This is a genomic window from Nonomuraea maheshkhaliensis, assembly GCF_039529435.1.
Taxonomy (GTDB): domain Bacteria; phylum Actinomycetota; class Actinomycetes; order Streptosporangiales; family Streptosporangiaceae; genus Nonomuraea; species Nonomuraea maheshkhaliensis.
This window is the reverse complement of the sequence record NZ_BAAAMU010000018.1, coordinates 65,781-122,691: the sequence shown is the minus strand read 5'-3', so window position 1 is coordinate 122,691 and position 56,911 is coordinate 65,781. Positions and strand designations below refer to the sequence as shown.

Genomic DNA, 56,911 nt, shown 5'->3' with positions numbered 1-56,911 from the left:
GGTCGGCCTCACCGACTCGTACGTGGGCGTCATCCTGGCCGAGGCGGCGCTGTTCATGCCGTTCGGGGTCTACTGGATGCAGACGCACTTCTCGAACGTGCCCGAGGAACTGGTCGAGGCGGCGCGCATCGACGGCGCCAGGGACCTCGTGGTGCTGGCGCGGGTGCTGCTGCCGATCTCCTGGCCCGCGGTCACCACGCTGTCCGTTCTGTACTTCATGTGGTCGTGGAACCAGTTCATGCTGGTGCTGGTCATGATGCAGGACCCCGACCGGCGTACGGCGCCGAGCGGGCTCGGGCTCTTCGTCGGCCAGTACACGACGGACATCCCGCTGCTCGCGGCGGCCTGCCTGATCGTCATCGCGCCCATCGTCGTCGTGTACCTCCTCTTCCAGCGCAGCTTCGTCAGCGGCATCACCCAGGGCGCCATCAAGGGCTGAGAGGGACCCGGCGGAGGCGGCCCGCCGTGATCCCGCGTCAGCGGAGGGGGTCGAATTCGGTCAGGGCGGCGGGCTGCTTGCCGGTGGTGATCTGCTCGGCCAGCAGCCGGCCCGTGATCGGGCCGTGGGCCATGCCCCACATGCCGTGCCCGCCGGCGACGTACACCGTGGGGGCGCTGGTCGCGCCGACGAGCGGCCGGCCGTCCGGGGTGACAGGGCGGGGGCCCACCCAGACGTCGGTACGCTCCTCCCAGCGCACCCCGCGCAGCAGCGGCCTGGCGGAGGCGATGATGGCGTCCAGCCGGGCCGGCACCTGCGGGGCGTCCGGGTCGCGGAACTCCATGGTGCCCGCCACCCGCAGCCCGTCACGGTAAGGCGTGCACGCGACCCGTACGTCGGGCAGGTAGATCGGCCCGGGCACGGGATGATCTACCGGCACGGTGAAGGAGTAGCCGCGGCCCGCCCGCACCGGCACGCGCACACCCCACTGCCTGGCCAGGCGCGGCAGCCAGGCGCCGGTGGCCAGCACCACCGCGTCGGCCGACAGCACGGTTCCGTTGGCGGAGCGGACGACCGCCTTGCGGCCGTCGGTGCGCACGTCGTCGACCTCGACCGCGTACACGGTCGCGCCGCGCTTCATCACGGCCTGGCCCAGGGCGTGCACGAACGCGCCCGGGTCCACGTAGCGCTGGCCGTCGAGGCGTACGCCGGCCGTCAGCGCCGGGCCGGCCAGCGGGACCTGCTCGGCCAGCCGGTCCCGGTCGAGCACGGCCACCTCGACCCGCTGCCCGGCCGCCCGCAACCGGCGCAGCCCGGCCAGCACGGTCCCGGCCTGGCGCCGCGTGCGGAACGCGGCGGTGATGGGCGCCGCGACGACCGGCGCGGACACGCCGCTGGCGGCCAACACCTCGTACGCCTCGACCGCCTCGTCGTTCAGCGGCAGGTTGGCCCGCGCCGCGCGGGTCCACAACGACCAGCGGCTGTTGGCGGCGAACCTGGCCAGGAACGCCCACAGGCCCGGGTCGAGGCTCGCGGGCACGTGCAGCGGCGCCGCCGGGTTGAGCAGCGAGCGCAGGCCGTACCGCAGCACGGCGGGCTCGTTGAGCGGGACGGCCAGGCCCGGCGCGATCCAGCCGGCGTTCCCCCAGGACGCGCCGGCCGCCACGCCGCCGCGATCGACCACGTCCACCCGCACGCCACGCTCTTGCAGGAACCACGCGGTCGACAGGCCCACGATGCCCGCGCCCACCACGACCACCGACCGCGGCCAGTTGCCGCTCATGCCGACCTCCAACGCTCTACCTGTTTCCGCTGTCGTGCACAGCATCGCCCCAGCGTGGGCCGGTCGCGTTGTGGGCGGACGACAATCGCGGCGCCCCCGTTGTGCACGGGCTACAACCGGAGTTCGTCCTCCATGGCCGCCAGCATGATCGTCATCGCCAGCCGCTGCCGGGCGTCGTCGAGGTCCAGCGGGGTGAGCTCGCCCATCTTGCGCAGCCGGTTGCGTACGGTGTTGGGATGCACCTGGAGGCGTTCGGCCGCCAGCGTGAGGTCCCCCTGCGACTCCAGCCAGGCCCGCAGCGTGGGGACGAAACGGGTGCCGTCGCGCGTGTCGTACCGCAGCAGCGTGCTCACCGGGCCGCGGGCCGGCGTCCTGCCCCTCCGAGCGGCCGCGCGGAGCCGGCGCAGCAGCAGGTCGTCCCAGGACTCGTCGTAGGCGGGCGGGACGGAGCCGGGTGCGGCGCTCTCGTGCAACGCCAGGCACTCGTCCGCCTCCTGGCGGCCCGCGGGCAGCTCCGTCACCTCGGCGGGAGCGCCGATCCCGGCCGCGACCCGCACCCGGCCGGGCAGCTCGGCGTGCAGGGCCGTGATCCACCGCCGGGCCGCGCCGGGCTCCTCGGCGCGCAGGACGGTGTAGAGCGTGTCGCCGAGCAGCGCGCTGCGTCCCGGCCGCGACCAGCCGAAGCCGGTGGTGGCCTGCTCGAAGGCGAGCAGCAGAGCGGCGTGACGGTCGTCGGCGGTGTCGGCGCGTACGGCGATCACCCGCAGATCGTGCGGCGCCAGGCCCAGCCGGCTGGCCGTCGTCGCGGCGTCGGCGCTGCCTTCCAGCAGCCGGATGACCAGGTCCGACTCCACCTGCCGTTCGAGGTCGGCGCTGGCGCGGGAGCGCAGCAGGTGCAGCGCGACGGTACGCGCGCCGTCGGTCAGAGCGCGGCGGTGGTCGCCGGTCAGCGGGCCGGCGCAGCTGATCCACACCGAGCCCAGCAGCTCGCGGCCGGCCCGCACCGCCACCACCATCCGCCCGGTCAGGCCGTTCGCGGCGTCGGCGGGGACGAACAGGGGCTCGTCCGTCGCCGCCAGGTGCGCGAACACCCCCCGCCGCTGCAGCAGCTCGCGCAGCCGGTCGGGGACGCGCCGGCCGAGGATGGTCTCCAGCCTGGCCGGGTCGCCTGCCTGCTGGGAGCGGGAGTAGGCGAGCACCCGCGAATGCCTGTCCTCGATGGTGACCGCGCCTCCGACCACGTCGGCCAGGTTGTCGGCGAGCGCGAACAGGTCGGTCGGGCCCCGGCCGGAGGCGGTCTCGCGGCTCTCCAGGACCAGCCCGTACACCATGCCGGCCAGCTGGCTCCAGGAGACGGCGGGGTCGGCCAGCAGCACGGCCACGCCGTACCGGTCACCTAGTGCGGCGGCCCGCCGTTCGAGGTCGGCAGGCTCCTCGGGGGCGCGAGGCCCGCCGGCTTCGGACGCCTCAAGACGTACCAGGACCGCTGTGGCCTGGGCGGCGGCCGCCCACCGTACGGCGTCGTCCAGGCCGGCGGCGCCGACGGCCAGCAGCAGGTCGCCCGCGGCGTGCCGGTCGGCGGTCTCGGGCATCGCCACGCCGCGCAGCCACATCGTGCGCGCCTCGGGACGGCCGCACAGCCGCACGCCGTACCCGCCGAGCACGTTCACCAGGCGGTCCAATGTGATCATCATCAGCTCCGGGTCGCCGGAAGGGGGCGGGGCTCCCCGCCCCCTTCCGGGCGTTGTCAGGCGGCTTCGTGCCGCCGCTGGCAGTCGATGCAGGTACGGGCCAGCGGCCGGACCTTGAGCCGCTCGAACGGGATGGCCTGCGCGCAATGGGCGCAGCGGCCGTACTCGCCGTTCGTCAGCCTGGCGAAGGCCTGGGACAGCTCGGCGATGGCCCGCTCGGCGGTGGTGATCGAGACGATCAGCTCCTGCCAGGTGCCGTCGGCGCCGCTGCCGTCCTGCTCCTGGACGCGAAGGCCGCTCAACTGCCGGGTGCGCTGCTCCAGCTGCTCCTCCAGGTCCTGTCGGAGCGCCTGGAGCTGGACGCTGCTGAGGTGTGGCGTCGGGTGACTGTCGGTCATGACCAGGTGGTCCTTTCTGCGAAGGGTATGCGTCACGTAGGTGTGGGGCGAGGAGGCCCGCACGAGAAGGTGGTCCGCGTCGCGACCGGCGGCCGCGTGCGGTGCTATCGGTCGGCACTCGTCGACCGGCCGGCAGGCCGTGGCCTCGGGCCGCACCCGCAAGCCGGTCAGCGAGCGGACAGGGCTTGGCTGGAGGCCAGCTCCGGTCGCAGGCACAGCCGCATCAGGCCGCGGATGGTGGCGTGCTGCGGCTGGGGCGCCGCGCTGACCGGCAGCCGCAGCACGGCGCGCAGCCGGCGCAGCAGCAGTTCCTGCTGTGCACCACCGCCGGTCACCAGCAGCCCCCTGGCGCGTGCGGCCGGGCGGACGTCCTCGGGCAGGCGGCGTTGCAGGCTCGCCGTCATGTCGACGACGCTCTCCAGCGCGTACGAGGCAAGCCCCGCGCCGGTCGTGGCACTGAGCTGAAGGGCGGCCGCGTCGATCACGACACCCGCCCGGATCGCCACGGCCTCGACGATGCCCGCCCCGACATCCAGCAGCAGGCACGGACGCGGATCGAGCACATCGATGCCGACACCGACGGCCGCGGCCAGCGGCTCCTCCACCAGCCGCACCTCGCATCCGGCGACCTCGGCCACGGCGGCCAGGACCGCCGCGCGATCACTGGGCGAGGCCGCCACCGGCACCCCGGCCAGCACCTGCTCCAGCGGCCGGGTGTCGTAGTGGCAGGTGTCCTGCACCGCCATCCGCACCAGCCGAAGGCAGGCGCCAGGGTCGGCCACCATGCCATGCCGGATGGGCGAGGCGACGTCCGTCCTGCCGGGACCGGCCAAGCACCGTACGATGGCCGACGGCCGGTCAGCGATGGCGTGCCCGCCAACGGCCAGCGACCGCGTACGAGCGGTGCCCAGATCGAGCGCCAGAAAACGGCGAGCCGGGCTCATCTCGCACTCCCCCGGGTCACCGGCCGAAACCGTACGGAACGAGCGTCGACCGACCGGAACCATGGAACACGAACGCGTGCCTGGCTGAACCGGGCGGCGCGGGCGCTGGGATGTGCGGACTTCGGTCGCGGATGGGCGTGGACAGACGCGACAACAGCCATGACGATGATCGGCTCCTAACAACGTCAGCGGAACGGCGGCAGGCCGGAGCGACCCCATGCCAAGGGGCGCTGGACGCAGGGACTGACCTGCCCGTTTCTCCTGCCGGGATGACGACCGCGAGACGTCTTCAGCGCGCGGCGGCACACCTGGGACGGACACCGTTCAGGCGTCAGATGAGGGTGCGCGCAACGCGCGTCACCGGACTCCACGGCAATGGTTGGGCGGTGGAGACTCCGGTGCGGGAAGACGTCGGTTACGCCTGCGGCGGGCTGCGCGATCCCGCGGTGCGATGGGCCAGTCGCTGGGGATCGCGACGCGTGTCCGCGTCGGACCCGAGCGACGGCAACAGAGCCAGATGGGCGAGATCGGCCTGACGCTCACCGCGCAGGGGCGGCCAGAACGACAGCACGTGATGCTCACGAGCGCTGCCCGCCTGCGGCGGGAGGCTGGACAAGTCGGTGCCGGATCCACCCGCACTCCACACGGGCCCGGCGACCGAACCCTGCGCGGCTCCCGGAACGACGTTGCTCGCCGGGCCGGTGGCACCGGCCACGACCAGGGACAGCAGGACCAGGACCATCGCGCCGAGGTACGCGATGGACCCTTGTGGTGTTCTCCACGGTCCCGTCATACGGCCGACCATAGCCCAGACCTCAGGAAAAGGCATTTCCGTTCCCGACCGGCGACGAAACCCCGCTCCGGCCAGGACCGAGAGCAGCAGAGCCAGGCACGGAGACAGTGCAAGCGGGGCGGCCAATCACGGCCGCACCGACGTAACCGACGCGCTGGAGGCCACCTCGTACGCCCAGCCGGTGCTGACCTTCGCCCTCGACATCGGCGAGACCACCGTCCACGACGACCGCTACTGGACGTCATGGGCCGACTGGCTCGACATCCCCACCGCACCCAGCCGGTCTCGGACGCGTAGCGGATGCTGGCGGCGCCTGAAGGTCAGGGGGTCTGGCTGCGGTGCGGCCGGGCACGATCTCACGCCTCCCGAGCCGGGCCGCCCCGCCGCCCGGCTTGTCGAGGATCGGGTCGATGGCGAGCAGCAGGCCGACGCCTTCCAGAGGCAGTCCCAGGGTGCTCGACGTGAGGGTGAGCATGACGGTCGCGCCGGTCAGGCCCGCCGTCGCGGCCGAGCCGACCACTGAGACGAACGCGATCAGCAGGTAGTCGCCGACCCCGAGCTGAACTCCGAAGACCTGCGCGACGAAGATCGCCGCCAGCGCCGGATAGACGGAGGCGCAGCCGTAACGTGATCGGGCTGACCCGGCCGGCCAGCGACAGCAGCGCCGGGTAGACGGCCAGCACGACGATGAGGCAGCCCACGTAGACGCCGGCGCTGAACTTGGCCAGCGGCGCGAGCAGGTCCCACCCGTACGTGGCGACGGACTTGCCGATCAGGCCGGCGGTGCCGATGGGGGCCAGGCGGATGACCACCACAGGGCCTTCTGGACGAGGTCGAGGACCGAGCGGCTGAAGGCGAGGAACGGCTCGGCCTTGTCGCCGGGCGCGATGGCCGCCGCGCCGAGGACGACTCCCAGGAAGACGATCTGGAGGACGTCGAGCTCGGTGAAGGCCGTGACGATGCTCGTCGGGACGATGCCGGCGAGGAAGTCGGCTCCCCCGGATCCGGCCGAAAGCGACTGGGCCGACGTCGCCGCGCTGGCGGGGCCGGGCGGGCAGGTCGCGTACACGGGCGAGGGCGTCCTGCCGCGTACCGTCGAGCTGGGCGTCTACCTCGGCATCCGCCGCAGCGGCGAACTGGTCGCGATGGCGGGCGAGCGCCTGCACCCGCCCGGCTGGACCGAGATCAGCGCCGTCTGCACCCATCCCGCCCACCGCGGGCAGGGCCTGGCCACGCGTCTCGTGCTCGCCGTCGCGGCCGGCATCCGGGCTCGCGGCGAGACGCCGTTCCTGCACGCCGCCGCGAGCAACACGAACGCGATCAGCCTGTACGAACGCCTCGGCTTCCGGCTGCGGCGCAGCACGAGGGTGGCCTCAGTCGGTGCCGCGTAGCTCGTTCAGGCGTTCCTCGGCGAACGAGCGGATCTCGTCCTCCTCGACCATGACCGCGTGCTCCAGCAGGTTCGTGTCCTGCTCGTCGGACAGGCTCGCGGCGGCCGCCGTCGCGAACAGCCGGGTCACCGCGTCGCCGTCCTCCAGCCGCTGGACGATCCCCGTCAGATCGGGCTCTTCACCGTCCTGGAGGATCAGCCACTCGGTCAGGTCCTTGAGCTGACCGGGCGGCAGGCAGGCCGCTCCCGCCTCCAGCTGCTCGATCGAGGCTTCGGTCAGGAATTCGAGCGCCTTCCAGCGAACGCCGCTCTCGGGATCGCGGCTCAGCTCGATCACCTGGGCGATGAGGGGCCCGTGCCGTTCGTCGGCGATCACCAGCGCCGACGCGATGGCGTCGTACCGGGTGCTGCGGACCGGGTGCGACAGCAGCGGCGGCAACTCGTCGACCAGCGGCGCGGCGAGGTCGGTGAGCTCGGACAGCAGCCAGGCGGCCGTCGGCAGGATCCGGTCGTCGCCGCTGTGCAGCAGCCTGACCAGGTTCTCGACGGGGAATCCCGCGTACAGCTCGCTGAGCAGGTCGTTGGCCGCCGGGCCCACGACGTCGGCGTCGCCTGGGTGCGCGAGGATGCGCTCGATCAGGTCCTCGCCCGTCTGCGTCTGCACCGGCTCTCCTACCTCCTGTTGCTCTTCTGCTGCTCTCACTGACCGTACTGCCGTTTGATGTCCTCATTCAGCTGACGCAGCGCTGCTTCCTCGCGCTTGAGCCGCTCGGCGTGCCCAGCCTCCCAGCCCTTCCTCTCCTCCTCCGCCTTCCTGGCCTTGATGCTCTTCTCCAGCATCTCCTTGGCCTGCCTGGCCTCCGCCTCGGACATCCCCCTGGTGCTGGTGGGCGGATCGCCGTGAACTCTTCCGTCGTGGCGCGAGCCCTGGTTCGAGTTGCGGGAGAAGAAGCTGCCACCGCCGCGCCCGCCGCCACTCCCCCGGCCGCCGCTGTTGCCCCGGCCGCCGCGCCGGTTGCCGCGGGCCATCTGCATCATGCCGTCCTTGACGGACCGGGGCCCAGTCGGGTTGCGCAGGCCGGACGGCCGCAGCGGGACTCCGCCGCGCGGGCCGGCCATGGCCAGGCGTGGCCCGGGGGGACGCAGGTCGTCCAGGATGCGGCGCATGGGCTCGGTGACCCGGCGCCGCACGATGGGGGCGATCACCTTGCCGGTGCCCTCGCTGCCCTCACGCAGGATCTTCCTGACCGCCTGGCGCGAGGCCAGGATCCGGGCCGTCGCGACGGTCGCCCCGACCGCTCCGCCGAACGCCAGCGCCTTGGCCACCCCGACCGCGGTGAACACCGCCTGCGTGCCCGCCGCCACCTTCACCGCCGACACCACGGTGGCGGTGCCGTCCAGGGCCGCCGGCATCACCCGCATCGCCGCATTCGCCTGCGCGACGTGGCCGCCCTGGGCGCCGGTCCTGTTCCAGTGGGTCTCCATGCCGGCGGCGGACTGGCCGCGGTAGACCTGTTGCGTGTTGCGTACGGCGGCGTCGGCGCCGCCCGCGGCGGGGGCCGTACCGGCATGGGCCACCCGCGCGGCGTTGCCCTCGGCTCTGACCTCGTCCTCGTTCATGTTCGGCCAGGGGCCGAGCAACTGCATGATCCCGGCCGCCGCCGGGGGAAGCACTACAGCCATGCTCGGTCGAGCTTCTGGACGCTCTCGGTGCTCGCGGCCTCGCCCTCCTGCGTGTTCCTGATCACCGCGTGCAGGTTGTCGCCGGTGCCGGCGATCGTCCCTGACAACCCGTCGAGCGCGGCCATCGACACCGCGCGGCACTCGGCGTACACGCTGGTGAACATGCCGAACAGACCGTCGTCCCCGAACGAGGACACCCCGTCGCCGCGCTCCTTCAGCGGGGAGAGCGCGGCGTTGTAGTCCTCACCGTGGGCCCTGATCCGGGTGGCTTGCTGCCCCACCGCCCCCAAGGCGATTTCAAGTCCCGTCATGGCGCAGCACAATATCGTCACTTGTCATGATCTTCGTGATGTTTGTCGTTCATGAGACGTGAATCTCCGTGTCATGAAACACGGCCGGATGTGTCTAAACTGGTCGGCCGTCCGCTCTCCTCACCGCCGGAGGTCCCTACATGCGGCCACCCACACCCGACAACGACGACGAGTACCTCCACGAATACTTCGCCCAGGGCCAGCGGGTCATCCGCGACCTGCGGCAGGCGCAGGACGCCATGCGGCGGGTGGAGGGGGTGGCCAGGAGCAAGGACGGGCTGATCGAGGCGGCCGCCGCCGGCGAGGGCGAGCCGACCCGGTTGCGCATCGACCCGAGGGCGCTGCGGCTCGAAGAGGTGGCCCTCGCCCGCGAGGTGACGGCCGTGCTCCGGGCGGCGCAGGACGAGGCGGCGCGCAAGGCGCAGGAGATCGCGGACGCGGCCGAGGGCGCCGCCACCCTGCCCCAGCCGCTCGACGAGACGTTCGTCCGCGGCCGGGTCGAGCAGGTCGCCCGCGACCTGCTCGGATGACCACGCCCGGGCGACCCGCCCCATCTCGTACGGCCCGCTGATCAGGCACGGAGGAAGCAGCGTGCACCACCACCCCCAGTTCGACCCCGCCGACATCACCGACCAGCACATCGAGGAGATCGCCCGCGAGGGCGAGCGGGTGCTGGCCTGGCTGGAGACGGCGCAGGAGGACCTCGACCAGATCGTGGGAGCTGGTGAGACGGCGGGAGGCCAGGTCAAGGCGACCACGGACGTGAACGGCCGCGTCCTCGCCGTCACCTACGGCCCTCGCGCGAAGCGGATGAACAGCCAGGAACTGGCCGATCAGACCCTCGCGGCGGTACGGGCGGCCCGCGCCGACGCCCAGGACCAGACGCACGAGCTCATGCGCGCGGCCATGCCGGACTTCGACCCGGTCCAGGCGAACGAGCAGTTCCAGCGCCTGCTGTCCGCCTGGCAGTGACCCGCCCGCACCCCGCCGGCCCGATCTCAGGGCGCACGGGGGCGTCAGAGCAGGGTTCCGCCTGAGGCGTCCAGCCAGTGGCCGGTCACCCAGCGGCTGTCGTCGCGGGCCAGGAAGGCCACCGCGCCGGCCACGTCCTCGGGGGTGCCCACGCGGCCCATCGGGGACAGCGACGACACCCAGGCCAGCGCGTCCCCGACGAGTCTGCCCTGGTGCATGTCGGTGTCGATGACGCCGGGCGCCACGGTGTTGACGGTGATCGCGCGCGGGCCGAGTTGCTTGGCGAGGGTCGAGGTGAGCACGTCGAGCGCGCCCTTGGACATGGCGTAGCTGATGGACCGCGGCATGAACGCGCCCCGGGTCAGCATCGTGGAGATGTTGACGATCCGGCCGCCGTCGCGCAGCCGGGGCAGGGCGAGCTGGGTGACGAAGAACGGGGCGGTGGCGTTGACCGCGAAGATCCGCTCGAACTGCTCCCTGGTGACGTGCTCGATCCCGGGTTCGTCGTTGAGGATCCCGGCGTTGTTGACCAGGATGTCCAGCTCGGCGGCGCGTTCGTCGAAGGCGGCCCACAGGCGGTCGGCGTCGCCTGGCGTGCCCAGTTCGGCCCGCAGGGCGAAGGCCTGCCCGCCGGCCGCCTCGATGGCGGCGACGGTTTCCGCGGCGGCCCGCTCGTCGCCGCCGTAGTGGACGGCGACGCGGGCGCCGTCACCGGCCAGGCGCCGGGCGATGGCCCGGCCGATGCCCCTGCTCGCGCCGGTGACGAGAGCGGTCTTGCCATGGAGAGTACGCACGGTGTCTTCCTGCTGGGTGTGAGGTGGAGGAGAGCCTTCGGGCGGACGCGGGCGCGGTCGTACGCGGGTCCGGCGCCGAGGCGTCATCCGTGGAGGTGGAGGGTCAGGCGCGGGGGTCGTTCTGGAGGAAGTCCATGGTGGCCAGTTCGTCCACGGTCGCCTGCAACCGATCGATGCGGGAACGTCCGATCCGAACGAGTTCCTCACCCGCGCCGAGCCACTGACCGAGATCGCGGGAGAGGGGCGGGATACCGGCGAGGATCTCGGCGCTCTCCTTGAGCGTGATGCCGACCCGTTGCGCGGCGAGCGCGAGCCTGATGCGGCAGATCGCGTCGACGGTGAAGCGGCGGGCGTTGCCGCTGTTGCGGTGGGCGTTGATCACGCCGTAGCGCTCGTAGAAGCGGACGGCGTTGGCCGTGACCCCGGCGGCCTTGGCCACCTGGCCGACCGTCAGCTCGGTGACGGTCATGTCCCACCTCTCGCCTTCGTCGCGGCCGGCTCTCGCCGCTCCAGTATCGCCGACGCCCGTCCCGGAGAGCGCAACCGTACGACCAGGGCCAGCGCCATCAGAACGAGGGCCGCCGCCTGGGCCCAGCGCAGGGCGTCGGTGACGGCGACCGCCTGGGCGGCGTGCTCCGCCGTCCCCGGGCCGGCCAGGGCCGCGAGCGAGGCGCCGCCGGTCATGACGCCCGTCAGCGCGGTGAACAGCGTGCTGATCAGTACGGTGCCCATGCCGTTGGCGATCGTGCTGACCAGCGACAGCAGCGCGGAGCCCGAGGCCAGGTCAGGGCCGTGCAGATTCCGGCTGGAACTGGACATCGTCGGCATCATGATCGCGCCGGTGCCGGCTCCCTGGACGAATCCGAGCAGGCCGAGCAGCGGGTACGGGGTGTCCGGCCGCAGGATGATCACCTGGACGAGCCCGGACGTGATCGCGAGGCCGAGCCCGGTGCCGACGACCAGCCGGGGGCCGAGCCGTTCCAGCAGCCTGGCCGCGACCTGGAGGCTGAGACCCATGCCGGCCGCGCCAGGGATCATCAGCGCGGCCGTGACCGAGGCGCTGTCGAGCCGCAGCGTCTGTACGTACGTCGGCATCAGCAGGGCCGAGCCGAAGTACGGGGCCGCGTACAGGGCGAGCACCGCGGCGCCCCGGCCGAACATCGGATCGCCGAACAGGCGGATCCGCAGCAGCGGCTCCGGACGGGTCAGCGCCCGGACCGAGAACGCCGCGACCAGCGCCGCGCCGGTGGCCACCGTGGCGATCCGCGCCCAGGGGGCGCTGTCGTTCGTGCTGATCCCGTACGCCACCGCGACGATGCCCGGCATCAGCAGCATCGCCCCGGCCAGGTCGAGCCGGACCCGCTGCCGCCGCACGGGATCGGCCGGCAGCCAGGCCAGCGTGCCCACGGCCCCCACCAGCGCCAGCGGCACGGTGAGGAAGAACAGCGCCCGCCACGACCCGGCGCCCAGCAGCGCCGCGCCGAGCACCGGGCCCAGGATCGGCCCGATCAGCAGCGGCAGGCCGGTGACCGCCACCATCCGGCCGCGTCGTTCCGGCGCGACCGCGCCGAACCCGATGGCCATCCCGAGCGGCGTCATCAGCCCGCCACCGAGCCCCTGCGCCGCCCGCGCGGCGATCAGCCAGCCGAGGTCGCCTGCCGCCCCGGCGACGGCGGAGGCGACCGCGAAGCCGGCCAGCGCCACCTGGTAGATCCGCCGGGCGCCCCAGCGGGCGGCGAGCCCGGCGGCGAGCGGCATCGTCGTCACCATGCCCAGCGTGTACGCGGTGATGATCCACTGGACGGAGGTCAGGGACGCGCCGAACGCCGCCATCAGCCGCGGCAGCGCCACCACGACGATCGTGGCGTCCAGCACCGCCATCAGCCCGCCGAACGCCAGCACGAGCGCGGCGCGCACTTCGGGCCGGGTCAGCTTGTTCACTGCCGGCCGGCCAGGTCGGGGATCCGGACGGCGCGCAACGCACTGGCCCACGTCCGCAACTCGCCCATCGTCACGTGCAGCGCCTGCGCGGTGCCCGGCGGCGGGACGAACCGGCCGCCGGCGTCCACGTGCTCCCACGCCATCGGGATCAGCACCGCCTCCCGGATCGTCGTGGCCCGCAGCTCGGGCATGACGCCGCGCAACTGCTCCACGGCCCTGATGCCGCCGGAGGAGCCGTATCCGACGAAGGCGACCGGCTTGTACGCCCATTCGGTGAAGTGCCAGTCGATCGCGTTCTTCAGCGCCGCGGGGAAGCTGTGGTTGTACTCGGGGGTGAGAAACACGAATCCGTCGGCGTCGGCGAGCCGGCCGGCGATCGGCGACCCGGCCGCCCCGCCGGGCTGCATCTCGTGCATCGGCAGCGAGACCGTCGCCAGGTCGATCAGGTCGAGTTCGAGCCAGTCGAACGCGGTGAGCTCGTGTTCGAGCCATGCGGCGAGAGGGTCGGCCATCCTGGGCTTGCGGACGCTGCCGATCACCACGGCGATGCGGAGCCGGCCATCGATGTTGTCGGTCATGGCGACGACGCTAGAAGTTCGCCTATGGACGAACTCAAGCCACCGGACGACCGCCGTGGATCAGACCGCTCGTAGCCACTGGTCGAGGGCTGTGAAGTCGTCGTCGGTGAGGCCCCGGGGCGAGGGGACGTGATGGAGGAGGGCCCGGCCGGGATGGTGTGCGGGCACCCAGTCGCGATCGGCGTCGGTGATCTCGTCGTCGATCCAGACGAACGAGCGCCCCTTCGCCCAGGCCACCAGCGTCCTGGTCTTCCAGCAGAGCCCGAGCCACCGGTCCTCATGTTCGGCCTCGGCCGAGGGCTCGGGCCAGTTCACGACCGGCAGTCGTGGCAACCCGAGCCGAGGGGCGAGCTCGGCGTTCGCCTGGTCCTCCCAGGTCGTGGCCCAGACCAGGTCGCACGGCAGCGCCGCCAGCCGGAGCCCCACCTGCGGATCGAGCCGGGCCAGGTGCCCGCCGCCCGGCGGCGGAGGCCTTGAGCCGTCACCGAACGGCAGGAGCGGCCCGTCGACGTCGAGGAAGAGGAGGGGGCGTTCCCGGTGACTTGGCTTCGGCGGTTCCATCTGGACGGCGCTTCGCAGGTCGATCAGTCGGCCATGAAGACCGAGCGGGGTCTAGGTGATCATATCTACACTGACCGCATGCCGTTGGTATGGGTGACGGGGAATTCCGGTACCGGTAAGTCCACGATTTGCGGGATGTTGCGGGCTCGAGGCCACGTCGCGTTCGACGCCGATGACGACGGCTTCAGCCGCTGGATCGATCGGGACACGGGCGAGGTGGTGACGAACCCTCCGTACCCCGTCCCCGAGGGCTGGCTCGATCGGCATGGGTGGGCGATCGTCCGCGAGCGCGTCGAGTCCCTCGCCGAGGAGTCCCGTTCGCGGGTCGCGTTCCTGTGCGGGTCGGTGGAGAACGAGGCGGACGTACGCGATCTTTTCGACCTCATCGTGTGCCTGGTGATCGACGACGACACCCTCCGCCACCGCCTCGCCACCCGGACGACGAACACGTTCGGCCGGCACCCCGAGGAACTGGCGGCGGCCCTGATGTGGAACCCTCGGCTGCAACCGATCTACGAGCGCCGTGGCGCGACGATCGTCGACGCGTCCGAGCCGCTGGCCGAGATCGTGGAGCGGGTGATCGGCGCGGGCCACGACCTGGCGGAGCCGGGCCGGTAGCCCGCCGAAGGGCTCAGGTGCGGGTCCAGCGCTGGTTCGCGCCGCCGTGGCAGGTGTAGAGCTGGAGCCGGACACCGTTGGCGGTGCCCTGGCCCACCGCGTCCAGGCACAGCCCGGACTGCACTCCGGTGATGCCGCCGTCGGCGTTCAGCCGCCAGCGCTGGTTCGCGCCGCCGTGGCAGGCGTAGATCTGGATGCCGGCGCCGTTGCCCGCGCCGGCCGCGTCGAGGCACTTGCCGCCGTAGATCCGGAGCTCACCGGCCGCGGTGGCGGTCCACTGCTGGTTGGCGCGCCCGTTGCAGTCCCACAGCTGCACCTGGGTGCCGTCGGCGGTGGCCGCGCCGGGCACGTCCAGGCAGCGCCCGGAGCCGACGCCCCTGATCTGCCCGGCGGGCGGCGGGGTCGGCGTGGTGGTGGACGAGCCGTCGTCCAGGCCGAAGAAGCGGATGGCGCGCGCGGCCATCCCGGGGTGGGGCAGGTTGTGGCCGGCGCCGCTGATCGTGTACGTCTCCACCTGCCCGGACCCGTACACCCGCCGGGTCCAGCCGGACTGCGGGCTGTCCGTGGCGGTGGGGGTCTGACTCAGCCCGTGCACGTCGGTCCACTGGTCGGTCTCCTCCTGCAGCATCGTGTACGGCAGCACGTCGTCGGCGGTGCCGTGCCAGGCCATCACCCGCGGCCGGGGCCCGGCGTAGCCGGGGTAGGCGTCCCTGACCAGGTCGCCCCACTGCCGCGGGGTCTTGTCGCCGCAGCCGGCGGGGCCGAGGCACCCGTACGGGACCCCCGCGAACGGCGCGCCGGCCTGGAACACGTCCGGGTACGTGGCGAGCAGGTTGAGCGTCTCCATCGCGCCGGAGGAGAAGCCGGTGGCGAAGACCCGCCGCGGGTCGCCGTTGTAGCGCTGCAGCACGTAGTTCGTCATGGAGACGATCGACACCGGGTCGCTGCCGCCACCGTGCCGCAGCGCCTCGGCCGACCAGACGTCGAAGCAGTTGGACAGGCCGTTGGCGCTCTTGTTCGCCTGCGGGTAGATGACCACGAAGCCGTGCCGGTCGGCGAGGGAGGCGAACTCGGTGCCCTGGTGGAAGGACGGAGCCCAGCCGTTGCAGCCGTGCATCGCCACCAGCACGCCGGGTCTGGCCGCCACCCCGTCCGGGACGTACACGTACATCCGCAGGCCGCCGGGGTTGGCGCCGAAGCCCGTCACCTCGGTCAACGCCGCGGCCGAGGCGCCCGGCGTGGCCGTCACGAACATGGCCAGCGCGGTGATCCCCGCCGTGAGGAGCGCCACCACAGCGGCGCCGACGCCCACGTACCGGCTCGTTCGCGGTTCGCTTCGGTTCATGGTTCCGCCTCTCCGCTGTTAGCGCTAACGCCGACGGGGCCGAGCTCCTTGAAGGCAGTGGCGGGAGGTAGCGAACATGAGGCGGAAAGATACTGTCAAGAGCGCCTTAGCTTACGGTGACGGCGATGAACCCCGGCCACCTCGGGATGGGCCAGGTAGAGGCGATCAATCGAGCATGACGGGGCGATGAAAGTTTCACAGAAGCTCGGCCGGCCCAGTGGTCGATCCGAAACATTTCAAGCGCTCTGGCCACGCAACGCACCAGTACAGCGCCCTCTCGAAGAACGATCTGTTACGAAAGTTTCACTCGATTCTTGACAACTTTCGGCGACCTTCACACACTGAGTGCCCGAGGTGAGCTCCCCCACCTCCAGTACGCGCTCCGACGGCGAGCCGTACCGCACCCATGATTCGCCCCTGGAGGCTCAAGCATGGCTGTACCCGACATGCCCCCACTCACCGCCAGGCGACCTCAACGCGCCCGCCGCCGAGCGCTGCTCACCGGCGCGATCGGCGCATTCGGCCTGATCACGGCACTGGCGACGGCGATCCCGGCCGTCGCCGCGGAGAGCACGCTGGGCGCGGCGGCGCAGCAGAGCGGCCGCTACTTCGGCACCGCCATCGCCTCGGGCAAACTCGGCGACTCCGCCTACACGACCATCGCCGGCCGCGAGTTCGACATGGTCACGGCCGAGAACGAGATGAAGATCGACGCCACCGAGCCCAACCGGGGACAGTTCAACTTCTCCGCCGGGGATCGCGTCTACAACTGGGCCGTGCAGAACGGCAAGCGGGTCCGCGGGCACACGCTGGCCTGGCACAACCAGCAGCCGGGCTGGATGCAGCAGCTGTCCGGCAGCACGCTGCGCCAGGCGATGATCAACCACATCAACGGGGTCATGAACCACTACAAGGGCAAGATCTACGCCTGGGACGTGGTCAACGAGGCCTACGCCGACGGCAATTCCGGCGGCCGGCGTGACTCCAACCTGCAGCGCACCGGCAACGACTGGATCGAGGTGGCCTTCCGCACCGCACGCGCCGCCGATCCGGCCGCCAAGCTCTGCTACAACGACTACAACATCGACAACTGGTCCTGGGCCAAGACGCAGGGCGTCTACAACATGGTCCGCGACTTCAAGTCGCGTGGCGTGCCGATCGACTGCGTGGGCCTGCAGTCGCACTTCAACGGCAACAGTCCCTACAACAGCAACTACCGTACGACCATCCAGAGCTTCGCCGCGCTGGGGGTCGACGTGCAGATCACCGAGCTGGACATCCAGGGCGGCTCGGCCACCACGTACGCCAACGTCGTCAACGACTGCCTGGCGGTGCCGCGGTGCACCGGCATCTCGGTCTGGGGCGTGCGCGACACCGACTCCTGGCTCGGCTCCGGCGCCAGCGCGCTGCTCTTCGACGGCAACGGCAACAAGAAGGCCGCGTACACCGCCGTGCTGAACGCGCTCAACGGCGGCACCACGACGCCGCCGCCCGGCGGCGGAGACGAGGGGCAGCTCAGGAGCACGGCCTCCGGCCGCTGTGTGGACGTGCCCAACGCCGGCACCGCCGACGGCACCGCGGTGCAGCTGTGGGACTGCAACGGCCAGAGCAACCAGCAATGGGAGCAGACCTCGGCCGGTGAGCTGCGGGTCTACGGCAACAAGTGCCTGGACGCCGCGGGCACGGGCAACGGCGCCCGGATCCAGATCTACTCCTGCTGGGGCGGCGACAACCAGAAGTGGCGCGTCAACTCCGACGGCACGATCGTGGGCGTCCAGTCCGGGCTCTGCCTCGACGCCGTCGGCGGCGGCACCGGCAACGGCACGGGCCTGCAGCTCTACAGCTGCTGGGGCGGCAGCAACCAGAAGTGGACCTACACCGCGTGAGTTCCCCCGGCTGATCGCCCTCCGCTGAAAGACAGCGGGTTTCGGCCCCCGAAGACAGCGGCCACCCCCGTCCGCACCGGGAGCGGACGGGGGTGGCCGCACGGCGTGCCCGCGCCACCCGTCCGTCCCGTGTCCCCTGACTAGACTGCGGCCATGACCACGGAGTCGTCCCCTCTCACCATCGCCCAGCTCGCCGAGCTGGCCGGTGTCTCCACCGCGACGGTCTCCAAGGTCGTGAACGGCCGCGCCGAGGTCTCGTCCAAGACCCGCGCCGCCGTCGAGGAGCTCATCAGCCGGCACGGCTACCGCCGCCAGCGCCGCCGCTCCACCCCGACGGCCCTGGTCGAGCTGGTCTTCCATGCCCTGGAAGGCGACTACCCCGTCGAGATCACCAAGGGCGTGGCGAACGTCGCGCGCGAGCACGACCTCACGGTCGCCATCTCCGACCTGCGCCGCGACCAGTCCGCCGCGGACGCCTGGCTGGAGGGCGTGCTGCGGCGCCGCCCGAGCGGCGTGATCGCCGTGTTCTCCGGCCTGACCGAGGCCCAGCACGCGCAGCTCGCCCGCCGCGAGATCCCGCTGGTCCTGCTCGATCCGGCGGACGTGCCCAGCGGGAACATCCCCTCGGTCGGCGTCGGCAACTGGAACGGCGGCCTCACCGCCACCCGCCACCTCCTCGAACTCGGGCACCGCCGCATCGCCATCATCACCGGGCCCGACTCCGCCCTGTCCAGCCGGGCCCGCCTCGACGGCTACCGCACCGCCCTCGACCTGGCCGGACTGCCCGCCGACCCCGAGCTCATCGGCCGCGGGGACTTCCTCATCGAAGGCGGCCTGGCGGCGGCGCGGCGCATGCTCCGCCTGCCCGACCGGCCCACCGCGATCTTCGCCACCAACGACGGCCAGGCCATCGGCGCCTACCACGCGGCCCACCAGCTCGGCCTGCGCATCCCCGACGATCTCAGCGTGGTCGGCTTCGACGACATGCCGTCGGTGAGATGGGCGATCCCGCCGCTGACCAGCGTCCGCCAGCCGCTCACCGCCATGGCCGCCGCCGCCACGACCATGCTGCTGGCCCTGGCCCAGGGCGAGCCGCCGGCGCAGAACCGGGTCGAGCTGGCCACGGAGCTCGTCGTCCGCGCCAGCACCGCCCCGCCCCCGGCCGCCTGAGCCGGCCTCGCGGCTACCGCAGCCCGCCGACGGACAATCCTCCCCGCCAGTGCCGCTGGAGGCTGAAGAAGGCGATGACGAGCGGGACGACCGAGACGAGAGCACCCAGGATGATCAGGCTCCAGAGTGAGGTGCTGCCCGCGTTGTTGGCCGACGCGATGCCCTGCCAGAGGCCGAGCCCGACGGTGACGGGGAAGAGCCGGTTGTCCGACAGCATGGCGAGCGGCAGGAAGTAGTTGTTCCACGAGGCCACGGCCGACAGGAGCAGCACCGTGACCACCGCGGGCCGCATCAGCGGAAAGGCGACCTGGAGGAACGTGCGTATCTCACCCGCGCCGTCGGCCCGCGCCGCGTCCAGGATCTCGTCCGGGACGGCGTCACGCGCGTAGACGTGCATCAGGTAGACGCCGAACGGGTTGAGCAGGGAGGGGAGGATCACCGCCCAGATCGTGTTGGTCAGGCCGAACTCGGAGAACATCATGAAGGTGGGGATGACCAGGGCCGTCGCCGGCACCATCAGCGCGCCGAGCACGAGCGAGAAGCTGAAGCGCCGGCCGGCGAAACGGTATTTGGCGAACCCGTAGCCGGCCATGACGGCCAGGATCGTGGCGCCGATCCCGCCCGCGAACGCGTACAGCGTGGAGTTGAGTATCCACCTGCCGTAGATGCCGTTGTCGTAGGTGAACAGCTGCTGGAGGTTGCCGAGGTAGTCGATCCGGTCGGTGAACCACAGGGTGTTGCCGCCGCCGAACAGGCCGGGCGCGTCCTTGGAGCTGTTGACGATGACCCACCAGAACGGCACGAGGAAGTACACGACCAGGAAACCGAGCAGCACCTGCAGGGGCAGGTGGCGTTGCGGCCGGCGGCGGACGCCGGCGCGGGAGCGGGCATTCGTCACAGGAAGCTCCTCCGCTTGCGGGTGAAGAACAGGAAGGCGTAGACGCCGACGAAGACGATCCCGCCGAGAGCGAAGGAGATCGCTGATCCGTAGTTGAAGTTCGCCAAGGCGAACGCCTGCTGATAGGCGTACATGTTGGGGGTGAAGTCGGGTCCGATCGTGCCGGCCGCGAGGGATCGCAGGATCTGTGGTTCGTTGAAGAACTGCAGGGTGCCGATGAGTGCGAAGACCAGGATCAGCAGCAGCGCCGGCGCGATCAGCGGGATCTTGATGCGCAGGGCGACCTGCCATTTGCCGGCGCCGTCCATGCGGGCGGCCTCGTAGAGCGCGGGGTCGATGCCCTGGAGCGCCGCGTACAAGATGATCATGTAGTAGCCGGCCCACTGCCAGGTGACGATGTTGACCAAGCCGTAGAAGATCAGGTTGCCGCCGAGGAAGTCGGGCGGAGTGGCGCCGAACAGGCCGAACAGGTCGGAGAGCGGCCCGAAGCTCTTGCTGTAGAGGAATCCCCACATGACGGCGCCGATGACGGTCGGAATCGCATACGGGAGGAAGATCATGAGACGGGAGAAACGGGCGAACAGGGAGGTCACCGTATCCAGGATCAGGGCCATCGCGAGCGCGATGATGATCTGCAAGGGGATGGAGACCAGCGAGAAACGGATGACGAACCACGACCCGGACAGGAAACTCGGGTCGGTGAACGCTTTCACGTAGTTGTCGAAGAGGACGAAACTGATGCCGCCGATCAGCTTCTTCTGGAAGAGACTGAGATAGAGCGCGTACGCGAGCGGCGCGATGAGCAGGGCGAGAAACACGATTCCGAAGGGCCCGACGAAGAGCCATCCCATCACGTGCTCGCGCAGGCGCGCCTTGCCGGGCGTCCTGGGCTTGTCTCGGGTGCTCGGCGCACTCTTGTCGATCATGAGGGTCAACCTGGACTCCCGGGAGGTCGATGCTGGGGGTCGCGGGTGGGCCGCCCGGTGCGGGACGGCCCACACCGTGGGTCACTGAACGGTGAAGCCCTGTTCCTTCGCGTACTTCGCCACGTCCTCCTGCACCCGGTCGGCGGCCTGCGCACCGGTGACGGAGCCTTCGATGAGCGCGCTGACCTGCTTCGTCATGGCGTCGAAGTAGTACTGGCCGAACGGGCTGTAGGTGACGCCCTTGTAGGCGTTCGCGGCGGGGACGTAGACCTCCTTGTTGGCCTGCTGGCCGTCGAAGAAGGCCACCTTCAGGTTCACGAACTCGGGATCGTTGAGCGCCTGGAGGTTGAGCGGGAAGATGATCTGGTTGGTCCAGCCGTGGGTGAGCGACTCCTTGTCGGCGTACAGGCCGAAGGCCGCCTTCGCGGCGAGTTCGGGGTTCTTGGCCTGGCTCGTCACAGAGAAGGCGGATCCGCCCCAGTTCACCTGCACCGGGTTGGCGGCATCCCACTGCGGGAGGGGCGCGACGGCGAACTTCCCGGTGTCCTCGCCCTTGCCGACGCCTGCGCCGGTGAGGTAGCCGGGCGCCCAGGCGGCCGAGATGTACGTGGCGTACTTGCCGTTGATCACGCCGGAGATGTACTCGGGGGTGAACTGGTCCTGCGTCCCGACCAGCCCGTCCTTCGCCAGGCGGCCCCAGTAGTCGAGCACGTCCTTGGAGGCCTGGTCGTTGAGCTTGACGCCGATGGAGCTCTGCTGCGCCGGATCGTAGGTGAAGGGGGCCGCGCCCTTCTGGATCTGCAGCGCCATCGTGAGGGCCGACACGTTCGCGGCGAAGTCGCCGAACGCCGGGCCGCCGGCGTCCTTGATCTTCTTGGCCGCCTCTTCGTACTCGGCCCACGTCTTCGGCGGCTTGATGTCGTACTTGTCGAAGATGTCCTTGCGGTAGATCATCGCCATCGGGCCGCCGTCGACGGGCACGCCGTAGACGGCGTCGCCGACGGAGACGTCCTTCCAGGCGCCCTCGCTGTAGTTGGCCTTGGCCGCGTCGAAGCCGTACTTCTTGATGTCGACCAGCGCGTTCTGGATCTGGAAGGTCGGGATGCGGTCCATCTCGATCATGATCACGTCGGGTGCGCCGGTGCCGGCCGAGATGGCGGTCTGGAACTTGTCGTACTCGTCGCTGCCCTGGCCGACGTTGGTCCAGCAGACCTGCACCTCGGCGTTCTGCTTGTTGAAGTTGTCGACGACGAGCTGCATGTTGGGGTACCAGCCCCACATCGTCACGACCGGCAGGTCCTTCTTGGGGATCGTGTTCGTGCAGTTGCTGGCGCCGCCGCCGCTCGCGGTGGTCGCGCCGCCCCCTCCTCCGCCGGAGGAGCAGGCCGTGAGCGCGGTCGCGGCGGCCAGCACGGCCACCGCGGCAGAGATCCGGTTCTTGTTCATTCGCATATTTCCCTTGCGGATCGCGGCGCACGAAGGTCGTGCGCCGCCGTGGAGACCGAGCGATCGGGCGGGGACGGGACCCGGGTGGCGAGCACCCGGGCCCCGTCCGTCGCGCCGATCCTCATGTGAGCGCTAACAGCACGCCCAGGCGATCTCGCTCAGCGCTTGCGGCTCAGCGTTGGACGATCAGCGCTTGAACAGGCGCGGAGCGAGATCGATGAGGTTCTTCTGCCACACGTCCCAGCCGTGCGGTCCGGGGGTGACCCCGTCGAACTCGTAGCGGATGCCGAGCGTGTTCAGGGTGTCCAGGGACGCCATGAACGACGGGTAGACGAAGTCCGTCCGGTCGCCGACGTACAGGCGCAGCAACCTGGTGCCGTCGTTGATCGCCTTCGCGTCGACGCCGGCGCCGCTGCCGAACCCGGCCGAGAAGGCCGCGACGTAGGCGAACTGGCCGGGGTTCGCCTTGAGCATCCCGAACGTCTGCCCGCCTCCCATCGACAGACCGGCGAGGGCCTGCCGCGAGGGGTCGCTGGAGATGTTGTAGTGCTCGCGGGCCGCCGGTGCGAGGTTCTCCAGCAGCTCCTTGTTGAAGTCGGACACGTTGCCGTTGCCCATCACGACCACCATCGGCACCAGGTTCCCGTCGAGGAAGTGGTGGTCGAGGATCTGCTTGGCCCGGCCCATCTCCACCCAGTCCGTGTAGTTCTGGCCGCCACCGTGCTGGAGGTAGAAGACGGGGTACGGCTCCGCGCGCTCCGGGTCGTAGCCCGGCGGGGTCCAGACCAGCGCGGTCCGGTCCTCGTTCGCGACGGCGCTCCGGTACGTCAGGCGCTCGACCGCGCCGCCCCGGCCGGCGGGCACGTCCGTGACCATGCGGGCCCGCTCGCCGGCGACCAGGAAGGTGCTCCAGGTCGGCTCGGTGGTCACCCTCGTCGGGTTCGACACGTCCTTGACCGAGGTGCGGTCCACGATCAGCCGGTAGTAGTAGAACCACGGGTCGAGCGGCCCCACGGTCACCCGCCAGCGGTCACCGGCACGCGTCATCGGGACGCGCAGCCAGCTACCGCCCGGCGCCCAGTTCGCCCAGACCTTGACGTTCTGCGCGTTCTGGAAGTCCGTCGTCGTCTCGAAGGTGACGAAGCCGTCCTTGGTCACGAACGGCGTCGGCGTGGTGCCCGGCGCCGGCGGGGTGAACTCGCCCTTCAGCCGCCCGTGCCCGGCGCTCGGGCCGTGGTCGCGCACCTTGCGGAACAGCCGCGGCACGAAGTCGACGAGGTTCTCCTGCCAGGCGTTCCAGTTCGCCCCGGCGTCGGGGTTGACCCCGTCGAACTCGTAGCCGACGCGGGCGCGGTCCAGCGCCTTCGTCAAGCGGCCGGTCGCGTTGTACGCGGGGTCCGTCACGTTGCCCGTGTACAGACGTACCAGCTTGACCTGGCGGTCGTCCGCCTTCACCTCCGTCAGGAGACCCGAGAACGAGCCGGCGTAGGCGTAGCGGGACGGGCGGGTCAGCGCGGCCCGCAGCGCCCGCGCGCCGCCCTCGGCCACTCCGGCGATCGCCTGGTGCGCCGGGTCGCGGTGGACGCGGTAGCGGTCGGCGACCGCCTTCCGCAGGTCCTCGCCGACCGCCGCGCCGCCGTCACTGATCACGACCACCATCGGCTCCATGGCTCGCCGGATCGTCAGGTTGTCGAAGATCTGCCTGGCCCGGCCGAGGTCGAGCCAGTCGGTGGCGCTCACGCCGTCGCCCGGCTGCAGGAACAGCACGGGGTAGGGCTTTCTGGCGGTGTATCCCGGGGGCGTCCAGACCAGGGCCTTGCTCCCGGCGCCGTAGGTCAGGGTGTCGATCGTGCCGCCCTGCCCCTCGGGCGCGTCCGCCAGTGGGCGCGCCGCGTCGCCGGCCACGAAGAAGGTGCTCCGGATCGGGTCGGACGCCACGACAGTGCTGTTCGTCGGGTCCTTGAGCCCCTTGGTGTCATCGCCCGTGACCCGGTACGAGTACAGTCCTGGCTTGAGCGGGCCGAGGACGCCCGACCAGACGTCGCCCCGCCGGGTGAGGCCGAACTCCGCCCAGGCGGACGAGGGGCCGATGTTGCCCTCGATGACGACCTGCGACACCGGGCCCACAGCGGCCTCGACGGCGGCCACCGGAACGGTGAAGGACGCGTAGCCGTCCTCGGAGACCGTCAGCCACGGCGTGTCCGCCGCCGCCGGCCGCGGCACGAGCAGCACCGCCGCGATCGTCAGGAGCGCGGCGGTGATCGCGGCGAACCCGCGCCCGCCGCTCTGGGGGTGTGACCTGCCGTGATAACCTAAAAATGGCATGCGAAAACTCCCTTGATGGTCGGCCACGGTTGATGCCCGGGCGGCCGACCGGATGTCTGCGGTGGATCCTCAGTGGCCGGTGTTCGCACCTCCCATTCCGTCGTCGGGGTCGTCAGCTTGCCCACCTGACGTTCGTTGCCACGAGCGTCAGGTGCGCCGGGACGCCACACCTCACGGTGACGTCACGATCACAGGACTAGCCTGGTGCGGTGGTGGAGCCGCGCACCACCAGGCGGGTCGGGAGCACGACCCGGCGCGGGCCCTCCCAGTCGCCACGCACCAGCGACATGAGCATGCGCGCGGCCTCGTTCCCGAGCCGGTACATCGACTGGTCCACGGTGGTCAGCCTCGGCTCGGCCAGTGCCGACTCGGGGATGTTGTCGAAGCCGGCCACCGACAGGTCGCCCGGAACGCCGAGCCCCAGCTCCCTGGCGACCTCCATGGTCTTCAGCGCCATCCCGTCACTGGCCGCGAAGACGGCCGTCGGCCGGTCGGGCCGATCCAGCAGCGCACGCGCGAGCGGGGCCGCCGAGTCCGGGTCGAAGCTCCCCCGCGCGATCAGCCGCGGGTCGATCGGCACGCCGGCCTCGGCCAGCGCCGTGCGATAGCCCTGCTCGCGTGACCACGCGGCCTCGATGCCGGCCCGGCCGGCGATGAAGCCGATGCGCCGATGCCCGAGGCCGAGCAGGTGCTCGACCACCGCGGTGGCGCCCGCGAAGTTGTCGGCCGTCACCGACGGCGCCTCCGAGCCCCGCGCCGGATCGATGACCACGACCGGGGTGCCGCTGCGCACCTCGCGCGAGGGCGTGACCACGATGCATCCGTCGGTGAGCGTGCCCGACAGGCGGGCCAGGTGCCGTTGTTCCCAGCCGTCTGAGTAGGTGCCGTAGAGGTCGCTGTTGGCGTAGATGATCAGATCGAAACCCGACTGGCTCAGGGCGTCCATCACCCCTTTCAGCACCTCGGCGGTGTAGGACTGGAAGCTGTGGGTGACCAGCCCCAGGACGTTGGTCCGGCTGCTGCGCAGGCTCGTGGCCACCAGGCTCGACTCGTAGCCGAGCTGCTCGATGGCCGCGCGGACCTGTTCGACGGTGCTCGCCCTGACGCCGTAACGCCGGTTCACCACCCGCGAGACGGTCGCCGTGGAGACTCCCGCCAGCCGGGCGACATCACTCATCGTCACCGGAGCGCCGCCGTCGGCCATGGTGCCTCACCAATTGCAATCGTTATCGGTTACGTTTGCAGCCGCAAAGTTAAGCGATGTCGATCCTGGAAACAAGGGCTTTTCGGCTGGATGTTCTTGGGGTAGAGACATGACCGGATCCTTCTGTTCATGGCGTGGGGGCGGGGCCCGTCGAGTCGCGGACACTGAGGGTGGTCGCCAGCTGGAGGTGCCGCGATGCGGGCTGGACCCCGTCCGCCATGCCGAGAATGGTCTCCACGGCCATCCGCCCCATCCCTTCCAGCGGCTGCCGGACCGACGTGAGCCGCGGCGTGGTCCACTCGGTCTGCGGCGTGTCGTCGAACCCCGTGACCGACAGCTCGCCCGGCACGGAGATGCCCAGCTCCTTGGCCGCCGCCAGCACTCCGACGGCGATCTCGTCGTTGCCCGCGACGATCGCGGTCGGCCGCTCCCCGGACGTGAGGAGATCGCGGGCGTGGCGCCGCCCGGCCTCGACGGAGAACGCCTCGTGGCGGATCAGCGCGCGGTCCGGGGCGAGGCCGGCCGAGTCGAGCGCGGCCTGGTAGCCGTGGAAGCGTTCGATCGAGGGAGCCGAGCCGACCGGCCCGCCGATCCAGCCGATCCTGCGGTGGCCGAACTTGATCACGTGTTCGGTCGCGGAACGGCCGCCCGCCCAGTTGGTGGAGCCGATGCTGACCAGCCGTGACTCCGTCGTGTCGATGGGATCGATGGTCACGACGGGCAGCGAGAGATCCTCGGCGGCGCCGAGCACCGAGTCGGGCACCGCGACGGCCAGCGCGATGAGGCCGACGACGCCGGTCGCCTGCTGCTCCCCGATCCAGGCGCCCGCCGCCGGGCGGCTCATGCTGATCGGCTCGCCGGGCGGCAGGCGGAGCAGGAGCTCGGCCTGCGCCGACGTGGCGGCCATGAGAATGCCCTGGAGCACCGTTCCGGCGTAACGGGACTCCACGATGTCGAGCACGGTGACGAGGGTGCGCTCGCGCGGCTGCTCGTGCCGCGCCGCCGTCGGCTTGTAGCCGATCTCGGCCATGACGCCGAGCACCAGCTCGCGCGTCTTCGCGCCCACGTCGCTGCGCCCGTTGAGCACCTTGGACGCGGTCGTCGGCGAGACGCCGGCCAGCCGGGCGACGTCGGCCAGGGTGGCTCGATCAGAACGACCTCGCCCTCGCATCACGACTTTCCCCTCCCCGGGCTCCGAAATTATTTCGAAACCTATCACGCGCGCTTCGCTCCAGCGGCTTCCGTTCGTCACCCCGTTGACACGGCGAAGAGGGGACACCTAGTGTCCTCGCCATACCGAATAAGTTGCGAAATAATTTCGGAACGCCCAGGAACGAGAGGAGAGGGCCATGAGGCTCTCCCACAAGCTCAGGCTCCTTTCCGCGGCACTCGCGCCGATGCTCGCGCTGACCGCGTGCTCGGGCAGCGGCTCCAGCGCTGACGGCGGTGGCGGCGAGCGAACGAAGATCACGGTCTGGAGCTGGGACGGCACCGTCGAGAAGGCCGTCCCCGGCTTCCAGGCCGCGCACCCTGACATCACAGTCGAGGTCGTCAACGCGGGCTCGTCCCAGGACGAGTACAAGGCGCTCGACAACGCCATCCAGGCCGGCTCGGGTGTCCCCGACCTGGTCATGTTCGAGTACTTCGCGGTGCCGTACTTCGCCGTCCCCGGCAAGCTCGCCGACCTCGGGGAACTCGGCGCCGACCGGCTCAAGCAGGACTTCGTCCCGGCCGCGTGGAGCGACGTGACGGTCAACGGCAAGGTCTACGCGGTGCCCTCCGACTACGGGCCGTCGGCGATGTTCTACAACGCCGCCACGCTCAAGAAGGCCGGCATCGAGGAGCCCCCCGCCACCTGGGAGGCGTACTACGAGGCCGCCAAGAAGATCCACGCCCTCGGCGACGACTACTACATCGCCCAGGACACCGGCGACATCTTCTTCCTGCTCTCCCTCATCTGGCAGGCCGGCGGCCGCCCCTTCAAGGTGGACGGCACCAAGGTGCGCATCGACTTCACCGACCCCGGCACGACCAAGGCCGTGGCCTTCTGGCAGAAGCTGCTCGACGAGGGCCTGATCAACACCAAGATCACCGGGTGGTCCGACGACTGGAACCGGGCGCTCAACGACGGAACCCTGGCCACCCAGACCATGGGCGGCTGGCTGACCTCCACGCTGCCCGAGCGCGCGCCGAAGTCCTCCGGCGACTTCCGGGTCGCGCTGATGCCGCAGTGGCAGCAGGGCGCCAAGACCGGCGCGGCGAACGGCGGCAGCTCCTTCGGCATCCCGGCCGCGGCCGAGCACAAGGAGGCGGCCTTCACCTTCCTCGAGTACTTCACGCACGGCGGCGGCCTGTCCACCCGCGTCGACGCCGGCGCCTTCGTGCCGAACCTGTCGGTGCTGGACGACGAGGAGTTCCAGGGCAAGGCCAACCCGTACTTCGGCGACCAGAAGGTCGGCGCCGTGCTGGCCGAGGCCTCGGAGATCGTCGGTGACGGCTGGCAGTACCCGCCGTTCTTCGAGTGGGCCCGCTCGATCTACGGCGATCTGGCCTCCCCGTTCTACACGACGGGCAAGGGCTCGCTCGCCGAGGTCCTCGAACAGTGGCGGCAGCGCTGCGTCCAGTACGGCAACGAGCAGGGTTTCGAGGTGAGCTGACCGGTGGCGCCGACCCGCAAGCGCCGGAGGTCACCGATCGGGCTGGCGTTCATCGCGCCCTTCGGCACGCTGTTCGCGCTCGTCTTCGTCGTGCCCATCCTCTACGCCGCCTACCTGAGCCTCTTCCAGGACAAGCTCGTCGGCGGCAACACGTTCGTCGGATTCGCCAACTACGTCAAGCTGGTCCAGGACCCGCAGTTCTGGGACGGTACGGGACGCGTCGTCTCGTTCACCGTCGTCCAGGTGCCGATCATGCTGTTCTTCGCCATGGCCCTGGCGCTGGCGCTGGACTCCATGCGTCTGCACGGCGCGAGGTTCCTGCGGGTGACGATCTTCCTGCCGTACGCGGTGCCGGCGATCGTGTCGACGCTCATGTGGGGCTTCCTCCTGGGCGTCAAGTACGGCCTGTTCGGCAGCCTCAACCGGGCCCTGGGCACCGACCTCGACCCGTTCACCCCCAGCACCACGCTCATCTCCATCGGGGTGATGGTGACGTGGGCGTTCACCGGGTTCAACATGCTCATCTTCTACGCCGCACTCAAGGCCATCCCGCGCGAACTGTACGAGGCGGCTGCCATCGACGGGGCCGGCGAGTTCCAGATCGTCCGGCGGATCAAGCTGCCGGCCCTGCGCGGGTCGCTGGTCGTCACGATCATCTTCTCGATCATCGGTACGTTCCAGATGTTCAACGAGCCGCAGATCCTGCCGTCGATGGTGGCCAACAGCGGCGTCACCACCTTCTACACGCCCAACCTGTACGCCTACAACCTGGCGTTCACCGGGTCGCAGCAGGGTTACGCGGCGGCGCTCGCGCTCGTCATGGCGGCGATCACGATCGCCGTCGCCTACGCCGTCCAGATCAGAGGGCTGAGGAATGCAGATCGCTAGCCGCCGGCTCCCCACGGTGGACAATCCCAGGAGGAGCACGACCCTCACGGTGATGACGGGACTGTTCACCCTGTACTGCCTGCTACCGCTCGGCTGGCTGGTCGTCAACGCCACCAAGTCGCAGGCCGACTTCGTGTCGACGTTCGGGCTCGCGCCCGGCCGCGAGTTCGCCCTGTGGGACAACATCGCGCAGGTGTTCACCTACCAGGACGGGATCTTCGCGCGGTGGCTGCTCAACACCCTGCTCTACGTCGTCGTGGGCGCGACCGTGTCCACGTTCCTGGCCGCCCTCGGCGGGTACGCCCTGGCCAAGCTCGACTTCCGCGGCAAGCGGACGTTCCTCCTGGTCGTGCTGGGGTCGATCTCGGTGCCCGGCATCGCCCTGGCGATCCCGCAGTTCCTGCTGTTCGCGCACATCGGCCTGACCAACACGCCGTGGGCGGTGCTCATCCCGTCCTTCATCAACCCGTTCGGGTTGTACCTGATGTGGGTGTTCACGGCCGAGGCGGTGCCGTCGGGCCTGCTGGAGGCCGCGAAGATCGACGGCGCCGGAGAGTTCAGGACCTTCCTGCAGATCGCGCTGCCGCTCCTCGCGCCGGCCGGCGTGACGGTGCTGCTCTTCTCGTTCGTGTCCATCTGGAACAACTACTTCCTGCCGCTGATCATGCTCAAGGATCCCGCCTGGTATCCGCTGACCGTGGGCATCAACCAGTGGAACAAGCTGGGTTCGGCCGCCGGGAACGGCGCACTCGTCCAGAACCTCGTGATCACGTCGGCGCTGCTCACGATCGTCCCGTTGATCATCGCGTTCCTCAGCCTGCAGCGGTACTGGCAGTCGGGCCTGTCGCTGGGCGCCGTCAAGGGCTGATCCATCCATGCCGACCCGTCGAAGAGAAGTGAGGCGATGAAGAGCGAGCCCCGGTTGCGGATCGACGGCGAGCCGCGCGCGGAGACCGCGCTGCCGCACGTCTGGAGCAGATGCATCGGCGCCGGCCGGGCGAACGAGGCGCTGCGCGCGGACTGGCAGCGCCAGTTCGCCGAGGTGGTCGCCGCGACGGGGGTCGAGTACCTCCGCTTCCACGGCGTCTTCCACGACGACATGTTCGTCTACCGGGACGGCTACGGCGGCGGCTTCGGCCCCGACTCCCCCCTCCCCTCCCCCGTGTACACCTTCGGCTACGTCGACAAGGTCTTCGACCTCCTCCTGGACCTCGGCGTCCGTCCCTTCGTCGAGCTGGGCTTCATGCCGCGCGGGCTGGCCACGCGGACCGAGACCGTGTTCTGGTGGGGCGCCCACTGCAGCCCGCCCAACGACATGGCGCGCTGGGTCGAACTGGTCACGAGAACGGTCGAGCACTGGATCGACCGGTACGGCCTCGACGAAGTGCGGCGATGGCGCTTCGAGGTGTGGAACGAGCCGAACCTCGTCCCCTACTTCTGGACCGGCACGAAGACCGAGTACTTCCAGCTGTACGAGCACACCGTACGCGCGATCAAGTCGATCGACCCGGCCCTCAAGGTCGGCGGGCCGGCCACGAGCGTCTTCGTGCCCGACGACCGCTACAACGGCGAGACCGAGGATCGCTCCGCCTCGCTCGCGACGGCCGCCGCGACCGACGTGGACGCGCTCGACTGGCGCCCGGTCTGGATCGAGGACTTCATCGCCTGGTGCGCCGCACGGGCCCTGCCGATCGACTTCGTCTCGGCCCACCTCTACCCCACCGACTTCGCCTACGGCGCGAACGGCGAGGCCGTGCACATCACCCGGTACGCCGACGCCACGTACGACGACCTGACGCTCCTGGGCGAACTCGTGCGCGACAGCCCGTATCCCGAGGCCGAGATCCACATCAGCGAGTGGTCCACGTCTCCTTCGGCCCGCGACTTCATCCACGACACGCCGTTCGCGGCGACCTACATCACCCGGTCGTACCTGCGGTGCGCGTCCCTGGCCGACTCCATCTCGTACTGGACGTTCACGGACGTGTTCGAGGAGGGCGGCGCCGGGATCGGGCCGTTCCACGGCGGGTTCGGGCTGGTGAACGAGGGCGGCATCCACAAGCCCACGTTCCACGCGTTCACGATGCTGGGGCGGCTCGGCGACCGGCTGCTCCTCTCGACGCCCCACGGGGTCGTCACCCGGGACAGCCGGACGTCGGCCGTGTCGGCGGTGTTCTTCAACTATCCCGAGGACATGGAGATGAAGGGCGTCGCCGCGTGCGGCTCCTACCCGGCGGCCCGCGCGCTGGCCGAACGGGGACCCGCCAGGCGCGTCCGCCACTCGATCGGCGGCCTGCGTCCCGGCGGGACGTTCCTCGTCGAGATCCTGGACTGGGAGCACGGCAACGTCGCCGAGGCGTGGTACCGGCTCGGCTCGCCGCTCAACCTGTCCCGGGCCGAGCACGACCACCTGAGCGGCGTCGCCGACGCGCTCCTGCGGTACACGCTGACCGTGCCCGACGACGGGGTGCTCGACCTGGACGTCGAACTCGCGCCCTGGGCGGTGATGTCGCTGACGCAGGCGTCCTGACCATGGTGCGGGCCGTCGCCAGGGGATGCCGGTGACGGCCCGCGCCGTGGCCGGGGTCAGGTACGGGTCCAGCGCTGGTTGGCGCCGCCGTTGCACGACCAGATGGTCAGCTTAGTGCCGTTGGCGGTGGCGTTGCCGGGCACGTCCAGGCACTTGTTCGCGCCGACGGCGGTGACGGTGCCGTCGGCGTTGAGGCGCCACTTCTGGTTGTTCTGCCCGTTGCAGTCCCAGATGATGACCGTGGTGCCGTCGGCCGTGCCTGCGCCGTTCACGTCCAGGCACTTGCCGCCGTAGACCCGCAGCTCGCCCGCGCTGGTCGTGGTCCACTGCTGGTTCACCTGCCCGTTGCAGTCCCAGATCTGCGCCTGCGTGCCGTTGGCCTGCGAGGACCCGGCGTCCAGGCACCGGTCCGACCCGGCGCCCCGCAGCGCGCTCGTGGTGTCCGGGGGCGAGCCGTCGCCCTGGCCGACGCCCCTGCCGTTGAAGGTGATGGAGTCCAGGTCGAACGCGTTCGCGGACGGCGCTTTGAACACGACGTGGATGTTGCGCGTGCCGCCGGGGTCGGTGACCCGCACCGCGGGCAGCGACACGTAGGTGTTCCAGCCCCCGGTCGCCGGCACGGTGCTGGTGGCGAGGAGGGCACCGGCCGGCGAGTCGGCGCGCAGTTCGATGGAGGCCCCGGTGCCGGACGGCGCCGAGACGCGGAAGGACACCGTGTCGATGCCGGACAGGCTGATCGGGGTGAAGGAGATCCAGTCGTTGTTGGAGATGTCACCGATGCGCCTGCCGCCTTCGGCTCCGGACTCGTCGATGACGCGGATCCCGGACGAGCCGGTGAAGTGCTCGGCCTGCTTGTGCTTGGGCTGCAGGGTGATGCCGGCGGAGCCCTTCAGGCCGCCGGAGTCGGTGTAGTCGGCGGACAGGGCGTAGTAGACGTTGGAGGCCTCGTCATGGCCGGAGGCGGTGGTCGTGACCGTCCCGGTGCACCCGGTGTACTGGCCGGTGTCGTGGGCGTGCTGGTCGTGGCCGAGCGCGGTGATCACGTTGACCTTGGCGCAGTCGGCGGCGCCGTCCTCGGCGTCGGTGACGTTGACCGTGTAGTCCACCTCGTCGCCGAAGTCGATGAACCCGCCGTCGGGCGGAGCCGAGAAGGCCACCTTGGGACGGGTGTTGCCGACGACGACGGGCACCGTGACGCTGCCCGTCTTGCTGCCCGCGTCCCGTACGGTCAGCTTGGCGGTGTAGGTGCCGTTGGCGTTGTAGGTGTGGGAGGGGTTGGCGCTGGTGGAGGTCGCGCCGTCGCCGAACTCCCAGGCGAAGGTGATGGCGTCGCCGTCGGGGTCGGCCGAGCCGGCCGAGGAGAACGCCACCGTCAGCGGCGCCGCGCCCGAGTCGGGGCTGGCGCTCGCCTTGGCCAGGGGCGCGCGGTTTCCGGCCACGTAGTCGATGCGGTAGATGCTGTCGTCGGTGTTCGCGTGGCCGAAGCCGTTGCCCCAGTCGGCCATGTAGAGGGCGCCGTCCGGGCCGAACTTCATGTCGATCGGCGCCCGCGGGGCGAGCTGCGCCACGAAGGGGTTGATCTTCAGGAGGTTGCCCGAGGAGTCCAGGCGGAACTCCTTGACGAAGTTGCGGCTCCATTCGTAGAAGAACGGTGCGCCGTCGTAGTAGGCGGGGAACTTCCGGTCCGAGCCGCCGGTCGCGTCGTAGCGGTAGAAGGGGCCGCCCATCGGGGCGGCGCCGCCGCAGCAGTCGATCTCGGGGAACTCGGCCGAGGCGTGGTAGTTGTACCACACGGTCGCGGCCTTGGCCGCCGGCAGGCTGGTCAGGCCGGTGTTGTTGGGCGAGTTGTTGACCGGCGCCGAGCAGTCGAACTTCGCGCCGGAGGTGCCGGTGGCGAAGTTGTAGTCGTTGAACGGGAGGTTGTTGCCGACGCAGTACGGCCACCCGTAGAAGCCGGGCTGCTTGATCAGATTCCACTCGACGGTGCCCTCGGGGCCGCGGTTGGGGTTCGCGGCGCCCGCGTCGGGACCGTAGTCGCCCACCGAGATCCAGCCTGTCACCTTGTCGACCGCGAAGCGGAACGGGTTGCGGAAGCCCATCGCGTAGATCTCCGGCCGGGTCCTGGCGGTGCCGGGCGCGAACAGGTTGCCGGACGGGATCGTGTAGGTGCCGTCGGCCTCGGGGTGGATGCGCAGGATCTTGCCGCGCAGGTCGTTGGTGTTGGCCGAGGACCGCTGGGCGTCGTAGTGCTCCCGGCCCTGCCGCTCGTCGATCGGGGCGTAGCCGCTGGAGCCGTTGGGGTTGGTGTCGTCGCCGGGGCCTATGTAGAGGTTCCCGCCCGGCCCGAACGCGAGGTAGCCGCCGGTGTGGCCGGGCTCGTCGACGTTGCGGTACGCCGGAACCTCGATGACCTTCTTCTCGCTCGCCAGGTCGAGGCCGGTGCCGTCGAAGGTGAACCTCGACACCCGGTTCACCTCACCGCCATTGGCGGGCGAGTAGTTGATGTAGATCCAGCCGTTGGTGGCGAAGCCCGGGTCCAGCGCCAGGCCGATGCCGCCGTCCTCGCCGCCGTCGTACACCGGCAGGGTGCCGATGACGCGCGTGCCACCGCCGTTGGCGGGGATGAGGTTCACCTTGCCGGAGCGCGAGATGTAGAAGACCCTGCCGTCGGAGGCCACGTCCAGCTCCATCGGCTGGTCCGGCGCGCCGTCGAGGGTGACCTTCTGGAAGCGGGCCGCGACCGTCCCGCCGCAGTCGCCCGGCGCCGCGCCCGCCGCCCACTGCACCGCCCCCAGCAGGTGCTGCCTGAACAGCGGCTCGGCGTAGGAGGACGTCTGGTGGCCCATCGCGGTGGCGAACACCCGGCCGCCCTCCGGGTTGTGACACCAGGAGATCGGGTGGTCGGCGCCCATCCTGCTCGGCCCCGCGTCATAGGTGGTCTCGTCGGCGGTCACCAGGACGTGGACCGAGCCCCGCGTGTTCTTGTCGAAGTTGTACCACTCCTCCGAGCGCACCCACCGGTCCGGCAGCCCCTTGGTGGCGGGGTGGGCCTTGTCGGCCACCTTGGCGGTGCCCTGCAGGATCGACGAGTGCGCGGTCATGTGGGCGCCGGCCAGGACGATCTGGTCCCACCAGGGGAACTGCGCCTCGATGTTCATGTCGGTGGCATTGTGGATCGCCACGACGCCGCGGCCGCTGCGCACGTAGGACTGGAAGGCCTGGCGCTGGGCGTCGTTGTCCCACACCATGCCGTTGGTCTGGAACATGATCACCGCGTCGTAGGTGCTCAGCGTCGCGTCGGTGAAGACGGAGGAGTTCTCACTGTGGTCGAGCTGGAAGTCGTTGTCGGTCGCCAGCTGCTGGAACATCGCGACGCCGGCGGGGATGGAGTCGTGCCGGAAGGCGCCGCTCGCCGTCTCGGTGAACAGCAGCACCTTGAACTGGGGCGCGGCCGCGTGCGCGACCGGCGGCGACAAGGACAGCAGCAGCCCTGATAAGGCTGCGACCAGGGCAAGGAACAGGCGTGATCTTCGCATGAAGGATCTCCTGAGGGGGTGCCGGCAACGGTGGGAACTTTCAAAGCGCGCGCAGGTAGGCCAGGCCGTCCACGGCCAGGTCGTCCTGGCTCCGCGCGAGAGGCCGCCAGATGGAGGCCGCGGTGGCAATGGTCCGGTTGTGCGCGGTGAACGACTCGATGACGAGCGGGCCTTCGTAGCCGGCGTCGCGCAGGGCCCGGGTGAAGCCCGGCCAGTCGAAGCGGTCGGCCCCCGGTGTGCCGCGATCGGTGCCGCACACCTGCACGTGCGCGAGGCGATCCGCCGCGGCCCGCACCGCCCGGGCGGGGTCCTTCTCCTCGATGTTGAGGTGGTAGACGTCGAGGGCCAGGTGGCAGTCCTCCGGCAACGCGTCGAGCGCCTGCTCGACGGTGTTGAGGAGGCTGGTCTCGTACCGGTTGAGCGGCTCGACCGCGAGCTTGATCCCGCGCCCGGCCGCGTGGTCCAGGACGGGACGCAGGTTCTCGCGCAGCTCGGCGTAGACGGCCCGGCGTTCGTCCGGCGAGAGCCGCCAGGTGCGGCCGACCGAGGCGTACGCCGGCCCCGCGATCACCGGGGAGCCGACGGTCACCGCCACGTCGACGCAGTGCCGCAGATAGTCCTGGGTGTCGCGGACGGTCTGCGGGGAGGCGGCCACGAGCTCGCGCCCCGGCGGCATGACCAGCACCACGGACGCGGTCAGCCCGTGCTCGGCCAGCACCGCCGCGGCCTTGCCGGGGTCCCAGTCGCCGGGCCGCTCGACGGGCAACTCGATGACGTCGAACCCCCACCGGGCGACGCGGGGGGCGAGCCGCGCCAGCTCGTCGTCGGTCAGCGGGGAGACCCAGACCCAGGTGTTCACTCCGATGGAGAACATGGCGTCCCTCTTCGTCGTCGTTCGCGGGAAGGAGCCGGTCAGCCCTTCTTCCCGCCCCAGCTCTCCGGGAAGCCGGGCAGGTCCTCACACCCGCACAGCGCGTAGTGCAGGGGCGGCATGTTCGGCTTGAGGTAGGCCGGCAGGTTCTCGCTGGTGACCTTCGGCTGTGGCAGGTTCCACGTCCCGGGCACCTCCTCGCCCTTGAGGATCTTCAGCGCGGCGATGACCGGGGTGCGCCACTGGTAGGTGGGGTACGTGGGCGCGACGGCGGTGAGGCCGGTGTCCTTCCACTTCTGCAGGAAGTCCTGCTGGTCCTCGCCGTTGATCGGCGGCACCCGCAGGCCGGCGTCCTCGAACGCCTCGACCGCGGCCACCGCCGTGGCGCCAGCGTCCATCCAGACGCCGTCGATCGTGCCGTGCCGCTGGATGTAGTCGCTGACGATGCTCTTGGTCTTGGCGGCGTCGCCGTCGGTGAACTCCACCCCCACCACCTGGAGGCGGCTCCTGTCGAAGACCACCTTCGCCGCCGACCAGCGAGTCTCCAGCACGTCCACGCCGGGCAGGATGCGCAGCGCCAGCACCTTCCCGCCCGCCGGCACCTTCTCCGCCAGGAACTCGGCGGCGTCGGCGCCGAAGGCGTAGCCACCGATGGGCTTGATGAACGTCACCGGGCAGTCGGTCTCCACACCCCGGTCGAACACGATGACGGGCACCTTCCCGCAGGCGGCCGTCACGGCCGGGGTGAGCGTGGCCGTGGTGTTCGGCGAGACGATCAGCGCATCGCAGCCCTTGGCCTGCAGCTCGGCGATGTCGGAGATCTGCTTGTCGTCCTTGCCCTCGGCGTCCAGGGCGGTGAACTTCTCGATCTCCTCATGCAGGCCGACCTCGGCCTGCATCGTCTTCCAGCCGACCTGGCGCCAGGGGTTGTTGACCGCCGCGTTGGAGAAGCACAGGTGGTACGGCCCGTCCTTCCTGTACTTCGCCGTGTCGATCATCTTCGGGGCGATGGCCTGCTCCCAGGGCTTGTTCGCGGGGCCCTCAGGCGTCTGGGAGCGCATGGCGAGCTGGGCGTCGAAGTCCGCCTGGACGAAGAACTTCGACTGCGCGCCCGTACCGGAACCCTGAGCGCTCGCGGCGGCCGAGGTGGCGGTGGCCGCCGGCTCGTCGGTGGTACAGGCGGCGACGAGTGCGCCGAGCGCGGTGAGCACGGCGACTGCGGCCTTAGGACGCGGCATGTACGTCTCCTCTTCGGGGGGTGGGCTTCCGGGGAAGCCGGACGTTTCCTGCCGCGACCGCGGCGATGATGATGACGCCCTGCACGGTGAACTCCAGCGCCCCCGAGATCCCGTACAGGTTGAGCAGGGTGAACAGCGCCTCCAGCGTGACCGCCCCGGCCATGGCGGCGAGCACGGAGCCGCGGCCACCGCCGAGCACCACGCCACCGAGGACGACCGCGGTGATGGCGGAGAACTCCAGCCCCTGGCCCGCCTGCGCCGAGACCCCGGCGAAACCGCCGAGCAGGATCGCCGCGACGGCCGCGGACAGGCCGGAGAGCATGAAGGCGAAGATCTTGGCCCGGTCGACCCGCACCCCGGACAGTGCCGCGGCGCGCTCGTTGTCGCCGGTGGCCATCAGCGTCTTGCCGAAGTCGGCGCGCATGAGCCAGACCGCCGCCGCGCCCGCGGCCAGCATGATCAGCACCGACCACGGCACAGGCCCGAGGCCGCCGCGGCCGAACGCCCTGAAGCCCTCCGACAGCGCGCCGCGCGGCGCGCCACCGGTCCAGAGGAAGACCGCCCCGCTGAGGACGAGCAGCATGCCGAGCGTCACGATGAACGACGGCACCCGCAGCTTGGTGGTGAGCACGCCGTTGACGAGGCCGACGAGCAGCCCGGCGACGATCAGCAGGGCGAGGACCGGCCAGGTGGCGGACTCGTCGCCGTCGATGAGCCGCGCGGCGATCACCACCTCGGCCGTCACCAGCGAGCCGACCGACAGGTCGAACTCGCCGGAGACGACCACGAAGTACTGTCCAGCGGCGAGGATCACCAGCGGCGCGGCCCGTTTGAGGAACGCCAGGAACCCGGCGGGCTCCAGGAAGAAGGGGTTGGCGACCGCGATCGCGGCCAGGAGCACCACGAGGACCGCGAGGATGGGAAGTGCCCGTTTCATGCCACCCGCCTCGTGCCGCGCCGGGCGTAGACGGCCACCGCCATGACGATGACCGCGCCGCGGACCACGTCCTTGGCGAAGGAGTTGACCTCGAGCTGGTTGAAGAGGGTGTCCAGGACGGCCAGCAGCAGGACCCCGCCCACCGTTCCGGCGACCCCGCCCCTGCCTCCGGCCAGCGCGGTCCCGCCGAGCACTACCGCGGCGATGGACTCCAGGTCGTACCCGCCGTCGGTGCCCACCGTAGGCGCTCCCGCCCCGAGCCTGGCGGCCAGCAGCAGGCCCGCGATGCCGGCGCAGACCGAGCAGAGCACGTGGGTGATCACGATGACGCGGGACGTGCGGATCCCGGACAGCCGGGCGACCTCCTCGTCGCCGCCCACCGCGTAGATCCGGTAGCCCAGCCGGGTCCTGCTCAGCAGGAACCAGGCCACGACGGCCACGCCCGCCCAGAGCATGGCGGAGACGGGGATCGGCCCGACGCGCGAGTAGCCGAGGAGCTGGAACGACTCGGGCACCTTACCCGCCGGGCCGTCGTACAGGTGGTCGACGACGCCCTTGATGATCAGGCCGACGCCGAGGGTGGCGATGAAGGCGTGGACCTGGAGCCGGGTGACGACCAGCCCGTTGACCAGTCCCACCAGCGCGCTGATGGCCAGCGCCGCGGCGATCGCCGGCCCGGCGTTCCCGTCCTGGCCCGCCATGATCTCGGCCGCGACCAGCGAGGTCAGGCTGATCAGGTACGCCACCGACAGGTCGAGCGACCCGGCCAGGATCGCCAGCGTCTGCCCGATCGCCACGATGCCGAGGGCCGCGGAACGCTGCTGGATCCCGACGACGCTCTCCAGGGTGAGGAACTGGCCGCCGTCGAGCGCGACGAGGGCCCAGCCGGCCGCGACCAGGCCGAACATCGCGAGGAACACCACCCGCGCGGGGTCGCGCAGGTGGCTCGCCAGGCCGCCGCGCGGCTGGCGGGCGGGGCGGCGGGCGCGCGTGAGCAGGTCCACTCAGCCCACCTCTCCGGCGGCCAGGCGCATGACGGCCTCCTCGGAGGCCCCGGCCGGCAGCGTGCCCGCGACGCGGCCGTCGCGCAGGACGACGACGCGGTCGCTCATGCCGATGAGCTCGGGCAGCTCGGACGAGATCATCATGATGGCCATGCCGTCGTTCGCCAGCTCTCGCATCAGGTCGTGGATCGCGGCCTTGGCCCCGACGTCGATGCCCCGGGTCGGTTCGTCGAACAGCAGCACCCGTGGCGCCATCGTCATCCACTTGACGAGCACGACCTTCTGCTGATTGCCGCCGGACAGGTAGCGGACCTCCTGTTCCCGGTGCGCAGGCGGCAGGCGCACCCGTTCGAGCAGGCCGCGGACACCACCGCGGTTCCCGGCGCCGACCGCGCGGGCGACGAGCAGGACGTTGTCGCGTACGGACTGGCGCAGCGCGAGCCCTTCGGCCTTGCGGTCCTCGGTCACGAGCCCCATGCCCAGGGCCACGCCCTCCCTGACCGAGCGCGGGCGCGAGGGGGTCATCTCGCCGGTGGTGAACGGCTCCGCGCCGAAGATCGCCTTGGCGAGCTCCGACCTGCCCGACCCCTGCAGGCCCGCGATGCCGACGATCTCCCCGGCGCGCAGCTCCAGATCGATGTCGCGCAGCTTGTGGTTGCCGGCCGCGCGCAGGCTGAGCCGCACCTCGCCGGCGCCCGCCGAGCGGGGCGGGTAGTAGGTGCCGAGGTCGCGGCCCACCATCAGGCGGATCAGCTCGTCGCGGGTCACCTCGCCGATCGGGAGCGTGGTGACGCGCGCGCCGTCCTTGAGCACGGTGACCCGGTCGGCGAGGTCGACCACCTCGCGTAATCGGTGGGAGATGTACACGACGGCGACGCCGCGCTCCCTCAGCCGCCCGATCAGCCGGTAGAGCAGCTCGACCTCGTGCTCGGCGAGCGCCGCGCTGGGCTCGTCCATGACGAGGAGCCGGGCGTTCACCGACAGCGCCTTGACGATCTCGACGATCTGCTGCTGGGCCACCGGTAGGCGCTTGACCGTGTCGCGGGGGCCGAAAGGGCCCTCGCCCAGCTCGTCGAGGAGCCTGGCGGTCGCCTTCTCCATGGCGGCGCGGTCGACCAGGCCGCGCCTGACGGGCTCGCGCCCGAGGAACACGTTCTCGGCGACGGTGCGCTCCGGCAGCAGGTTGAACTCCTGGTGGATGATGGCGATGCCGGAGCGCTGCGCCTCGAGCGGATGGCCGAAGGAGACCGGCCGGCCGTCGATCTCGAACACGCCCTCGTCCGGCGGGTGCACCCCGCAGATGATCTTCATGAGGGTGGATTTGCCGGCGCCGTTCTCGCCGACGACGGCGTGAACCTCGCCGGCGGTCACCTCGAGGTCCACCCCGGACAGCACCCGCACGCCCAGAAAGGTCTTGCCGATGCCGCGCATGCTCAGCACCTGGCCTGCCTTCGTGGCCGAGCGGTGGATCGCAAGCTCATGAGCCTCCTGACGCGGGATGCGGAGAAAGGTGGCCGGCGTGCGCCGGCCACCCGGTGGGGACGGACTGCTTCAGGCACGGGACCAGCGCTGGTTGCTGCCTCCGTTGCAGGTCCAGATGCGTGCCTTGGCGCCGTTGGCGGTGCCGCCGACGTCCAGGCACTTGTTCGCCCCGACGGCGGTGATCGTGCCGTCGGCGTTCAGCCGCCACTTCTGGTTGTTCTGGCCGTTGCAATCCCAGATGATCACCGCGGTGCCGTCCGCCGTGCCGGCGCCGTTCACGTCCAGGCACTTACCGCCATAAACCCGCAGCTCACCGGCGCTGGTGGAGGTCCATTGCTGGTTCACCTGGCTGTGGCAGTCCCAGATCTGCGCCAGCGCGCCGTTGGCCTGCGAGGCTCCGCTCACGTCCAGGCACCGGTTCGAGCCCACACCACGCAGCGCGCTCGTGCCGCCCGGGTTGCTGGTCAGCTCCTTGACGCGGATGTTGCGGAAGGCCACGACGTCGCCGGGGCCGTGGTTCTGGATGCCGACATGGCCCTGCTGGAGCGAACGGACCGGGTCGGTGTTGGTGAAGTCGTTGACTTTGGTGCCGTTCAGGAACACCTGCAGCCGCTCACCCTCCACCAGCAGCTCGTAGGTGTTCCACTGGCCCGGCGGATTGAGCGCCGCGTCGCGGGCGGCGAGGTCGGCGGACTTGAACCCGTAGATGGCCCCGGTCGTCTTGTCCGCGGTGTCGGTCGCGTCGATCTGCACCTCGTATCCGGTGTTGAGCGCCGCGCCGGGGTCGCTGGTGGCCGGGAACCCGACGATCACGCCGGAGTTGGAGTCGCCGGTCAGCTTCCAGTCGAGCTTGAGGGAGTAGGAGCGGAACTCCTTGGCGTTGTGCCACAACATGCCCATGCCGCCCTGGGAGGTCAGCGTGGCGTCGCTGTTGGCGAACGATCCCGGCCCCGCCTGCGACCAGCCCGCCGTGGAGCCGTTGTACAACGTCGTGTACCCGGTCTCCGGACGGCAGTCGGCGTTGACGGCCTTGGCCGCGTACCGGATCCCGCCGACCAGCAGCGCGCGGAAGTCCGGATCGGCGTACGACTCCTGCGTGTGCCCCAGGCCGGTGTAGAAAGCACGGCCTGAGGACTGCGGGTGGCACCAGGTGATCGGATGATCGCCCATGCCACCGCCGCTGTAGCTGCTCTCGTCCAGGCTCTGCAGCACCCGGACGTTCGGGCGGGGGTTGGTGCGGTAGTTGTACCACTCGTCGGTGCGCGACCAGGTCGCCCCGAGGTGCGCGGTCGCGGCGTGCGCCCGGTCCTCGGTCCGCACGGTGGCCCGCTGGATCGCCGGATGGTTGTTGAACCAGGCCCCCACGAGCTGCCCGTAGTAGGGCCAGTCGTACTCGGTGTCGGCGGCCGCGTGCACGCCGACATAGCCGCCCCCGCCGTCCACGTACGTCTGGAAGGCGGCCTGCTGGCCGGCGTTCAGCACGTCGCCGGTCGTGCTGAGGAACACCACCGCCTGGTACTGGGCCAGGTTGCCCGTGCTGAAGGCGGCCGAGTCCTCGGTGGCGTCCACGGCGAAGTCATTGGCCGCGCCCAGGTCGCGGATGGCCTGGATCCCGGTGGGGATCGAGTCGTGCCGGAAGCCGGCCGTCTTGGAGAACACCAGCACCTTGACGGCGGCGGCCTCGGCGGGGAGGGCGGGGAGCATCGTCGTGGCGAGGCCGATCGCCGCCGCTGTCAGTGTGAGGCGTCGCAGCGTCCTGCGGCCGCTCCCGGGTAAGGCCGAAGTCAGATGTCGCAGCATGGGTGTCCCTTTCAGATGCGGGTCCAGCGCTGGTCGGTTCCTCCGTCGCAGGTCCTGATGCGTGCCTTGGCGCCGTTGGCGGTGCCGGGCACGTCCAGGCACTTGTCCGCGCCGACGGCGGTGATCGTGCCGTCGGCGTTGAGCCGCCACTTCTGGTTGTTCTGCCCGTTGCAGTCCCAGATGATCACCGTGGTGCCGTCGGCCGTGCCGGCCCCGTTCACGTCCAGGCACTTGCCGCCGTAGACCCGCAGCTCGCCCGCGCTGGTCGTGGTCCACTGCTGGTTCACCTGCCCGTTGCAGTCCCAGATCTGCGCCTGCGCCCCGTTGGCCTGCGAGGCGCCGTTGACGTCCAGGCAGCGATTCGAGCCCACGCCCTTGAGCGCGCTCGTCCCGCCCGGGCCGCCGGTGGACAGGGTGAAGGCGTCCACGTCGAACAGGTAGCCCTGCCCGGCCGGGCCGCGGAAGACGAGGTACAGCGTCGTGGTCCCGGCCGGCGCACCGGCGAGGGACGCCGAGACGTCGGTGAAGACGTCCCAGCCTCCGGTGCTCGCCACGGTCGCGGTGCCGAGCAGCGTGCCCGTCGCCGAGCCGGCCCGCACCTCGATCCGGCCGCCCGCGCCGGCCGAGGACACGCGGGCGGTGATCCGCGTGGCGTCCGCCAGCCGGTACGGCTGGAAGGAGATCCAGTCGCCGTCGTCGATGAAGCTGGCTGTCATGCCGCCCTCCGCCGTGGCGTGCTCGGCCGTCTGGACGCCCTGCTGGGCGCCGAAGTGCTCCGCCTGCCGGTGCCGTGGCTGGAGGATGCGGGCGCTGGTCGAGGTCAGGCCGCCGCCGTCGGTGTAGGAGGCCTCGAAGACCCCGTAGATGTTGGCCGCGGCGTCGTGCTCGCCGTCCACGGGCACCGCGATGGAGCCCGAGCAGCCGGTCCTGGAGGTGATCTGGTGGCGGTGGCTGTCGTGGCCGAGGAAGTAGGCGACGGTGACCCCGGCGCAGTCGATCGTGCCGTCCTCCGGGTCGCTGACGGTGACCTGGAAGGGCACGGTGTCGCCGAAGGAGAAGGGCTGTCCGTCGCCCGGGGTGGCGAGGGTGACCGTGGGCGCGGTGTTGCCGACGGTCACGGTCACGCTCGCCGTGCCGGTGAGGCCCTGCGGGTCCCGGACCGTGAGCGTGGCCGTGTAGGAGCCGTTCGCGGAGTAGGTCTTGGCCGGGTTCGCCGCCGTGGAGGTGGTGCCGTCGCCGAAGTTCCACGCGTACGTCAGCGCGCCGCCCTCCGGGTCGGAGCTGCCCGCCGAGGAGAAGGCCACGGTGAGCGGCGCCGGTCCTGACGTCCTGTCGGCGGACGCCTTGGCGATCGGGTTGCGGTCGGCGTCGCCGATGTACTCGATGCGGTAGAGCGCCTGGTTGTTGCTCCCGGTGCCGTAGTCGAGGACGTACAGGGCTCCGTCGGGGCCGAAGGCCATGTCCATCACCTGCGTCCCCGACCAGGGGAACGCCGCGATCTCTCCGTACCCGCCGTCCTGCTCGACCTCGATCGCCTTGATCCAGCGCCGCCCGTACTCACCGGCGAAGTACCGCCCGTCGAGCGACTGGGGGAACTTGACGGCCGAGCTCAGACCGGGATCGTAGCGGTAGACCGGGCCGCCCATGGGCGACTCCGACCCGGAGCCGAACTCCGGCGGGCTTCCCGCGTCCCCCGCGTACCGGATCCAGGCCGGCTTCGCGGCGGGCAGCGTGGCCTGGCCGGTGTTGCGGAAGGAGTTGTTGGCCGGGCCGCCCGCGCAGTCGTACTTGGGGCCGGTGGCGTTGGTGGCGAAGTTCCATTCGTTGTAGGTCTCGGCGGTGGTGTTCGTGCCCGTGCAGTACGGCCATCCGTAGTTGCCCGGACCGGTGACACGGTCGAACTCCACCTGCCCGTTCGGCCCGCGGGCCGAGTTGGTCACGCCGGCGTCGGGCCCGTAGTCGCCGAGGTAGACGATGCCGGTCGCCTTGTCCACGCTCATCCGGAACGGGTTGCGGAAGCCCATCGCGTAGATCTCCGGCCGGGTTCTCGCCGTCCCCGGCGGGAAAAGGTTGCCGCTGGGGATGGTGTACGTGCCGTCGGCCTGCGGTTTGATGCGCAGGAGTTTGCCGCGCAGGTCGTTGGTGTTGGCGGCGGAGCGCTGGGCGTCGTACTGCGGGTTGCGGCCGGTCCGCTCGTCCAGCGGGGAGTAGCCGGCCGACTCGAACGGGTTGGTGTCGTCTCCGGTGGTCAGGTAGAGGTTGCCGGCGGCGTCGAAGTCGATGTCACCGCCCACGTGGCAGCACATGCCGCGGTCGTTCTGCACCCGCAGGACCACCTTCTCGCTGGACAGGTCGAGAGTGTCGTCCGTCCTCAGGGTGAACCGGGACAGATACAGCTCGCCCTTCCACTGGTCGAACTGGGACTGCGTGCCGGTGCTCGGCGCATCGCCGCTCGGCGTGCTCAGCCGCGGGGAGTAGTAGAGCCACAGGTGCCGGTTGGAGGCGAAGCCGGGATCGGCCGCCACGCCCTGCAGGCCCTCCTCGTCGTGGGTGTAGACGTTGAGCCGGCCGGCCACCTTCGTGGCGCCGGCGGCGTCGGTGATGCGTAACGTGCCGTCGCGTGCCGTGTGCACCACCGACCGGTTCGGCAGCACGGCCAGCGACATCGCCTCGCCCAGCTCCGTGCCGCCCGAGGCGAGCGACACCTGCTGGTAGTCGGACGGCGGGATGTCGAGGGCGTACGCGGGGGTGGCGTCGAGCGCGAGCGCTCCGGGGGCGATCAGCGCCAGCGCCGTCAGCAGAACGCGCCACGGACGTCGGGACATGAGGGTTCCCTCCTGCGACAGGAAGACCGTTCGGACGGTGTCAGGCTCGGGACCACTTCTGGTCGGCGCCGCCGGTACAGCTCCGGATGCGCGCCTTGGTGCCGTTGGCGGTGCCGGGCACGTCCAGGCACTTGTCCGCCCCGACGGCGGTGACGCTGCCGTCGGCGTTGAGCCGCCACTTCTGGTTGTTCTGACCGTTGCAGTCCCAGATGATCACCGCGGTGCCGTCGGCGGTGCCGGCCCCGTTCACGTCCAGGCACTTGCCGCCGTAGACGCGCAGCTCACCGGCGCCGGTCTGGGTCCACTGCTGGTTGGCCTGGCCGTGGCAGTCCCAGAGCTGGGCCTGCGCGCCGTTGGCCTGTGAGGCGCCGTTGACGTCCAGGCAGCGGTTCGACCCCGCGTTCTTCAGCGCGCCGGTGCCGCCGGAAGGTGCGCCTTCGGGCCCGGCGGCGGCGATCACCGCCTGGGCGCCGGCCGGCCAGGAGCCGCCGGAGACGGTGACGTTGCCGTTCACCACGTTGCCGCGGTCGCCGTTGGTCACGTTCGTGCTCCCGTTGGTGGACCAGTTGCCGGTGACGGTGAAGTCGCCCATGTTCTCGCCGTACCAGTAGTTGGCGGTGGCCCAGGTGCCGGTGCTGGACAGCACGTTGTTCCTGACGGTGTAGTACCTGGAGCCCTCGTCGAAATAGACGCCGAACCAGCCGTTGGTGCGCAGGCAGTGGTTGTCGCTGATCACCGCGCCCGGGTTCCACGAGAGCGTGTAGATGCAGCCGCCGTCGGTCATCTGACGCATGACGTCGTGCACATAGTTGCCGACGAGCCGGTTGCCGGAGGCGGTGGTGGGCGTGGTGTAGCGGGGCTGGAAGTCGTACAGGCCGCGCTGGGCGTAGTGGTCGCTGCCGCCCGGCTCGTTGGCGCCCCAGCCGTACCCGATCGACATGCCGGTGTAGGGCAGGTTGTAGACCTCGTTGTGGGACACGTCGGTGCCGGTGACGTACGTGGTCAGGACCGAGACGACGCCACGGTGGTCCAGGCCGAGGTCGTGAATGCGGTTGTGACTGACGGTGATGTTCCGGTTGACCATGCGCGGGTCGCCCGGATGGTGCGCGTCGGCGCGCACGCCGCCGGCCACGATGCCGCCGGCGGAGCTGTGGGCGATCTCCGATCGGGTGACCGTGATGCCGGTGGCGCCCAGGCCGACCCCGCTGGCGTGCGCGTTGGCGTCGTTGCCGATGCCGATGGCGGTCTGTCCCAGGTTGACGAAGCGCGAGCCGGTGAAGGTGATGCTGTCGGCCGCGGAGACCTGCACGGCGGCGGGCATCTGGAACCAGTTCGGCCGGGTCGCCTCGAACTCGCGGCAGCCCTGGTGGCAGGAGGTGAAGGCGGGCCGGTTCCAGTCGCCGGCGATGTAGGCGCCGGTCTGCTGGTCCACGTAGCCCTGGTCGCCGCTCGGGCCGAGCCAGCTGGTGCCGGTGAAGGTGATCCCGCTGAACGTGATGTGGTGCGCGGGCGCGTCATAGGTGCCCCCGACCTGTACCAGCGACTGCAGCACCGGCAGCTCTACGCTGACGTCGGCCATGCTCTGCCCGGCGAGCGGGATGTAGGACAGGGCGCCGGTCGCGGGGTCGAGGTACCACTCCCCCGGCGAGTCGAGGAACTCGTAGGCGTTGACCAGGTAGAGCGGGCCCGCCCGGTGCGGGCTGGTGAAGGTGTCGTAGCCGAAGTTGTTGTTGCTCCAGGCGGGCTGCCGCATCGTGATGAGGTTGCCGCCGATGCTCCGCACGGGCGCGTACCGGTCGGTGAAGGAGCCGACGCTCTCCATCTCGATCCGGCCCTGGCCGGTGAGGTTGTTCAGGTAGCTCAGCGCGCCGCTGGTGAACCTCATTCCGGTGCTGCCGGCGGTGAAGTCGGACCGGTTGACGGCGGTGCGCGCCCGGGTGGCGAGCGCGCCGTCGACGTACAGCTGCCGGGTGTCGATCCCGGCGCCGACGCCCGCGCGCCAGATGTTCCTGCCGGAATCGGCCAGTGACCAGCCGGTGACCGCCCTGGCTCCGCTGATGATCGGAACGGCTCCCTCCGCGGCCCGCCACGTGACCGTGTACCCGTTGGAGCCGGAGTCGGCGGCGGTCAGCCGGAGCGGCGCGGAGAGCCGGTACACCCCGCCGGCCAGCTCGACGACGATGTCACCGGACATCCCGGCGTTCAGCGCACGTACCGCCGCCTGCGCCGTGGACAGCGCGCACGGCTGGGCGGAGGTACAGGCGGTGCCGCTGCCGGACGGTGCGGCGTGGAGGGTCGTGGTGGCGGCGAGCGCCGGAGCGGGGGCGATCATGACGAACGCCGCGGCGAGCACGGCGGCCACGAGGCCGATCACGGTGGGTCTCGGCGGCGTGACGGGCGAGGGTGAGGGCACAGTCGTTCCTCCGGGGGGTGGGGGGCGCCGGCCTGCCTCCCCATTACCGTCAGATCTTGAGAGCCCGTCAAGGGATTAGGCGGGCTTATCTCCTGGCTCCACGCCCGCACTCTGCGATCTCAGTGCCGCGATAGCCGCGTTCATCTGCGGTAATTCCGGGAGTGGCGCGCTTCCGTATCGATCGGTTGCGAATGAACCGTTCATATAAGTCGTACTCATCATCGGCCAAGCCTCGGAGATTTCGGTCCATCAGTCATACTCAGGCAGGGAACGGCGAGGAGGGAGCACGGTGACCGACACTCCCCGCGAGAGCGGATACCGGCCGGGCTACGAGGTGGCGGCCGAGCAGGTGCTGGAACTGATCGTCGAGCTCGGCCTGCGCCCTGGCGACCGCATGCCGACCGAGAACGAGCTGGCCCGGCGGCTGGGCACCAGCCGCACCGTGGTGCGCGAGGCGGTGAAGATCCTCTCCGCGCTGGGCCGGGTGCGCGCCCAGAAGGGCCGCGGGCTGTACGTGGCCGACGACGAGGGGATGTTCGGCTCCGGGCGCCGGGGGTCCTTCTTCCTTCCGACCGACCTCGACCACGTCTACATGCTGTTCGAGTTCCGCCAGGCGCAGGAGATGGAGACCAGCCGGCTGGCCGCCCGCCGCGCCACCCCGGCCGAGCTGAGGGCCATCGAGGAAGCCGCCGCCCTGTGCCGCCAGGGCTTCGAGACCGGGCGCGAAGACCTGTTCAACGAGGGCGACGACGCCTTCCACACCGCCGTCGCCACCGCCTCGCACAACATGTTCCTCCAGGTCGCCGTGCGGGAGGCGCGCAGGCTGCAGGCGCAGTCGAGCCTCATCGGCCTGCGCGGCTCGGTGGGCGGGCACGCCGCCAAGGCGGTCGAGGAGCACGACGCGATCCACCGCGCCATCCGCGCCGGCGATCCGGAAGCGGCCGCACAGGCGGCGGCCACACACATCGACAACACCCTCGCCGACTACCGCAGGGAGATCCAGCAGCGCCTCTTCTCGGCCCGGTGAGGCGACCGGTGAGGCGACCGGTCCGGATCGGCGTGGGCCGCGCGCGGCCGGCGGGGCGGGTCCGGGCGGGCGGGAGCGGGGCCGGCTCATCGTGGTGACCGTGCTGGGAAGGAGTGGTCGGCGACCGCCAGCAGCCGCCGTCCGGCATGCTCCGGCCGGACGTCGGGGCTCTCCGCCGTCCTGGCGGCCGGCCGGTGGAAGGCGCCGAGCGCCTGCTCGTCGACCGTGACGCCGAGGCCCGGCGCGTCGCCGAGGACGACCGTGCCGTCCTCGATGTGCAGGTCGAGGGACAGCCCGAGCGGCGGGTGCAGATTCTGCAACTCACTGGCCAGATGGTTCGGCACCGACGTGGCGGCGTGCAGCAGCGCGACGGGCGTGCCGCCGATCGGGCTGACCGGCAGGTCGTGCGCGTGCGCCAGCGCGGAGACCCGCAGGAAGTGGGACACCCCCCAGACGACGGCCGTCTGGACGATGTCCACGGCCCCCGCGGCCAGCAGCGGGCGGAACTGCTCCAGCCCGGTGAGGTTCTCCCCCGTGGCGACGGAGGCGCGGATCCCGCGGCCGACGGTGGCCAGGCCCTCGGCGTCCCACCGCCGTACCGGCTCCTCGATCCAGGTGAGATCCAGCGTGCGTTCGAGCTCGCAGACGTGACGGACGGCCTGCTTGCGGGTCCAGGCCTCGTTCACGTCGAGCATGAGGCCCGGCCGCGCGCCCTGCCCGGCCTCGGTCAGGACATCGCGGACCAGCATCAGGCGGCGCCGGTCGCGTTCGATGTCGAGGCCACCCTTGATCTTGGCCGCGCGGAGCCCGTGCTGGGCGTAGACCTGGTAGACCGCGACGAGTTCGTCGTCGGTCAGGCCGATGTCGAGGCCGGAGGCGTAGGCGGGCACCCGCCGATCGCGCCCGCCGAGCAGGCGCCAGAGCGGCTCACCGGCCGCCTGGGCCTTGATGTCCCACAGGGCGGTGTCGAGCGCCCCGATCGTGCCGAAGACGGCGCCGGCGTGGCCGGCCTTGAAGGTCCGCCGCAGCATGCGGTCGTAGAGCGCCGTCACCCCGCGCGGGTCCTCACCCTCGATCGCGGCGAAGACGGTGTCGATCTCCACCTGCGGCCCGAGGCCGACTCCGGTGATCCCCTCGTCGGTGTCCACCAGGACGAGCGGCACCGGGACGGTTCCGTCGGCGAAGACGCCGTTGACGTCCCCGACGGGACGGCCCCATTCCTGGACCGTCGTCATGGTGCGATACCCCGTGATCCGCATGTCAGCCTTTCGTGGAACCGGCGGTGACGCCGTCGGCGATCTGCCGCTGGAGGAACAGATAGATCATCAGTACGGGTACCGCGGCGATCAGGACACCCGAGGCGAAGGTGGGAATGTCGCCGGAGTACTGCCCGCGCAGCGCGTTGACCCCGATCATGAGGGTGCGGTGTTCCGGCGACGGCATCATGAGCAGGGCGATGAGCACGTCGTTCCAGCAGAACAGGGCGTCGAGGATGCCGACCGACAGCAGCGCGGGCGCGCCCAGCGGGAGCATGATCCGCCGGTAGACGCCGTACACCGAGTTGCCGTCGATCCTGGCCGCGTCGACGATCTCCGCCGGGATGGTCCGGTAGTGGCTCGTCATCAGGAAGACGGTGAACGGCAGATACTGGGCGACGTAGGCCAGGATCAGCCCTGGATAGGTGTCGACGAGCCCGCTGTCGGCCATGACCCGGGTGAGCGGGACCATGATCACCTGGAACGGGATGAACAGCCCGGCGAGACAGCCCAGGAAGATCATCGAAGAACCGCGGAACCGCAGCCGGGCCAGCGCGAAGCCCGCCATCGACCCCAGCAGGAGCAGCAGCGCCACGGCACAGGCGACGACGACGAACGAGTTGACGAAGTAGCGCCCCATCCCGGCGCCGTTCCACGCCTCGGCGATGTTGTCCCAGCGCAGGGCGCCCGCCGGGGCGAACCGGTCGAGGACGTAGTCGCGACGGGTCTTCATCGCGACGTTGGCGGTGAACACGAGCGGATAGATCGTCGCCAGCGCGAGAGCGGCCATCGGCACGGTGGCCGCCCACCTGGCCAGGCGTCCCCCGGGCATCAGTCCTGCCTTCCCGCGCGCCGCAGCAGCGTGATCTGCAGCAGCCCGACCACGAGCATGACGACGAAGAGCACCGTCGAGGCGGCGGAGGCGAGCGCCGGCCGGTTCAGCTGTCCCTGCTGATGCCAGATGTAGTACTCCGGCAGATAGGTGGCGCCCTCCGGGCCGCCGCTGGTCATGACGAAGAGCAGGCCGAACATGGACGTCAGCATGCCGATCATCGTCGTCACGAAGACGAACTGGATGGTACGGGTCAGGCTCGGGATGATCACGTGCCAGATCGACTGGCGGAGCGACGCGCCGTCCACGCGGGCGGCGTCCAGCAACGAGGAGTCCAAGGTGCTGAATCCGGCGAGGAACACCACCAGGGCCATCCCGAAGGTCGCCCAGACGTGCACGCCGACGACTGTGAACATGGCGATGCCCGGATCGCCGAGCCAGTCGACGGGGCCGGCGCCGACCGTCCCGAGCAGGAAGTTCAACGGGCCGTCGTACCCGAGCATGAGGTTGAAGATCGCGCCGACGATCACCGGTGAGAGCACGGCAGGGAAGAAGTAGACGCTGCGGTAGACCCGGTGGCCCGGCACACGCAGGTAGATGAAGGTCGCGAGCAGGCCCGGGATCGCCACGGCCACCGGCAGCAGCAGGATCAGCAGCCCGACGTTGCGCAGCGAGACGCGGAACAGCGGGTCGGCGGCCAGCTCCAGGTAGTTGCCCAGTCCGACGGGGGTGCCGTTGAGCTCGCCGTCGCCGGTGAAGGAGAAGTTGACGCCCAGGGCCAGCGGCCACAGCCGCAGCGCCACGATGATCAGCACGGCCGGGGCCACCAGGACGTAGGGTGCCAGGCGCTCCGCCAGCGCTGACGACGGCTCTGCGGTCCGCACGCGGTCAGCCCTTCCGGTCGGAGGCGGACAGCTGCCCCAGAGCCTTGTCCACGGTGGTCGACCCGCTCAGCAGCTGCTGGGACAGCCGGCCCATCACGTCGAGGGTCTTGGAGGACAGCGCCACGTGCAGGGCGGGCCTGCCGGTCTCGATCTGGGCGGTGATCGTGGCGACGGCCGGGCCGGCCTGCGAGACGTCGATCGTCGTGTCGGACACGATCGCACCGGCCTTGCCGTAGAACGCCGTCAGCGCACCGGTGGAGGTCAGGGATCGCACCAGGTCCGCGGCCAGGTCGGGGGTCTTCGTCCATTTCGCGACCGCGTAGCCGATGCCGCCGTCGTACGGGAGGCTCGGAACGGCCCCGTCGGTGACGACCGGCGCCCGCATGACCCCGATCTTGTCGGGCGGCAGGAACTCCTTGAAGTCGTTCCAGTGCCCGATATCCGACATGAGGCCGATGATGTGAGCGGCCTTACCGGTCTCGAAGACGCGGAACACGTCGCTGAACATCGCGGTGGAGTTGGCGCCGTCGTTGTTGAGCCCCTTGTCGCCGACGTCCTTCCACAGCTCGAAGATCCGCTTCACGCCGGGAGAGTTCCAGTCGCGCTTGCCGGCGATCCAGTCGTCGTACTCCTTGGGGGTGAGGACACCGGACCCGAGGCCTGACAGGAAGAACTGGATGCCGAAGCCCTCCTTGTTGCCGAGCGCGAAGCAGGCGGCCCCGGTCGCCTTCTTGACGGCGGCGCAGCCGCTGACGAACTCGCTCCATGTCTTGGGCGGGGCGGCCGGGTCGAGGCCGGCCCGCTCGTACAGCGCCTTGTTGTAGTAGATCGGGTGGCCCTGCAGGGTCACCGGCGCGGCGTAGACCTTGCCGTCCTTGCTGAAGGCGTCCCAGCCCGCCAGCCGGCTCTTGTCCTGGGCCACGTACGGGTCCAGCGGGAGGAGCGCGTCGGCCCGGTCGCGGATCTGCCCCCCTCCGTTGAAGAGCATGACGTCGGGCCCCTTGCCGGTCTGGATCGCCGTGCCGAGCAGGGTGTAGTACTGGTCGAACGGCTGGGCGACGAACTCGACGGTGACGCCCGGGTGCCGCTTGGCGAAGTCCGCCCTGGCCTGCTCGATGTAGGTGGCGGCGGCCGCCTCACCGGACTTCCAGTCCCAGACCACCAGCTTCTGCTGCGGCTGCGACGCCTGTCCGGACGGTGACTCCGTCCGGGTGGCGCTTCCGCAGCCCGCCACGGTCAGTGCCACGGCCATCAGAGCCGACCATAACGTTCGCTGCTGCATCGTTGCCCGCCTCCCGGGAGCGGCCACCGGATCCGGCCGACTCCGGCAAACATAATTCGTATGACGTCTTACGGCAAGAGAGTCTCGCGTATACTGCTTGCCTGGTCAGCGGAGGCGAAATGACGGCATCGCGGGAATCGATCGGCAGTGTCCCGGCGCAACCGGCCTGGGTACGCCGCCCGGCGAGTCTGGCCAGAGCGGTGACGGCCGAGCTGGTGGAGCGCATCGTGCGCGGTGTGCACCCGCCGGGCACCTCGCTGCCTCCCGAGCCCGCCCTGTGCGAGGCGTTCGCCGTGAGCCGCACCGTCGTGCGCGAGGCGGTGAAGATCCTCCAGGAGAAGGGGCTGGTACAGGTCCGCCAGGGCTCCGGCACCATGGTGACCCCGCCGGCGACGTGGGACATGCTCGACGAGCTCGTCCTCACCGCGACCATCGCCGAGGACGAGAGCCTGGCGATCCTCGACGACCTCGTCGTCACGCGGCGCGTGCTGGAGTCCGACATGGCCAACGTCGCCGCCCGCCTGGCCGGGCCCGACACCATCGACCGGCTGCGCACCCTGGTCGATGAGATGGACGAACTCGTGGACGACCCGGTCACGTACGCCGAGAGCGACCGCGCCTTCCACGACACGATCATGCGGGCGTCGGGCAACCGCATCGCGCGTGGCGTCGTGCGGTCGCTGGAAGGCCAGGTCGTCAACACCGCCCGCTACCTGGGCCGGACCGAGCGGGCCCTGTGCGTGGCCTCGAACCAGGGCCACCGCCGCATCTACGAGCGCGTCGCCGCCCACGATCCCGAGGGCGCCGCCGAGGCGATGTTCCAGCACATCACCGAGGCCTGGATCGTGCGCCGCGACGGCACTGCCGACCCCGTCCGCCTGCGGCGCTAGCACGATCGTCCCCGGCGCACCGGCGTGAAGGGCCGACCGTCACGAGATACCTGGCTGTCACGAGATGCCCGCCCCTCAGGAGATGACGGTCCACTGGTTGTTGGTGCTGCTGTTCGGCGCCCACATCGCCACGGTGGAGCCGGCGGCGCCGTTGCCCATCCCGTCGAGAGCGGTCCCGGTGCCCCGGTTGATGATCTGATACCGCCCTTGTGCCACCGCGTTGAGCCGCCACTGCTGGTTGTCGCCGCCGTTCCAGGGCGCCTGCCGCGCGCTCGCGCCGTTCGCGGTGGCGCCCCAGCTGTCGATGACCATGCCGTTGGTGCGGTTGACGATGCGGTACCAGCCGCCGCCCAGGTCGAGGAGCTGCCACTGCAGGTTGGTACTGCCGTCGTAGGTCCACTGCTTGAGCACCGAGCCGGCGGCGACGTCGCCGCCGCTGTCCAGGACGAGGCCGGTGGTGACGTTGGCGATGCGGACGTAGGCGGCGGGTGCGGCGGTCACCGTGACGCGGTAGGCGCGGCCGGCCGTGCCGGTCAGGGTGACGACGTCCGGCTCGGGGCGGGTGACCGTGACGGCGCCGCCGGTCGTGGTGTCGGCCACCTGGACGGTTCCGGCGAACGAGCGGCTGCGGACATTGACCGTCGCGTCCCGGTCGAAGCCGATGACGACGTCGGTGGCCGCGCCGGACCTCCAGGTCGCGTCCACGGTGTGGCCGCCGCGTCCGCGCAGGCCCCGCACCGTGCCGGCCGGCCAGGCGGACGGCAGGGCCGGCAGCACGTGCAGCTCGCCGGTGTGGCTCTGCAGCAGCATCTCGGCGATGCCGGACGTGGCGCCGAAGTTGCCGTCGATCTGGAACGGGGGATGCAGGTCGAACAGGTTGGGCGCGAGCCGGTCCGTCCGGACCAGGAGGCGGAGCAGCGCGTGCGCCCGGCTTCCCTCCTCCAGGCGCGCCCAGTAGTTGATCTTCCAGGCGAGTGACCAGCCGGTGCCGTCGTCGCCGCGCAGTTCGAGGGTGCGCCGGGCGGCGGTGTGCAGGGCCGGGGTGCCGCGTCTGGTGATCTGGTTGCTCGGGTGCAGGCCATAGAGGTGGGAGACGTGCCGGTGGTTGGTCTCGGGCTCGATCCAGTCGTACAGCCACTCCTGGATGTTGCCGCGCGAGCCGATCCTCATCGGCGGCAGCCGGTCGCGGGCGGCGAGGACCTGCGTCCTGAAGCCGGCGTCGGTGCCGAGCTCCTGAGCGGCCTTGGCGCAGCCGTCGAACAGGTCGCGCAGGATCTGGTTGTCCATCGTGGGTCCGGCGCAGACGCTGGCGTCCTGGTGATGGCCCAGCTCCGGGGAGTTCGACGGGTTCGTGACCAGGTAGCCGAGATTCGGTTCGCGTACGAGGGTGTCGAGGAAGAACTGCGCGGCGCCCTTCATGGCCGGGTAGTACCGCCGGAGGAAGTCGAGGTCGCCGGTGAAGGTGTAGTGGTCCCAGATCAGGGTGGCCAGCCAGGCGCCGCCGGTCTGCCACATGCCCCAGAACGCGCCGTCCACGACCGACGTCCCCCGCCAGGCGTCGGTGTTGTGGTGGGTCACCCAGCCGCCGGCGTCGTACTGCGCCCGGGCCGTGCGGGCGCCGCTGACCGTGAGGTCCTCGATCATCGCGAAGACCGGCTCGTAGCATTCCGCCAGGTTCGTGGTGTCGGCCGGCCAGTAGTTCATCGGCAGGTTGGCGTTGATCGTGTACTTGGAGTCCCACGCCGGCGCGAGCGAGTCGTTCCAGATGCCCTGCAGGTTGGCAGGTTGGGTGCCGGGCCGGGAGGAGGAGATCAGCAGGTAGCGGCCGAACTGGAACAGCAGCGCGGAGAACTGCGGGTCGTCGGTGCTCGCGTGTTGCGCGATCCGTACGTCGGTCGGCTGGTCGGCGGCCGCGGTACGGCCGAGATCGAGCGTCGTGCGCCCGAACAGCCGCAGGTAGTCGGCGACGTGCCGCTCGCGCAGGTCGTCGTAGGCCCGGCCGGCCGCGGCGTCGAGATGGCGCCGGGCGATGCCCTGGTGGTCACCGCCGGCATCGCGCCAGCCGACGCGGCTGGAGCCGATGGAGATCAGCACGGTCACGCTGTCGGCGTCGCGGACCTGCAGCGTCCCGCCGGAACTGCTGACGCCGCCGCCCTCGGCGACGGCCCGGGCCAGGGCGAGGAACCTGACGGAGCCGGTTACGCCCTCCATGTCTCCGGAGACGCCGTCGAGCGCCACGGTGGACCCGTCCGGGCTGGTGCGCGTCGTGCGCTGAGGGCTGCCGAACGTCGCGGAGAACGTGATCGAGCCGGGCCTGTCCGCGGTCAGGCGGATGGCGATCACCTGGTCGGGCGCGCTCGCGAGTGCCTCGCGCCGGTAGCGCACACCATTGCGCAGGTAGGACACGGCCGTGGTGGCCGTGGTCAGGTCCAGATGGCGGCGGTACTCCGAGACGCCGCCGGCGCCGCCGAACGTCAGGCGCAGGTCGCCGACGGTCTGGTAGGCCAGTTGGCCGGCCGGGGCGCCGAGCATGTTCTGGTCGATCAGGGCCTGGGCCTGGGCCCACTGGTTCTGGAACACCAGCTCCCTGATCCGCCCCAGCGCAGCTGCGCCTCGGGGGTTGCTCTGGTCGTACGGCCCGCCCGCCCAGACGGTGTCCTCGTTGAGCTGCAGCCGCTCGGTGTCGGTGCCGCCGAACACCATGGCGCCCAGGCGGCCGTTGCCGATCGGCAGCGCTCTCAGCCAGTCCGTGCCGGCGCTCTCGTCGTACCACAGGGCCAGGTCGCCGGCGGCGCGCACCTCCGCAGGGGGCGCCGGGGCGGCCCGGGCGGCGGCCGTCCAGGACAGCGGCACCATCGCGGATCCGGCACCGGCCGCGCCGAACCTCAGCACTTGTCTTCGCGATAAATCCGACATGACGCTCTCGTTCTCCGCACGGGCGTGCGGGCTCTGGACGGGCGTGCG

Annotated in this window: 49 protein-coding genes and 1 pseudogene (1 of these 50 running past the window's edge); 13 read left to right on the top strand and 37 right to left on the bottom strand. The window is 70.7% G+C overall.

Annotated elements, in window-relative coordinates; all coding sequences use genetic code 11:
* Positions 1-439, top strand: partial view of a carbohydrate ABC transporter permease gene (locus ABFX54_RS15140; RefSeq protein ID WP_346105244.1) — the 3' portion only. Its footprint begins 377 nt before the window's first position; only the last 439 of its 816 coding nucleotides appear in the window; the start codon falls outside the window, past its left edge; its stop codon occupies positions 437-439.
* Between the two features lie 37 nt (positions 440-476).
* Here the strand turns inward: ABFX54_RS15140 and ABFX54_RS15135 are convergent, their stop codons facing one another.
* The 8 genes and pseudogenes from ABFX54_RS15135 to ABFX54_RS15100 all read right to left on the bottom strand — a co-directional run bounded on the left by ABFX54_RS15135 (position 477) and on the right by ABFX54_RS15100 (position 6,616).
* Entirely contained in the window at positions 477-1,721 is a 1,245-nt protein-coding gene (locus ABFX54_RS15135; protein WP_346105242.1) for an NAD(P)/FAD-dependent oxidoreductase, read from the bottom strand.
* 110 nt (positions 1,722-1,831) lie between these two features.
* Complete coding sequence (locus tag ABFX54_RS15130) at positions 1,832-3,412, bottom strand: helix-turn-helix domain-containing protein (RefSeq protein ID WP_346105259.1); 1,581 nt, start codon at positions 3,410-3,412, stop codon at positions 1,832-1,834.
* 56 nt (positions 3,413-3,468) lie between these two features.
* Positions 3,469-3,810 (bottom strand): TraR/DksA family transcriptional regulator, encoded by a 342-nt coding sequence (locus ABFX54_RS15125; RefSeq protein ID WP_346105241.1) that lies wholly within the window; start codon positions 3,808-3,810, stop codon positions 3,469-3,471.
* Positions 3,811-3,977: 167 nt separating this feature from the next.
* Positions 3,978-4,754, bottom strand: a complete 777-nt coding sequence (locus ABFX54_RS15120; protein ID WP_346105239.1) for a rod shape-determining protein — start codon at positions 4,752-4,754, stop codon at positions 3,978-3,980.
* A gap of 415 nt (positions 4,755-5,169) precedes the next feature.
* The gene (locus tag ABFX54_RS15115) at positions 5,170-5,547 is read right to left on the bottom strand and encodes a hypothetical protein (protein ID WP_346105237.1); all 378 of its coding nucleotides are present in this window, start codon (positions 5,545-5,547) and stop codon (positions 5,170-5,172) included.
* Positions 5,548-5,788: 241 nt separating this feature from the next.
* Complete coding sequence (locus ABFX54_RS15110) at positions 5,789-6,136, bottom strand: cation:dicarboxylate symporter family transporter (protein ID WP_346105257.1); 348 nt, start codon at positions 6,134-6,136, stop codon at positions 5,789-5,791.
* 120 nt (positions 6,137-6,256) lie between these two features.
* Positions 6,257-6,359, bottom strand: a pseudogene (locus tag ABFX54_RS15105) (hypothetical protein); the annotation flags it as partial.
* Complete coding sequence (locus tag ABFX54_RS15100) at positions 6,320-6,616, bottom strand: cation:dicarboxylate symporter family transporter (RefSeq protein WP_346105235.1); 297 nt, start codon at positions 6,614-6,616, stop codon at positions 6,320-6,322. The pseudogene ABFX54_RS15105 and the gene ABFX54_RS15100, both read right to left, overlap by 40 nt.
* Here ABFX54_RS15100 and ABFX54_RS15095 point away from each other — a divergent pair.
* The gene (locus ABFX54_RS15095; protein WP_346105233.1) at positions 6,501-6,938 is read left to right on the top strand and encodes a GNAT family N-acetyltransferase; all 438 of its coding nucleotides are present in this window, start codon (positions 6,501-6,503) and stop codon (positions 6,936-6,938) included. The genes ABFX54_RS15100 and ABFX54_RS15095 overlap by 116 nt on opposite strands.
* On the opposite strand, the gene ABFX54_RS15090 is transcribed toward ABFX54_RS15095, so the two are convergent.
* From ABFX54_RS15090 to ABFX54_RS15080, 3 genes are read right to left on the bottom strand one after another with little or no spacing between them, the layout of a single operon-like run.
* Complete coding sequence (locus ABFX54_RS15090) at positions 6,921-7,601, bottom strand: HEAT repeat domain-containing protein (RefSeq protein ID WP_346105231.1); 681 nt, start codon at positions 7,599-7,601, stop codon at positions 6,921-6,923. The two genes, ABFX54_RS15095 and ABFX54_RS15090, sit on opposite strands and share 18 nt — an antisense overlap.
* Positions 7,602-7,636: 35 nt before the next feature.
* A complete protein-coding gene (locus ABFX54_RS15085; protein WP_346105229.1) occupies positions 7,637-8,620 on the bottom strand; it encodes a WXG100-like domain-containing protein in 984 nt (327 codons plus the stop codon).
* On the bottom strand, positions 8,611-8,931 hold the full coding sequence (locus ABFX54_RS15080; protein WP_346105227.1) for a hypothetical protein: 321 nt from the start codon (positions 8,929-8,931) through the stop codon (positions 8,611-8,613). Before ABFX54_RS15080 ends, ABFX54_RS15085 begins: the two co-directional genes overlap by 10 nt.
* Positions 8,932-9,071: 140 nt before the next feature.
* Between ABFX54_RS15080 and ABFX54_RS15075 the strand changes: the two genes are divergently transcribed.
* Both ABFX54_RS15075 and ABFX54_RS15070 read left to right on the top strand, forming a co-directional pair.
* Positions 9,072-9,461: a YbaB/EbfC family nucleoid-associated protein gene (locus ABFX54_RS15075; RefSeq protein WP_346105225.1), complete on the top strand. Its 390-nt coding sequence runs from the start codon at positions 9,072-9,074 to the stop codon at positions 9,459-9,461.
* A 61-nt stretch (positions 9,462-9,522) separates the two neighbouring features.
* A complete protein-coding gene (locus ABFX54_RS15070) occupies positions 9,523-9,903 on the top strand; it encodes a YbaB/EbfC family nucleoid-associated protein (protein ID WP_346105224.1) in 381 nt (126 codons plus the stop codon).
* A 44-nt stretch (positions 9,904-9,947) separates the two neighbouring features.
* Here the strand turns inward: ABFX54_RS15070 and ABFX54_RS15065 are convergent, their stop codons facing one another.
* The 5 genes from ABFX54_RS15065 to ABFX54_RS15045 form a co-directional block, all read right to left on the bottom strand.
* The gene (locus ABFX54_RS15065; protein WP_346105222.1) at positions 9,948-10,697 is read right to left on the bottom strand and encodes an SDR family oxidoreductase; all 750 of its coding nucleotides are present in this window, start codon (positions 10,695-10,697) and stop codon (positions 9,948-9,950) included.
* Positions 10,698-10,800: 103 nt separating this feature from the next.
* Entirely contained in the window at positions 10,801-11,166 is a 366-nt protein-coding gene (locus ABFX54_RS15060; protein ID WP_346105220.1) for a MerR family transcriptional regulator, read from the bottom strand.
* Positions 11,163-12,638, bottom strand: coding sequence for a DHA2 family efflux MFS transporter permease subunit (locus ABFX54_RS15055; RefSeq protein ID WP_346105218.1), 1,476 nt, complete (start codon positions 12,636-12,638; stop codon positions 11,163-11,165). Before ABFX54_RS15055 ends, ABFX54_RS15060 begins: the two co-directional genes overlap by 4 nt.
* The gene (locus tag ABFX54_RS15050) at positions 12,635-13,216 is read right to left on the bottom strand and encodes an NADPH-dependent FMN reductase (protein ID WP_346105216.1); all 582 of its coding nucleotides are present in this window, start codon (positions 13,214-13,216) and stop codon (positions 12,635-12,637) included. Before ABFX54_RS15050 ends, ABFX54_RS15055 begins: the two co-directional genes overlap by 4 nt.
* Before the next feature lie 60 nt (positions 13,217-13,276).
* A complete protein-coding gene (locus ABFX54_RS15045) occupies positions 13,277-13,777 on the bottom strand; it encodes an HAD domain-containing protein (RefSeq protein ID WP_346105214.1) in 501 nt (166 codons plus the stop codon).
* 33 nt (positions 13,778-13,810) lie between these two features.
* Between ABFX54_RS15045 and ABFX54_RS15040 the strand changes: the two genes are divergently transcribed.
* Positions 13,811-14,395, top strand: coding sequence for an AAA family ATPase (locus ABFX54_RS15040; RefSeq protein WP_346105212.1), 585 nt, complete (start codon positions 13,811-13,813; stop codon positions 14,393-14,395).
* Between the two features lie 13 nt (positions 14,396-14,408).
* On the opposite strand, the gene ABFX54_RS15035 is transcribed toward ABFX54_RS15040, so the two are convergent.
* Complete coding sequence (locus ABFX54_RS15035) at positions 14,409-15,740, bottom strand: extracellular catalytic domain type 1 short-chain-length polyhydroxyalkanoate depolymerase (RefSeq protein ID WP_346105210.1); 1,332 nt, start codon at positions 15,738-15,740, stop codon at positions 14,409-14,411.
* A gap of 431 nt (positions 15,741-16,171) precedes the next feature.
* On the opposite strand from ABFX54_RS15035, the gene ABFX54_RS15030 reads away from it, so the two are divergent.
* Both ABFX54_RS15030 and ABFX54_RS15025 read left to right on the top strand, forming a co-directional pair.
* Positions 16,172-17,626, top strand: a complete 1,455-nt coding sequence (locus ABFX54_RS15030) for an endo-1,4-beta-xylanase (RefSeq protein WP_346105208.1) — start codon at positions 16,172-16,174, stop codon at positions 17,624-17,626.
* Positions 17,627-17,779: 153 nt separating this feature from the next.
* Positions 17,780-18,796: a LacI family DNA-binding transcriptional regulator gene (locus ABFX54_RS15025; RefSeq protein WP_346105206.1), complete on the top strand. Its 1,017-nt coding sequence runs from the start codon at positions 17,780-17,782 to the stop codon at positions 18,794-18,796.
* A gap of 13 nt (positions 18,797-18,809) precedes the next feature.
* On the opposite strand, the gene ABFX54_RS15020 is transcribed toward ABFX54_RS15025, so the two are convergent.
* The 6 genes from ABFX54_RS15020 to ABFX54_RS14995 all read right to left on the bottom strand — a co-directional run bounded on the left by ABFX54_RS15020 (position 18,810) and on the right by ABFX54_RS14995 (position 26,766).
* Complete coding sequence (locus ABFX54_RS15020) at positions 18,810-19,694, bottom strand: carbohydrate ABC transporter permease (protein ID WP_346105204.1); 885 nt, start codon at positions 19,692-19,694, stop codon at positions 18,810-18,812.
* Positions 19,691-20,620: a carbohydrate ABC transporter permease gene (locus tag ABFX54_RS15015; RefSeq protein ID WP_346105202.1), complete on the bottom strand. Its 930-nt coding sequence runs from the start codon at positions 20,618-20,620 to the stop codon at positions 19,691-19,693. The genes ABFX54_RS15020 and ABFX54_RS15015 overlap by 4 nt, the downstream gene beginning before the upstream one ends.
* An 81-nt stretch (positions 20,621-20,701) precedes the next feature.
* Positions 20,702-22,066 (bottom strand): ABC transporter substrate-binding protein, encoded by a 1,365-nt coding sequence (locus ABFX54_RS15010; RefSeq protein ID WP_346105200.1) that lies wholly within the window; start codon positions 22,064-22,066, stop codon positions 20,702-20,704.
* A 186-nt stretch (positions 22,067-22,252) separates the two neighbouring features.
* The gene (locus ABFX54_RS15005; protein WP_346105198.1) at positions 22,253-24,391 is read right to left on the bottom strand and encodes an alpha/beta hydrolase-fold protein; all 2,139 of its coding nucleotides are present in this window, start codon (positions 24,389-24,391) and stop codon (positions 22,253-22,255) included.
* Between the two features lie 196 nt (positions 24,392-24,587).
* Complete coding sequence (locus ABFX54_RS15000) at positions 24,588-25,595, bottom strand: LacI family DNA-binding transcriptional regulator (protein ID WP_346105196.1); 1,008 nt, start codon at positions 25,593-25,595, stop codon at positions 24,588-24,590.
* A gap of 127 nt (positions 25,596-25,722) precedes the next feature.
* Positions 25,723-26,766: a LacI family DNA-binding transcriptional regulator gene (locus tag ABFX54_RS14995; protein ID WP_346105194.1), complete on the bottom strand. Its 1,044-nt coding sequence runs from the start codon at positions 26,764-26,766 to the stop codon at positions 25,723-25,725.
* Positions 26,767-26,944: 178 nt separating this feature from the next.
* Between ABFX54_RS14995 and ABFX54_RS14990 the strand changes: the two genes are divergently transcribed.
* From ABFX54_RS14990 to ABFX54_RS14975, 4 genes are read left to right on the top strand one after another with little or no spacing between them, the layout of a single operon-like run.
* Positions 26,945-28,252 carry an ABC transporter substrate-binding protein gene (locus ABFX54_RS14990; protein ID WP_346105192.1) on the top strand — a complete coding sequence of 436 codons (1,308 nt, stop codon included), beginning with the start codon at positions 26,945-26,947 and terminating at the stop codon, positions 28,250-28,252.
* A 3-nt stretch (positions 28,253-28,255) separates the two neighbouring features.
* The gene (locus ABFX54_RS14985) at positions 28,256-29,140 is read left to right on the top strand and encodes a carbohydrate ABC transporter permease (RefSeq protein WP_346105191.1); all 885 of its coding nucleotides are present in this window, start codon (positions 28,256-28,258) and stop codon (positions 29,138-29,140) included.
* Between the two features lie 52 nt (positions 29,141-29,192).
* A complete protein-coding gene (locus ABFX54_RS14980; protein WP_346105189.1) occupies positions 29,193-30,008 on the top strand; it encodes a carbohydrate ABC transporter permease in 816 nt (271 codons plus the stop codon).
* Positions 30,009-30,044: 36 nt separating this feature from the next.
* Complete coding sequence (locus tag ABFX54_RS14975) at positions 30,045-31,670, top strand: GH39 family glycosyl hydrolase (RefSeq protein WP_346105187.1); 1,626 nt, start codon at positions 30,045-30,047, stop codon at positions 31,668-31,670.
* A gap of 56 nt (positions 31,671-31,726) precedes the next feature.
* Here ABFX54_RS14975 and ABFX54_RS14970 read toward each other — a convergent pair whose 3' ends face one another.
* The 9 genes from ABFX54_RS14970 to ABFX54_RS14930 form a co-directional block, all read right to left on the bottom strand.
* Positions 31,727-35,206: a ThuA domain-containing protein gene (locus ABFX54_RS14970; RefSeq protein ID WP_346105185.1), complete on the bottom strand. Its 3,480-nt coding sequence runs from the start codon at positions 35,204-35,206 to the stop codon at positions 31,727-31,729.
* 40 nt (positions 35,207-35,246) lie between these two features.
* Positions 35,247-36,080, bottom strand: coding sequence for a sugar phosphate isomerase/epimerase family protein (locus ABFX54_RS14965; protein WP_346105183.1), 834 nt, complete (start codon positions 36,078-36,080; stop codon positions 35,247-35,249).
* A gap of 38 nt (positions 36,081-36,118) precedes the next feature.
* Entirely contained in the window at positions 36,119-37,315 is a 1,197-nt protein-coding gene (locus ABFX54_RS14960; RefSeq protein ID WP_346105181.1) for a substrate-binding domain-containing protein, read from the bottom strand.
* Positions 37,302-38,252: an ABC transporter permease gene (locus tag ABFX54_RS14955; RefSeq protein WP_346105179.1), complete on the bottom strand. Its 951-nt coding sequence runs from the start codon at positions 38,250-38,252 to the stop codon at positions 37,302-37,304. The genes ABFX54_RS14960 and ABFX54_RS14955 overlap by 14 nt, the downstream gene beginning before the upstream one ends.
* A complete protein-coding gene (locus ABFX54_RS14950) occupies positions 38,249-39,256 on the bottom strand; it encodes an ABC transporter permease (protein WP_346105177.1) in 1,008 nt (335 codons plus the stop codon). Before ABFX54_RS14950 ends, ABFX54_RS14955 begins: the two co-directional genes overlap by 4 nt.
* Positions 39,257-40,687, bottom strand: coding sequence for a sugar ABC transporter ATP-binding protein (locus tag ABFX54_RS14945; protein ID WP_346105175.1), 1,431 nt, complete (start codon positions 40,685-40,687; stop codon positions 39,257-39,259). It abuts the gene before it with no gap.
* Between the two features lie 120 nt (positions 40,688-40,807).
* Complete coding sequence (locus tag ABFX54_RS14940; RefSeq protein WP_346105173.1) at positions 40,808-42,538, bottom strand: ThuA domain-containing protein; 1,731 nt, start codon at positions 42,536-42,538, stop codon at positions 40,808-40,810.
* An 11-nt stretch (positions 42,539-42,549) separates the two neighbouring features.
* Positions 42,550-45,363: a PQQ-dependent sugar dehydrogenase gene (locus tag ABFX54_RS14935; protein ID WP_346105172.1), complete on the bottom strand. Its 2,814-nt coding sequence runs from the start codon at positions 45,361-45,363 to the stop codon at positions 42,550-42,552.
* Between the two features lie 40 nt (positions 45,364-45,403).
* A complete protein-coding gene (locus tag ABFX54_RS14930) occupies positions 45,404-47,776 on the bottom strand; it encodes an RICIN domain-containing protein (RefSeq protein ID WP_346105170.1) in 2,373 nt (790 codons plus the stop codon).
* Positions 47,777-48,065: 289 nt separating this feature from the next.
* Here ABFX54_RS14930 and ABFX54_RS14925 point away from each other — a divergent pair, with 289 nt between their 5' ends.
* On the top strand, positions 48,066-48,803 hold the full coding sequence (locus ABFX54_RS14925) for a FadR/GntR family transcriptional regulator (protein ID WP_346105168.1): 738 nt from the start codon (positions 48,066-48,068) through the stop codon (positions 48,801-48,803).
* A gap of 86 nt (positions 48,804-48,889) precedes the next feature.
* Here the strand turns inward: ABFX54_RS14925 and ABFX54_RS14920 are convergent, their stop codons facing one another.
* Genes ABFX54_RS14920 through ABFX54_RS14905 form a run of 4 tightly spaced genes read right to left on the bottom strand, consistent with a single transcriptional unit; the run spans position 48,890 to position 53,027 of the window.
* Entirely contained in the window at positions 48,890-50,038 is a 1,149-nt protein-coding gene (locus tag ABFX54_RS14920; RefSeq protein WP_346105166.1) for a mandelate racemase/muconate lactonizing enzyme family protein, read from the bottom strand.
* Between the two features lie 25 nt (positions 50,039-50,063).
* Positions 50,064-50,891, bottom strand: a complete 828-nt coding sequence (locus ABFX54_RS14915; RefSeq protein WP_346105164.1) for a carbohydrate ABC transporter permease — start codon at positions 50,889-50,891, stop codon at positions 50,064-50,066.
* Positions 50,891-51,775: a carbohydrate ABC transporter permease gene (locus ABFX54_RS14910; RefSeq protein ID WP_346105162.1), complete on the bottom strand. Its 885-nt coding sequence runs from the start codon at positions 51,773-51,775 to the stop codon at positions 50,891-50,893. Before ABFX54_RS14910 ends, ABFX54_RS14915 begins: the two co-directional genes overlap by 1 nt.
* Before the next feature lie 4 nt (positions 51,776-51,779).
* Entirely contained in the window at positions 51,780-53,027 is a 1,248-nt protein-coding gene (locus ABFX54_RS14905; RefSeq protein ID WP_346105160.1) for an ABC transporter substrate-binding protein, read from the bottom strand.
* A 149-nt stretch (positions 53,028-53,176) separates the two neighbouring features.
* Here ABFX54_RS14905 and ABFX54_RS14900 point away from each other — a divergent pair, with 149 nt between their 5' ends.
* Positions 53,177-53,947, top strand: a complete 771-nt coding sequence (locus tag ABFX54_RS14900; RefSeq protein ID WP_346105158.1) for a FadR/GntR family transcriptional regulator — start codon at positions 53,177-53,179, stop codon at positions 53,945-53,947.
* 75 nt (positions 53,948-54,022) lie between these two features.
* On the opposite strand, the gene ABFX54_RS14895 is transcribed toward ABFX54_RS14900, so the two are convergent.
* Positions 54,023-56,911: glycosyl hydrolase family 95 catalytic domain-containing protein (locus tag ABFX54_RS14895; RefSeq protein WP_346105156.1), on the bottom strand; the 2,889-nt coding region annotated here is incomplete at its 5' end.

Coding starts and splice junctions, on each gene's coding strand:
- ABFX54_RS14905 (WP_346105160.1), bottom strand. CDS start 53,027: ATGGCCGTGGCACTGACCGTGGCGGGCTGCGGAAGCGCCACCCGGACG.
- ABFX54_RS15080 (WP_346105227.1), bottom strand. CDS start 8,931: ATGACGGGACTTGAAATCGCCTTGGGGGCGGTGGGGCAGCAAGCCACC.
- ABFX54_RS15035 (WP_346105210.1), bottom strand. CDS start 15,740: ATGAACCGAAGCGAACCGCGAACGAGCCGGTACGTGGGCGTCGGCGCC.
- ABFX54_RS14960 (WP_346105181.1), bottom strand. CDS start 37,315: ATGCCGCGTCCTAAGGCCGCAGTCGCCGTGCTCACCGCGCTCGGCGCA.
- ABFX54_RS15005 (WP_346105198.1), bottom strand. CDS start 24,391: ATGCCATTTTTAGGTTATCACGGCAGGTCACACCCCCAGAGCGGCGGG.
- ABFX54_RS14995 (WP_346105194.1), bottom strand. CDS start 26,766: ATGCGAGGGCGAGGTCGTTCTGATCGAGCCACCCTGGCCGACGTCGCC.
- ABFX54_RS15025 (WP_346105206.1), top strand. CDS start 17,780: ATGACCACGGAGTCGTCCCCTCTCACCATCGCCCAGCTCGCCGAGCTG.
- ABFX54_RS15010 (WP_346105200.1), bottom strand. CDS start 22,066: ATGAACAAGAACCGGATCTCTGCCGCGGTGGCCGTGCTGGCCGCCGCG.
- ABFX54_RS14935 (WP_346105172.1), bottom strand. CDS start 45,363: ATGTCCCGACGTCCGTGGCGCGTTCTGCTGACGGCGCTGGCGCTGATC.
- ABFX54_RS14945 (WP_346105175.1), bottom strand. CDS start 40,687: ATGCGCGGCATCGGCAAGACCTTTCTGGGCGTGCGGGTGCTGTCCGGG.
- ABFX54_RS15135 (WP_346105242.1), bottom strand. CDS start 1,721: ATGAGCGGCAACTGGCCGCGGTCGGTGGTCGTGGTGGGCGCGGGCATC.
- ABFX54_RS15085 (WP_346105229.1), bottom strand. CDS start 8,620: ATGGCTGTAGTGCTTCCCCCGGCGGCGGCCGGGATCATGCAGTTGCTC.
- ABFX54_RS14965 (WP_346105183.1), bottom strand. CDS start 36,080: ATGTTCTCCATCGGAGTGAACACCTGGGTCTGGGTCTCCCCGCTGACC.
- ABFX54_RS15130 (WP_346105259.1), bottom strand. CDS start 3,412: ATGATCACATTGGACCGCCTGGTGAACGTGCTCGGCGGGTACGGCGTG.
- ABFX54_RS15060 (WP_346105220.1), bottom strand. CDS start 11,166: ATGACCGTCACCGAGCTGACGGTCGGCCAGGTGGCCAAGGCCGCCGGG.
- ABFX54_RS15000 (WP_346105196.1), bottom strand. CDS start 25,595: ATGGCCGACGGCGGCGCTCCGGTGACGATGAGTGATGTCGCCCGGCTG.
- ABFX54_RS15040 (WP_346105212.1), top strand. CDS start 13,811: ATGAAGACCGAGCGGGGTCTAGGTGATCATATCTACACTGACCGCATG.
- ABFX54_RS14940 (WP_346105173.1), bottom strand. CDS start 42,538: ATGCTGCGACATCTGACTTCGGCCTTACCCGGGAGCGGCCGCAGGACG.
- ABFX54_RS15075 (WP_346105225.1), top strand. CDS start 9,072: ATGCGGCCACCCACACCCGACAACGACGACGAGTACCTCCACGAATAC.
- ABFX54_RS15015 (WP_346105202.1), bottom strand. CDS start 20,620: ATGATCGACAAGAGTGCGCCGAGCACCCGAGACAAGCCCAGGACGCCC.
- ABFX54_RS15030 (WP_346105208.1), top strand. CDS start 16,172: ATGGCTGTACCCGACATGCCCCCACTCACCGCCAGGCGACCTCAACGC.
- ABFX54_RS15125 (WP_346105241.1), bottom strand. CDS start 3,810: ATGACCGACAGTCACCCGACGCCACACCTCAGCAGCGTCCAGCTCCAG.
- ABFX54_RS15045 (WP_346105214.1), bottom strand. CDS start 13,777: ATGGAACCGCCGAAGCCAAGTCACCGGGAACGCCCCCTCCTCTTCCTC.
- ABFX54_RS14975 (WP_346105187.1), top strand. CDS start 30,045: ATGAAGAGCGAGCCCCGGTTGCGGATCGACGGCGAGCCGCGCGCGGAG.
- ABFX54_RS14955 (WP_346105179.1), bottom strand. CDS start 38,252: ATGAAACGGGCACTTCCCATCCTCGCGGTCCTCGTGGTGCTCCTGGCC.
- ABFX54_RS15120 (WP_346105239.1), bottom strand. CDS start 4,754: ATGAGCCCGGCTCGCCGTTTTCTGGCGCTCGATCTGGGCACCGCTCGT.
- ABFX54_RS14920 (WP_346105166.1), bottom strand. CDS start 50,038: ATGACGACGGTCCAGGAATGGGGCCGTCCCGTCGGGGACGTCAACGGC.
- ABFX54_RS14990 (WP_346105192.1), top strand. CDS start 26,945: ATGAGGCTCTCCCACAAGCTCAGGCTCCTTTCCGCGGCACTCGCGCCG.
- ABFX54_RS14970 (WP_346105185.1), bottom strand. CDS start 35,206: ATGCGAAGATCACGCCTGTTCCTTGCCCTGGTCGCAGCCTTATCAGGG.
- ABFX54_RS14915 (WP_346105164.1), bottom strand. CDS start 50,891: ATGCCCGGGGGACGCCTGGCCAGGTGGGCGGCCACCGTGCCGATGGCC.
- ABFX54_RS14900 (WP_346105158.1), top strand. CDS start 53,177: ATGACGGCATCGCGGGAATCGATCGGCAGTGTCCCGGCGCAACCGGCC.
- ABFX54_RS15115 (WP_346105237.1), bottom strand. CDS start 5,547: ATGACGGGACCGTGGAGAACACCACAAGGGTCCATCGCGTACCTCGGC.
- ABFX54_RS15050 (WP_346105216.1), bottom strand. CDS start 13,216: ATGACCGACAACATCGATGGCCGGCTCCGCATCGCCGTGGTGATCGGC.
- ABFX54_RS14980 (WP_346105189.1), top strand. CDS start 29,193: ATGACGGGACTGTTCACCCTGTACTGCCTGCTACCGCTCGGCTGGCTG.